The following is a 54963-nucleotide window of genomic DNA, read 5'->3' as shown; positions in this document are numbered from 1 at the left end:
CGTGGGCTCTACTCATCGCGCTGCTGGCCGGCTGCGACGCTGGCAAGGACACAGGCAAAGAAGTCGGCAAAGATGAAACCGTCAAACCTCACGCCGTCGCCACCTACGTGAATACTCCGTGGGAAGCCTTGCCGGTGGTGTCCGACAACGACTTAATGGCCGGTTTCGAAGCCTGGCGTAGCGCCTGCCAACGCCTCAAGGCCGACCCGGTCTGGGGCGCGACCTGCGCCGCAGCGGCTACGGTCCCGGCCGATGCGCCAGCAGTGCGCGGTTTTCTCAAGGAGCGCCTGGACGTTTTCGGCCTGCGCTCGGCGGACAACACGCCCAACGGCTTGATCACCGGCTATTACGAGCCGGTCTACCCCGGCAGCCTGACCAAGACCGCCACTGCTCACGTGCCGGTCTACGGGGTGCCGGATGATCTGATCATCGTCAATCTGGAGAGCATTTACCCCGAACTCAAAGGCAAGCGCCTGCGTGGTCGCCTGGAAGGCCGCGTGCTCAAACCGTATGACGATGCCAGTGTGATCAACGGCCAGGGCTCCAGCGCCAAGCCGATCGCCTGGCTTACCGACCCGATGGACCTGCAATTCCTACAGATCCAGGGTTCGGGGCGCATCCAACTCAAAGGCGGGCGCCAATTGCGCGTGGGTTACGGCGACCAGAACGGCTACCCCTACCGCCCTATCGGCCGCTGGCTGGTGGAACAGGGTGAACTGAAGAAAGAAGAGGTCAGCATGGGTGCCATCAGCGCCTGGGCCAAGGCTCACCCGCAACGCATTCCGGAACTGCTGGCAAGCAACCCCAGCTATGTGTTCTTCAGCGCCCGCCCCGACAGCAACGAAGGCCCACGGGGCTCGCTGAATGTGCCGCTGACCGCCGGCTACAGCGTGGCGGTGGATCGTAAGGTGATTCCGTTGGGCAGCCTGTTGTGGCTGTCGACCACCAAGCCAGACGGTTCGCCGATTGCCCGCCCGGTCGCCGCCCAGGACACCGGTGGCGCCATCACTGGCGAAGTGCGTGCGGACCTGTTTTGGGGCACCGGCGATGCGGCGGGTGAGTTAGCGGGGAATATGAAACAGCAGGGCCAGATCTGGATGCTATGGCCCAAGGGCGCAACGTTGCCGCAAGTGCCGGACGCGCCCACCGGCACCTGACCAACGCTGAAAGCCCAATGAGGGAGGGAACACACCTCTCCCACATTGGGCAGTGGCGCCGCGCCTCAGATCGAGACGAAGAAGAAACTCGCGATCAACGCCATCCCCACCGCCCACACCAGCGAACGCAGGATCGCCCAGTCCGCCAGGTAGCAAATGATGTACAGCAGACGGCTGGTGATAAACAGCACCGCCAGCACGTTAATGGTCACCAATTCGGCCGTACCCGCCAGATGGGCGATAATCACCGCCGCCGCGAATGCCGGGGTGACCTCAAAACCGTTGAGCTGCGCGCTGTGGGCACGCTTGGCCACACCGTCCAGGCCCTCCAGAAAAGCCCGCGGGTCATGGTTGTGGCGCAACCCGAATTTGCCCCCACTGAACTTGGCCACCCCCGTGCACAAGTACGGCAAAAAAATGGCGATCAACACACACCAGAAAGCGACTGTCATGACTTATTCCTTTTGTCGTTTTATGCAGCGATTAGAGTTCTAGCACTACATACGCAAAACCGCACGTATCCGCTATGAGCCATGGCACACCGAAAGGTTCTATCGCGCGATTGCCCGAGGTTCACTGATTTTTGTCGATACGCTGCGGATGTCGCGGGTCCGCAGCTTTTTTGTTTGGCAGGCTGCTCTCGCTGCGAATCTGCGCATGGCTGATCAATGCGAAGATAAAGCTGCCACCGATGATATTGCCGGCCAGGGTTGGGCCGGCAAACACTAGCCAGAAGTCATGCCACGACAGTTCGCCGGCAAACACTAGGTACGAAACCTCTGCCGAGCCCACCACGATGTGCGTGAAATCCCCCAGGGCCATCAGGTAGGTGATCACAATGATGATCCACATCTTGGCGCTTTCCATTGACGGGATCATCCACACCATGGTGGCAATCATCCAGCCCGAGATGATGCCCTTGGCGAACATCTGGCCGGCGTCGTTTTCCATGACCTTGCGCCCGATCTCCAGAAAGGCCTGATCGGTCTTGGTGTCGAAAATCGGCAAGTGCAGCATCACGTAGGCCACCAGTAAGGTGCCGCACAGGTTACCCACCAACACCACCGACCACAGCCGCAACAAGCGCCCGGCATTGGCCAAAGTCGGCTTGCTCATCACCGGCAATACGGCGGTCAGGGTGTTTTCCGTAAACAGTTGCTGGCGCGCCAGGATCACTGCGAGGAAACCTGCACAGTAGCCGAAGCTGGCGATGACCTTGAACGCCTCACCGTCGGGCAGGCGCGAATTGAGCAATCCCATGGCCATCAACGACAACCCCATGGTCAGGCCGGCGGCCAGCGCCGACCACCATAGGGCGGCGACGCTGCGCTCCAGTTCCTGATCGCCTTGGGTGCGGATGATTTCGTGCAGCACCGCCGCGCGGGGTGGTTGGTTCTCGTCGACATCCTGCTGCTCTTCCTGCGACAGGTTCGGAGTTTTTCCGTCTTCGTGTGTGGCCATGATTTACCAGAGTCCAAGGGATGCCTGTAGCTACGACACGCCGTGACAGTGGCTGTTCAGTGGCCAGGCAACTAAACCGGTATACGCCAGGCTTTGGCCATCTCTACCGTCGTGGCGCTGCTCGGCTCACGCCAAGGTTTGTTGCGCGCCCTGTAATTGCCAATGATGCCGTCGAGCACTTGGTTGAACTCGGCTGGCGTGGTTGCCTTGGCCAATTCGCGGGCCGCTTGCTGCAACAGGTTGACATTGCTATCTGGCTGGCCCAGGCGGTATTGCGAGGGATAAATGACTTCTCGGATGAAGCGCTCGGCCTTCACCGCGATATCGCGCTTGCCCATTTCTATAACCGCCGCTCTCATGACCTTGGACAGAGGTGCGTCATCCCATCCTCCCTTGGCACACACTTGCAAAAGCTGCTGAAAATTGTGCTGCCCCGACACGTTAAGGTGCCGTGACAACCATTCAACATGCTCCGGACGACAGGCAAGTGCATCCAGGTTGCGCACAGCGCTAGCCAATTTCGGTGTGAGCGTCAGGGTATTGCTCGATTGATTAGCCTCGCAAATCGCACTGTCCAGTTGGTGCAGCGCCTGCTGCGCCTCCTTGCGAAAACGCACGACATCCATGGCCGCAGGCTCGTTCTTGAGCGAGTCTTGCACACTGGCCAGCATTTCATCATCCATCGCCAGAACCGCCTGTTCCAACGTGGCGAAGTGGTGATGCTCACGGATCGTAGCGCGCTTTTCGAGGTGGGCCGCCACTGTTTGGTACGCTTGGTCCTGCAGGTGGTCTTTCTGTGCAGGCGTCATGGTGAAATTGACAGTACCGTGCATGCCACGAAAGTCACCTTCGACGGTATTCATGGGTAATGTCACCGTCTGATCGGCAAGCGCAATGAGCCGGTCATTTTGATAGGCGTCAGCAGCCGTGTGTGAGGTTCCGGTGAAGGTATCGACCAGATGACTGAAAAGTCCGCCGGCCCTCGTTGGCTCCGCCGGTTGTTCGGATTCGAATTGAACAATCAGCGACCTGTCTTTGCTCAGAGGGCTTTCTGGAAACGAACGCTCAATCACACCCGGTGCCGGGACGTTGACCAGCAGTCCGCCGTCCTGAAAAGCGCTGACGTCAGTGGCTGCCTGGAACGCATGCCCCTGCTCAAGCGGGCTCTTGAACAGCACAGGCAATGCCCCTGAGATATGTGCGGCGCGAGCGATATCCATGTCCGGGGTCAAATCGGCGTTGAACACCACCAATTGAGGGCGGCCGTCGAACATGCCGGTACCGGTGATATTGAGTTGCTTGATAGCAGGGATATGGCGACTCAAGGTGGCGAGGTCGGCGAACGTAGGGTCGCTTCCAGCGCTCAGCCGGTCGGCAATCTTCATCAGTTCGGCAGGCCGGGTAGACCTGGGCGTGTCGGCAACATGGGTGAGAATCGATTGGCGTGCCTGGTCGCGCAACATCGCTTGCAATGCAGGCGCCTCAGTCTGCAGACGCGGTATCAGAGTCAAGAGCAATTGGGAAATGCCGCCGCCCGGCAAGTGACGAGTAACATTGCCCAGTGCAGAACTGGCGTTTTGCAACCAAGCCGTTACAGGGTCCTGACTGTTGAGCAGGCTGGGCAAGTCGATACGGTCCAGTAGTAAGTCGAACGCATCGCCTCCCAATCCACTGGCAATCAGCACGCCGGAAATCGCCCCGGCTGAAGAGCCGGAAACCACCCTGATATCTTGCAGCTTCCCAGTGTCTTCAAGCGCCCGCATCATGCCCGAGAAGGCAACGCCTTTGGCGCCGCCGCCGCTGAGTACAAGATGCTCAGGTGCAGCGGGCGATAAAAACACATCCACCCGCCCGCTGGCATCGCGATAGATATCCAGCTTGCGCGGACCTGCCCCCTCGACTAACGGCACATCAGCATGCCGAACCAAGTTTGCGGGCCATGTTGCTTGATGCTGGACGGCCGAGCTGGACACTTTCATATACGGACTCCTTTCACTTCAGTTGTAACCCTGAGTGAGCAGAGTCCGCAGAAAGGTCCATACGGAATAATTCAGTAACCTAACTGATGGCTGCCAAGGCGTTACTGGGGAAGCGTGTCGTCCTTGAACTGATCCTTCACGTACTTGATCTCGGTCCGTCCATGGGGCGCCGGCAACCCGTCTTCGCCCAGGTTGACGAATACCATTTTTTCCACGGTGAGGATGCTTTTGCGGGTGATCTTGTTGCGCACTTCACAGGTCAGGGTAATCGAGGTGCGACCGAATTCAGTGGCGGTGATACCCAACTCAATGATGTCGCCCTGGCGCGAGGCGCTGACAAAGTTGATTTCGGAGATGTACTTGGTGACGACCCGCTGGTTACCCAACTGGACAATCGCATAGATCGCGGCCTCTTCGTCGATCCAGCGCAGCAGGCTGCCACCGAACAGTGTGCCATTGGGGTTGAGGTCTTCAGGCTTTACCCATTTGCGGGTGTGGAAGTTCATGGGGGCGGACTCCGAGGTGTTTGAGAGACGCCAGCTTCAAGTTTTAAGCGACAAGCTGCAAGTTAAAAGCCGATTCGCTCTTACTTGCCGCTTGTAGCTTGTCGCTTGCCACCAGCCAACCAAAGAAAGCTATAATCGCCCCCGATTCCGAACGGCTACTGCCGTTTTCCCGCCACCTGTCCGAGGGGCGCTGCAGCAGGTTCAACCTGTCAGGCTCGGATGGGGCGTTGTCCGGCCTGGTTGCCCTGGCCTGATACTAAACGCACAACGGCGCCCATTCGCACACTACGAATGGAGGCTCTTCATGAGCGCTGTCAACACGCCTGCAGATTTCACCGACTACAAAGTCGCCGATATGTCCCTCGCTGCCTGGGGCCGTCGCGAAACCTTTATCGCCGAATCCGAAATGCCTGCCCTGATGGGCCTGCGTCGCAAGTACGCCGCCGAGCAACCGCTCAAAGGCGCGAAGATTCTCGGCTGCATCCACATGACCATTCAGACCGCCGTGCTGATCGAAACCCTGGTTGCCCTGGGTGCCGAAGTGCGTTGGTCGTCCTGCAACATCTTCTCGACTCAAGACCAGGCCGCCGCTGCTATCGCTGCTGCCGGTATTCCGGTGTTCGCCTGGAAAGGCGAGACCGAAGAGGAATACGAGTGGTGCCTGGAGCAAACCATCCTCAAGGATGGCGCACCTTGGGATGCCAACATGATCCTTGACGACGGCGGCGACCTGACCGAGCTGCTGCACAAGAAATACCCGCAGATCCTCGATCGCGTCCATGGCGTGACCGAAGAAACCACCACCGGCGTACACCGCCTGCTGGACATGCTGGCCAAGGGCGAGCTGAAAATCCCGGCCATCAACGTCAACGACTCGGTGACCAAGAGCAAGAACGACAACAAGTACGGCTGCCGTCACAGCCTCAACGACGCCATCAAGCGCGGCACCGACCACCTGCTGTCGGGCAAGCAAGCCCTGGTGATCGGCTACGGTGACGTGGGCAAGGGTTCGTCCCAGTCCCTGCGTCAGGAAGGCATGATCGTTAAAGTGTCCGAAGTCGACCCGATCTGCGCCATGCAGGCCTGCATGGACGGTTTCGAAGTGGTTTCGCCATTCATCGACGGCGTCAACGACGGCAGCGAAGCCAGCATCGACAAAGCCCTGCTGGGCAAGATCGACCTGATCGTCACCACCACCGGTAACGTGAATGTCTGCGATGCCAACATGCTCAAGGCCCTGAAAAAGCGCGCCGTGGTGTGCAACATCGGTCACTTCGACAACGAGATCGACACCGCTTTCATGCGCAAGAACTGGGCGTGGGAAGAAGTAAAACCTCAAGTGCACAAGGTTCACCGTACCGGCGCTGGGGATTTCGATCCACAGAATGACGATTACCTGATCCTGCTGGCCGAAGGCCGCCTGGTTAACCTGGGCAACGCCACCGGCCACCCAAGCCGCATCATGGACGGCTCCTTCGCCAACCAGGTGCTGGCACAGATCTTCCTGTTTGAACAAAAGTACGCCGATCTGTCGCCTGCCCAGAAAGCCGAGCGCCTGACCGTGGAAGTACTGCCTAAGAAACTCGACGAAGAAGTGGCCCTGGAAATGGTTCGCGGCTTCGGCGGCGTGGTGACCAAGCTGACCAAGACCCAAGCCGATTACATCGGCGTGACTGTCGAAGGTCCGTTCAAGCCGCACGCGTATAGGTACTGACAGCAGCGGCAAGCTTTCAGCTACAAGCGGCAAGTAAAAGCGTTTGTGTGAAGGCTTGCTACTTCCTTGCTCTTTAAGCAGTTGTGGGTTGAGAGCTTCATGCTGCAAGACAGGCGCACCGCCCTCTTGCAACTTGAAGCTCGCAACTTGCAGCTGGAGACCCCCTCCATGTCCCAAGACCGTCGCTACAGCTTCGAGTTCTTCCCGACCAAGACCGATGCTGGGCATGAAAAACTGATGGCCACTGCCGCGCAATTGGCCAGCTACCAACCCGACTTTTTCTCCTGCACCTACGGTGCCGGCGGCTCGACCCGCGACCGCACGATCAACACCGTGTTGCAGCTGGAAAGCCAGGTCAATATTCCCGCCGCACCGCACTTGTCGTGCGTGGGCGACAGCAAGGCCGACCTGCGCGGCCTGCTGACCCAGTACAAAGACGCCGGGATCAAGCGCATCGTCGCCCTGCGTGGCGATTTGCCGTCCGGTATGGGCATGGCCAGCGGTGAGCTGCGCCACGCCAATGACTTGGTGAGTTTCATCCGTGAAGAAAGCGGTGATCACTTCCATATCGAAGTAGCTGCTTACCCGGAGATGCATCCACAAGCACGCAATTTCGAAGACGATTTGCAGAATTTCGTGCGTAAGGCGAACTCCGGCGCCAACAGCGCGATCACCCAGTACTTCTTCAACGCTGACAGCTACTTCTACTTTGTCGAGCGTGTACGGGCTCTGGGTGTAGATATCCCAATCGTGCCGGGCATCATGCCGATCACTAACTACAGCAAATTGGCGCGTTTCTCCGACGCTTGCGGCGCAGAGATCCCACGCTGGGTTCGCAAGCAACTTGAAGCCTATGGCGACGACGTCAAGAGCATCCAGGCGTTCGGTGAGCACGTTATTACCGAAATGTGCGAACGCTTGTTACAAGGCGGCGCACCAGGGTTGCACTTCTATACCCTTAACCAGGCTGAACCCAGCCTCGCCATCTGGAATAACCTGAAGCTGCCACGCTGAAGTCATTCCAAGCAGCAAATAGGCCTCCGTACTACGGGGGCCTTTTTTTGAAGGGTGTGTGCTCCTACTCGATCCACCCGCTGTAAACCCAACCCCCATGCCAGAGCTTCTCTTTAACGCGATGGCATCGTAACCTCAGGGCATGCACGCCCTTCTCAAGTTGTTGACCGCTGCGCTTTTCACTTGCCTGAGCCTGGCCGCTTATGGCGAGAAGCTGCGCATTGTCACCGAGCCGTGGGCGCCTTATGTGTATGAAGACCAGGGCGCCATGTACGGGCTGGACTATGAAACCACCGTTATCGTGTTCCAGCGCCTGGGGATTGAGGTGCAGTGGCAATTTCTGCCTTGGAAACGCTGCCTGGTCATGCTCGATCAAGGCAGCGCCGACGGCGCGTTGGATATTTTCCACAGCCAGGAGCGCGACGCCCAGTTGCTGTACCCCAGCGAACCGCTGTCGGACGTGGACTTCGTGCTGTTCTATGCCAACGAGCGCCCCCACCCGGCGCAGCATCTGGGTGACCTGCGCGGGCTGACAGTGGGCACCTCGCCGGGCTATCTGTACGGCGCTGAATTCAGCGATTCGGCGCTGTTCAACCGCGAACCCGCGCCCAGTCACGAGGCGAACTTCGGCAAATTGCTGCTGGGGCGTATCGATCTACTGATCACCGATCGCCGGGTCGGCCAGCACCTGATCAAGACATTGGGCCTGGAGGGCAAGGTCAGCCAGGCGCCGCTGGTGGTCAGCCGCCAACCGCAGTTTCTGGCCGTACGCCGTGGCGCGGGCATGGACCTGCTGGTGCAGCGTTTTGCCGCCGAATTAAAGCGCTTCAAACAAGAGCCAGGCTACGTCGCCTTGAGCGCACGCTACGGCGGAATCCCTGGTATTGCAGCCGCAGAACGCACCGTTGAGCAGCAGGAAAGCAGCGCGCCGTGATTGCTCTGTTATACTCCGGCCTTTCCGCCAGGCTTACGCCCGGCCGCTGAGGTCTTGAAAAAGGCACCCAACCCCGCTACAGCGCAGCTTTGCAGCCCGCGCGAGCCGGTGGAGTGCTCGCCAGACGCAGCAGGACCGGACGGGATTTCGCTCCCCTAAGCGCCATTCACGCCCGGCAAGATTATCCCTTTGGGCCAAGCCCTAACTAAAACAGGATTACTCATGTCCTTTGCTTCCCTCGGTCTCTCCGAGGCTTTAGTCCGCGCCATCGAGGCAGCGGGCTATACCGAGCCTACTCCCGTGCAACAGCGGGCTATTCCCGCCGTGTTGCAAGGTCGCGACCTGATGGTCGCAGCCCAGACAGGTACTGGTAAAACCGGCGGTTTCGCCCTCCCGATCCTGGAGCGGTTGTTCCCCAACGGTCACCCGGACAAATCCCAGCGTCACGGCCCGCGCCAACCGCGCGTACTGGTCCTGACCCCTACCCGCGAACTCGCCGCCCAGGTCCATGACAGCTTCAAGCTGTATGCCCGCGACCTCAAGTTCGTCAGCGCCTGCATCTTCGGCGGCGTCGGCATGAACCCTCAGGTTCAGGCCATGTCCCGTGGTGTCGACGTGCTGGTGGCGTGCCCCGGTCGTTTGCTCGACTTGTGCGGCCAGGGCAGCGTCGATTTGTCCCACGTAGAAATCCTCGTGCTGGACGAAGCCGACCGTATGCTCGACATGGGCTTCGTCCATGACGTGAAGAAAGTCCTCGCCCGCCTGCCGGCCAAACGTCAGAACCTGCTGTTCTCGGCAACGTTCTCCCAGGACATCACCGCCCTGGCCGGCAAGCTGCTGCACAACCCGGAGCGCATCGAAGTCACGCCGCCGAACACCACGGTTGAGCGTATCGAACAACGCGTGTTCCGCCTGCCCGCCAGCCACAAACGTGCGCTGCTGGCCCACCTGATCACCGCTGGCGCCTGGGAACAGGTCCTGGTGTTCACCCGCACCAAGCATGGCGCCAACCGCCTGGCCGAGTACCTGGACAAGCACGGCCTGACCGCCGTCGCCATCCACGGCAACAAGAGCCAGAACGCGCGCACCAAAGCCCTGGCCGACTTCAAGGCCGGCACCGTGCGCATCCTGGTGGCCACCGATATCGCCGCCCGCGGCCTGGATATCGACCAATTGCCACACGTGGTCAACTTCGAGCTGCCGAACGTCGATGAAGACTACGTGCACCGTATCGGCCGTACCGGCCGTGCCGGTCGTTCGGGCGAAGCCATCTCCCTGGTGGCGCCGGACGAAGAAAAACTGCTGAAAAGCATCGAGCGCATGACCAAGCAGAAAATCGCCGACGGCGACCTGATGGGCTTCGATGCCAGCACCGTAGAAGCCGAGAAGCCTGAGGCGCGCGAGCGTCCCGATGTGCGTAACCCACGCAACCCGCGCGGTCCGAAGGGCGATGGCCCGAACGGCGGTGGCGGTGGCGGCGGTCGTCGCGACAAGGGCAAGGACAAGGGCAAGGAAAAATCCGCCAGCAACGGCCGTGGCGAACGCCCGGCCCGCGAGCAAAAGCCCCGCGAAGGCACCCCGGCCCGCGAACAGCGCCAGCCGAGCCAACCGCCACGCGCCGCCGCTGACCGCGCTCCGGACGAGTTCCTCGACGACGATGTGGATAACTTCGGTAACCGCGTTGACTACGTCCCTCAGGCCAAGCCGGCCCAGGGCCGTGGCCGTCGCCCAGGTGCTCCGGCACAGGGCGCGGGCGCTCCCCGCGGCGGTCAGCCACAGGGCGGCCGTCAGAATGGTCCGCGTAACAGCAGCGGCGGCACCACTGGCACCCCGCCAGCCAAGCGCAATGGCCCACGCAACGGTGCACCGCGTGATGGCCAGGCCCGTCGCGAAGACTCGCGTAATCGCCGCCCGGCCCGTGACGACCAATCACGTTCGTCCGAGCCAGCCGTGCAGAACCCGCGTGGGGGCCCCGCTCCGAAGATTATCCACAAGGAGTCGAAAGTCGATCGTTTCCCGACTCCAGAGCAATTGGATCAATTGCCCGGCCGTCCTCGTGGCGAGAAACCAGCGTTGCTGACCCGCAACCGCTGAGTTTCTACACAGCATAAAAAATGCCCCGCTCTTTCGAGACGGGGCATTTTTTTGGGCTCAACAAAACAAATATGGGAGGAGGCTTACCCGATAGCTGTGTATCAGTATCAGCCGGCAGACCGAGCCGATGACATCGGGAGCAAGCTCCCTCCCACACTGAGCGCATTCCAGACACAAAAAACCGGATCCTGAGATCCGGTTTTTTTAACTGCGCAGAATTACTTCTGCTTCACGCCTTCCAGCGAGATATCCAGGTCCAGGGTCTGGGAGGACGGGCCTGGGCCTTTGATGCCGAAGTCGTTCAGGTTCAGCGTGGTCTTGGCGTTGAAGCCGGCACGCTCGCCGCCCCATGGGTCTTTGCCTTCACCGTTGAACGTGGCCTTGAAAGTAACAGGCTTGGTCACGCCGTGCAGGGTCAGGTCGCCGGTCACGTCAGCAGTTTTGTCGCCGGTGGATTTAACGGCGGTGGACACGAACTTGGCGTCAGCGAACTTGGAGACGTCGAGGAAGTCTTTGCTGGCGATGTGCTTGTCACGCTCAGCGTGGTTGGACCACAGGCTGGCGGTTTTCACGTCGACTGCAATTTTGCTGGCTTCTGGCTTGGCCGAATCCCAGCTGAACGTGCCGTCCCAGTCCTTGAAGGTACCGTGGATGAAGCTGTAGCCCAGGTGGCTGATTTTCCAGTCGATGAAGGCGTGCTGGCCTTCTTTGTCGATCTTGTAGTCAGCCGCCATGACCTGGCCTGCGGACAGCAAAGCAGTACCGATTGCCAGTGCAGCGAGTGTCTTTTTCAACATGCTTTCTATTCCTTGTGAGTCGAGGTTGAACATCAGGCTTTGCGCCCCAGCATTCGCGTCAGGGTCGCATCACGATCGATAAAGTGGTGTTTCAACGCAGCCACGCCGTGCAAACCGGCGAAGACCACCAATACCCAGGCCAGGTACAAGTGCACCAGACCCGCGTTGTCTGCCTGGTCCGGTAGACCGGAAACCAAGGCAGGAATTTCAAACAGGCCAAACACCGGAATACCGACACCGTCTGCGGTGGAAATCAGGTAACCGGCGATCATTACCGCAAACAGGCCGACGTACAGGAACATGTGGCCAAACGCCGCGCCGAGGCGGGTCAGGCGGCTGTAACTGGCCAGCGGCGGTGGCGGCGGGCTGATCAAGCGCCAGACGATCCGCACCAGCATCACGGCAAACAGCGTGATACCAATGCTCTTGTGCAGGTCCGGCGCCTCTTTGCGCCAGGCACTGTAGTAATCGAGTCCGACCATCCACAGGCCCAGGGCGAACAAACCAAACACCACCAGGGCCACGCCCCAATGCAAAACCATGCTGACCCAGCCATACCGGGCCGGTGAGTTACGTAGCTGCATGTACTTAATCCCGTAAGAGCTGCGCCCAAGACTAGCGTGTTAACTATCGAATTAAAGCGGAAAATTTCGCTTTGAAATATCGAGAAATGCGATCTAGAGCCTAGGCACGATAAGTTAACCAAGGATTAAGGACTATTCCTGAGAAACGTGACAGTCCGTCCTGTGTTTACTGCCAATTCACACGCCATGGGTTGTGACACCGCCCTGCTTTGCATAGGCTTGCGCGATTGTTTCACCTGCGCCGGTCGCAGGACCGCTTCGAGGAGAGACACGATGGGCCTGAACAACCAGTGGATGCAACGCGACCTGGCGGTGCTGTGGCATCCCTGCACCCAGATGAAAGACCACCAGCAACTGCCGCTGATCCCCATCAAGCGTGGCGAGGGCGTGTGGCTGGAAGACTTCGAAGGCAAGCGCTACCTCGACGCCGTCAGCTCCTGGTGGGTCAACGTGTTCGGGCATGCCAACCCGCGCATCAACCAGCGCATCAAGGACCAGGTCGATCAACTGGAGCATGTGATCCTCGCCGGTTTCAGCCACCAGCCGGTGATTGAGCTGTCCGAGCGCCTGGTGGCGATGACGCCCGAGGGCCTGACCCGTTGCTTCTACGCCGATAACGGTTCGTCGTGCATCGAAGTCGCGCTGAAAATGAGCTTCCACTATTGGCTCAACCGCGGCCTGCCGAACAAAAAGCGCTTCGTGACCCTCACCAACAGCTACCACGGCGAAACCATCGCCGCGATGTCGGTGGGCGATGTGCCGCTGTTCACCGAAACCTACAAGGCGCTGCTGCTCGACACGATCAAAGTACCCAGCCCCGATTGCTACCTGCGCCCCGAGGGTATGAGCTGGGAAGAACACTCACGCACGATGTTCCTGGCCATGGAACAGACCCTGGCCGAGCACCATGCCACGATCGCTGCGGTGATCGTCGAGCCGCTGATCCAGGGCGCCGGCGGCATGCGCATGTATCACCCGGTGTACCTCAAGCTGCTGCGCGAAGCCTGCGACCGCTACGGCGTGCACCTGATCCATGACGAAATCGCCGTAGGCTTCGGCCGCACCGGCAGCATGTTCGCCTGCGAACAGGCCGGCATCCGTCCGGACTTCCTGTGCCTGTCCAAGGCCCTTACCGGCGGCTATCTGCCCTTGGCCGCCGTGGTGACCACCGAGGACGTGTACAGCGCGTTCTACGACGACTACCCGACCCTGCGCGCCTTCCTGCATTCCCACAGCTACACCGGCAACCCGCTGGCGTGCGCGGCGGCCTTGGCGACCCTGGATATTTTCGAAGAAGACAACGTCATCGAGAACAACAAGGCCCTGGCCCAGCGCATGGCCACCGCCACCGCGCACCTGGTGGACCACCCCCATGTGTCAGAAGTGCGCCAGACCGGCATGGTGCTGGCCATCGAGATGGTCCAGGACAAAGCCACCAAGACCGCCTACCCATGGCAGGAACGCCGTGGCCTGAAGGTATTCGAACACGCCCTGCAGCGCGGCGCGTTGCTGCGGCCGTTGGGCAGCGTGGTGTATTTCCTGCCGCCCTATGTGATCACGCCGGAGCAAATCGACTTCCTGGCCGAAGTGGCCAGCGAAGGCATCGACATCGCCACCAACAGCAGCGTCAGCGTCGCGGTGCCACAGGACTTCCACCCAGGCTTTCGCGATCCGGGTTGATTCCCCACCTTTTTAGGCACCCTCGCCACCGTTATCTTGCTCCTGCACAGAATTTTCCAGAGAACAGAAATGAGATTGTCCCGCTTTTTCACCGACACCCCGCTGAGCCTCGGCGACATAGAACTGCCCGAGGCCCAGGCGCATTACATCAGCCGCGTGTTGCGCATGGTCGAAGGCGACGCCGTGCAATTGTTCGACGGCTCCGGCCAGGAATTCCTCGGCAGCTTGCTGGAAGTCGGCAAGAAGCGCGTCACCGTGCAACTGAGCGAAAGCTTCGCGGGCCAGGCCGAATCCCCGCTGCACATCCACCTCGGCCAGGGCCTGTCCCGGGGCGAGCGGATGGATTGGGCGATCCAGAAAGCTACTGAGCTTGGGGTCAACGCGATCACGCCGATTTTCAGCGAACGCTGCGAAGTGCGCCTCAAGGACGAACGCGCCGACAAGCGCCTGCTGCACTGGCGCCAGGTGGCGATCAGCGCGTGCGAGCAATGCGGGCGTTCGACGGTGCCGGTGATTCACCCGCCGCTGCTGCTGGCCGATTGGTTGAAGCAAACCGCGGCGGACCTGAAGCTGGTGCTGCACCCGGTGGCTGAACCGATGATCAGCCATGCCAAGCCGTCGAGCCTGGCGTTTTTGATCGGGCCAGAAGGTGGGCTGACCGACAATGAAGTCGAAACAGCCCAAGCCGCCGGCTACCACGCCGCCCGCCTTGGGCCGCGGGTGTTGCGTACCGAAACCGCGCCCGTCGTTGCATTGGCCGTGGCCCAACAACTCTGGGGCGACTTCTAACGCCCTTACTTTGCAAACCCAATCAAAACTGTGGGAGCGGGCTTGTGTGGGAGCCGGGCTTGCCCGCGATGCAGTCACCTCGGTCTTTCAGTAACACTTGGGTGATGCTATCGCAGGCAAGCCAGCTCCCACAGTTAGATTGGGTTACCACATCAGCACATCACTCCACCGGGTCGCTGACCGGCTTGGCAATGATCGCCTTCAGCTCGCTGGTCATCGGGAACTCAAGGTTCAAGCCCTTGGGCGGAATCGGCTGTTCAAACCAGCGCTGGTAAATCCCGTTGATTTCCCCGCTGCGGTACAGGTCACCGAGGGTCTCGTTGACCACCGCCAGAAACTGCGGGTCATCCTTGCGCACCATGCAGCTGTAGATCTCCCGCGACTGCTCCTCGCCTACCACCACCCAGTTGTGCGGGTCTTTGGCCTTAGCGCGTTCGCCGTAGAGCAGCGCATCGTCCATGTAGAACGCGGCCGCGCGGCCGGTCTCAAGCATCTTGAATGCCTCGCCATGGTCCTTGGCGCTGATCACAAACATATTGGCCTTGTGCTCGGCGTTGTAGCTCTTGAGGAAGCGCTCGTTGGTGGTGCCGGCGGTGGTCACCACGTTCTTGCCCTGCAGATCGGCAAACCCCTTGATGCCGCTGTCTTTGGCAGTCAGCAACTGGCCCTTCACGTAGATAAACCCGTAGGAAAACGCCACCTGCTTCTGCCGTTCGGCGGTCACGCCGGTGGAGCCGCATTCCAGGTCGACGGTGCCGTTCTGCACCAGCGGGATACGGGTCTGGGAGGTCACCAGGTTGTATTTGACGTTGAGGTTGGGCACCCCGGTTTTCTGTTGGATGCGCTCGACGATCTTGTTCGCCAGGTCCACCGAATAGCCCATGGGTTTGCCGCTATGGTCGCCCACGTACGAAAACGGTACCGAGGCGTCGCGATAACCCAAGGTAATCGACTTGGCGTTGGCGATCTTGCTCAGCGTACCGCTCAAGGCCGCTTCGTTCGCCACGGCCTGCGCGCCCCACAACAGCCCCACCGCGCAGCCGGTCAACAGGATTTTTTTCATTGTTATGCTCCGTTGGTTTTTTTGGTTATTTACGTACAGCAATCACACTGATTTCCACCAGCACGCTCGGCCGTGCGAGCTGGGCTTGCAGGGTGGTCCGGGTGGGCGCCATCCCCGGCGACAGCCACGCGGACCACACTTCATTCATCGGCGCAAAACCGCTGTCGATGTCCTTGAGATAGATGGTCGCATTGAGCAAGTGGTCCTTGTCGCTGCCGGCCTGGGCCAACAGTGCGTCGATCCTGGCCAGGACTTCGCGGGTCTGGGTCGCCACGTCCTGGCCGTCGCCCGGCACCTGGCCCGATAGAAACACCAGATCATTGAAAGTCACAGCGCCGCTGAGGCGCTCGTTAGTGTTGATTCGTTGGAGGGTCATGGATGCGTCCTCACGCGGCGCGGGGCGACAGGCCCTGCATATCGATGGAAGGTTGGTGCTGGCCGATCAGTTCGGCGAGCAGTTGGCCGCTGCCGCAGGCCAGGGTAAAACCGAGGGCGCCGTGGCCCAGGTTGAGCCACAGGTTGCGGTAAACGCTCGCGCCGATCAGTGGCACACCCGTCGGCGTGGCCGGGCGCATGCCGGCCCATTCCAGCGCATGGCTATAGTCACCGGCCGTAGGAAAAGTCTCGATCGCCTGGCGTTTCATCAGCGCCAGGCGCTTAGGCTCAAGGCTGGCATCGAAACCGACGATATCCACCATGGCCGCCACCCGCAATTGTTCGCCGATGCGTGCGTAGACGATCTTGCGATCGTAGTCGGTGATGCTCACGTTCGGAGCGCGATGCTGCTCGCCTATCGGCACGCTCAGGCTATAACCCTTGAGCGGATACAACGGCAGCGACACGCCAGGCAACGCCAATTCAGCGCTGCGGTGCCCGGCGGCCAGCACCAGGTGCTCCACCGGCATGACCTCCTCGCCCAGCTCCAGCGCCTGCACCGCACCCTCGGCATGACGAATACCGGTGACCTTGCGCCCCAATATAAATGTGCAACGCCCCGATGCCTCCAGGCGCGCCGCCAGACGCTGACAGAACGCATGGCAATCGGCGACTTCCTCGTTTGGCGTGTAGATACCGCCGACAAAACCGCCCGCCGCCAGCGTCGGCTCCAGGCGTGCGCAGTCCAGGGCGGACAGCACCTGTTGTTGCAGGATGTCGGTGACCTTGCTGCGCGCATGCTCAAAGGTCGTCGCGTTGCGAAAGGCCACCAGCTTGCCGTTGCGCCGCCAGTCGAAGCCGTCCAGACGATCGTCGACGCGCCATTGCTGCAAGGTGTTTTGGCTCAGGGTCGCCAGACGCAGCAGGTGCGCGGCGTTGCGTTTATTCACTGAGCCTCGGCAAGCGCCGATGAACGCCGCCATCCAGCGCCATTGTTGGGGGTCCAGACGCGGGCGCAGTTTCAGCGGCGAATCGCCGCGCAGCAGCCAGCCAATCGCTTGCAGCGGCACACCGGCATCGGCCAGCGGCGCGACGTAGCGGTAAGACAATTGCCCACCGTTGGCAAAGCTGGTTTCGCTGCCGAGGCGCTCGCGCGCGTCGATCACCGTGACCTCATGACCGGCACGCACCAGCGCGTACGCACTGGCCAAGCCGATGACCCCACCGCCGATAATGCAAACCTGCCTGGCCATGCTCGCCCCTGCCGTTGATTGAGAGGGCACCAGCGTAGGGGCAGGTGACACGCCACCGACAATGAATAAAGATAGGTCGCCTATAAACAAAGGTTATGGACGTGCCATGCGCTTGCGTCATATCGAAATCTTCCAGGCTATCCGCCAGACCGGCTCCGTCAGTGCCGCCGCGCAGTTGCTGCATGTGTCGCAGCCGGCGGTGACCAAGGTGCTGCAACATGCCGAAATGCAGCTGGGCTTTCCGCTGTTTCTGCGGGTGCGCGGTAAATTGCAGGCAACTCCGGAAGCCTTGGCGCTGGAGCGTGAAGTCGAGAAAGTCACCGAGAGCCTGCAAGGCGTGCGGCGCCTGGCCAAGAGCCTGCGCAGCGCACCGGGGCACAGCGTGCGCATTGGTGCGATTCCGGCATTGGCCCTGGCCCTGCTGCCGCCGGCGATTCTGGAATGGAAGCGCGACTACCCGGACATTGCCTGCGAACTGTCCAGCGACCATAGCCGCGAGCTGGTGCAAAAACTGTTGATGCGCGAGATCGACCTGGCGTTGACCCTCAACTTCTCCGGCCATCCGGGCTTGACCACCCAAGTGCTGGCCAACGGTGCGCTGGTGGCGCTGGCCTCCAAGGGTTATTGGCCCGAGGAGGCGCTGAGCACGCCATTGGCCCTGACGGACCTGGCCGGCGCGCCGCTGATTGGCCTGTCCAGCGCCGACCCACTGTCGGCCAGGCTCGACAATTATCTGGAAAGCGTCACGCCACCACCGCGCGTGACCCTTTCGGTGCAGACCTACGCCCTGGCGCGGGCCATGGTCGAGTCCGGCGCCGGCTTAACGGTAATCGACCCCTTCACCGCCCTCGGCGCTTCCACCGCCACCACCTGCATCCGCACGCTGACCCCACCGCTGCCGATCACCCTCTACGCCCTGACCCGCGCCGATGAGCCGCCACCGCACACGCTGGCCAAGCTGTTGGAGATCTTCGGCCAGCGCGCCGACGCGATGCTGCAGCGGCTATAGCACGTAGTGCATGATCGCCACGAAATGCAGCACGCTGCCGCCGATCACGAACAAATGCCAGATCCCATGGGAATGCCGCAGGCGGTGCTCCAGGGCAAAAAAGATGATGCCAACGGTGTACAGCACGCCGCCCGCTGCCAGCCAGATAAACCCCGCCGTGCCCAGCGCGGCCATCAGCGGCTTGACCGCCACCAGCACAATCCAGCCCATCACCGCATAAATGACGATGGACAAAATGCGCGCCTCGGAACGCGGTTTGATCTCCTGCAAAATGCCGATCACCGCCAGCCCCCACACAATCCCGAACAGCGTCCAGCCCCATGGCCCGCGCAGGGTCACCAGGCAAAACGGCGTGTAACTGCCGGCAATCAACAGGTAGATGGAAAAGTGATCGACCTTCTGCATGATCTCTTTTCGCCGCCCCTGCACGCTGTGGTACACGGTGGACGCGCTGTACAGCACCATCAGCGTAAAACCATAGATCGCCACGCTGACGATCTTCCAGGGGCTGCCATCCAGACTGGCCACCACCAGCATCCATACGGCGCCAATACACGCCGCGACAGCACCGAGCAAATGGCTCCAGGCGTTGAATCGTTCCCCGTGGTACATGTGTCACTGACCTCCCGTAACCGTTGACGACTGGCCGCAAGCCTCCGGCCTTGGGCATCAGAGTGCAAGTGCTGTGTGACGTTCCGAGGACGCCGCGCGCATTTGCGGGCACAATCAAGCCCTCGCGAACCCGAGCCACGGCCATGCTGATCGACGAAGAACTCACCCTCAAGAAACTCGAAATCTTCCTGGCGTTCATGCGCACCGGCAACCTCACCCGTGCCGCGGCCGAGCTGCAGACCAGCAACGTCAGCGTGCACCGAGCCATCCATTCCCTGGAAAATGCCCTGCGCTGCCCGTTGTTCAAACACGAGGGGCGCAACCTTACGCCGCTGGAAAGCGCCTACGTATTGGAGGAGCGTGCGCAGAAACTGGTGGCCGACGTGGTCGACAGCGTGCGCCTGACCCGCGAAGCCGCCGGGTTCTCTGCTGAGCGTTTCAAGTTGGGCTCGCTGTATTCGCTGACCGTCAAAACCGTGCCGCAGTTGATCATGGGCCTGAAGATCCGCCGCAGCGAACTCAATATCGACCTGATCCTCGGCTCCAATTTCGACCTGCTCTACAAGCTCAAGAACATGGAGGTGGACGCGATTCTCATCTCTCTCGACGAACACGCCAGCGACCCTGACTGCGAGCAGATCGAGCTGTTCTGCGACGATATTTTCCTCGCCACACCGGCCGACTCGCCGTTCGACCGCGAACAGCAAATCGACCTGACGGACGTGCGCGACGCCACCTTCATCACCCTCACCCAAGGCTTCGCCACCCATCAGGATGGCAATCGGGTGTTCAAGCAGGCGGGGTTCGAGCCGAAGGTGGCGATGCAGGTCAATGACATCTTCACCTTGCTGAGCATGGTCAGTTCAGGCGTGGGCTATGCACTGTTGCCGGGGCGGATTGCGGCGGTCTATGAGAACCGCGTGAAGCTCATACCGCTGCAACCGCGCTATCGGTTGCAGCAGCATATCGGCGTAGTGTTTTTGAAGGCCAAGGAGCGCGACCCGAACTTGCTGGCGTTGCTCGCGGAGTGTCGGATGTATGCCAATCGCGGTAGTTAACCGGCAAGCCCACGCACAATCAGAAACAACAGCGACGGGCCCAGCAAGCACCCCAGCGCGGTGTAAAACGCCGCGGTCAGGCAGCCATAGGGCACCAGTTTCGGATCGGTCGCCGCCAACCCGCCGGCCACACCGCTGGAGGTGCCCATCAAGCCTCCGAAAATCACTGCGCTGCGCGGGTTGTTAAGGCCGATGAACGGCGCCACGAACGGCGTCAACACCATCACCAGGATCGCCTTGATCAACCCGGCGGCGATGGACAGCGCCATGACTTCGGAGCTGGCACCGATCGCCGCCCCCGTCACAGGGCCGACGATGTAGGTCACCGCGCCGGCACCGATGGTGGTCAGGCTGACCGCGTCGGTGTAGCCAAACCCGATGGCCACCGCCACGCCAGCGACAAACGAGGAGCCCACCCCGAAAAACAGCGCAAGCACGCCCACGAACCCTGCGCGCTTGAGCTCATCGACGCTCACGCCGAAAGCCGTAGCGACAATGGCGAAGTCGCGCAGCATCGCCCCACCCAGAAGGCCGATGCCCGACAACAGCGGGATGTCCACGACCCCCTTGGAGCCCCCGGTAAATGCTCCGCCCACGTACGACAGCACCAACCCCAGCAGAATAGCGATGGCCGAACCGTGCAAACGCCCTTTGGTAAAGGTATCGGAAAGCCAGTACGAGACCCACATGGTCAGGCCAATCACGGCGAAACCGCTGATCAGGCCGTAGCCAGTAATCACTTTCATCATGGATTCATACATGGCAATCACCCGGCTTCTTTAGTGGGAACGGTCGCGTTCGGCTCGCGATTGCCGATGCGCACCAGCACGGGTACCAGGGCAAAGCCCAGTACCACGGCCAACGTTCCAGCCAGTATCGCCATGGGGCCACCGCTGATGGCGCCATAAACGTTCTGCTGGGCGGCCATGGCCACCACAATCGGAATGTAGATTGCGGCCCAAAAGCTCACACCTTGCTCGGATTTGCCGGTAAACAACCCGCGGTTACCCAGATAACTGCCCAGGCCGATCAACAGCAGCATGGCAATCCCCACCCCGCCGACGTTGGCCGGAATGCCCATCCACTTGCCCAGCAGTTCACCGATAAACAAGCCGGTCAACGTACACAGCGCCAAAAACGCCACACCGTAAATAATCATTGTTGTTGTCCTCAAAGTGCTCGATCGAAATTGTTGTTGTTGTGCTTCGAAAGCCTTGGGTAGTGCTTTATCGGTGGCGGCGCTCCTCCTCTTCCAGCAAAGCCTGCAGAGTGTCCAGACGTGCTCCTTCGCAGGCGATCACCGTGCCTTGCTCAAACACCCGGCGCGAGAGGCCAGTGAGCACTGCGCCCGGTGGCAGTTCGATTTGCAAGCGCACACCGCGCTCGTAGGCGCTTTGCACAGTGCCGCGCCAGTCGACCACGCGGCACAGGTTGAAGGCCAGGTCGTCGCGCAGGTGTTCGGGGTTGTGAATCGGCCGCGCGCGGGTGCTGCTCAGGTAGGTGATGCGCGGCGCTTTGAGCGATACCTGAGCAAACGCTTCGGCCAAGCGCTGGGCGGGCTGCTCCAGCAGCGCGCAGTGGGACGGCACACTGACCGCCAGGCGCCGCGCGACGCCGTTACCTTTGATGCGTTCTGCGACACGTTGCATCGCCGCGTCGCTGCCGGCGATCACGGTTTGGTTATCGGCGTTGATATTGGCCAGGTACACCGGAGTCTGCGGCGTGTGGACCTCGGCCAGTAGCGCCTCGACCGTGGATAGCGCCGGACCGATCAACGCGGTCATGCCGTAGCCCTGTGGATAAGCCTGCTGCATCAATTCGCCGCGCAGACTGACCAGCCTGACCGCGTCGGCAAACTCCAGGGCACCGGCGACCACCGCCGCCGGATAAGCGCCGATAGACAGGCCGGCGACGTAATCCGGGGAGCGTTGCAACTGGCGTGCATGGCCCACACCGGCGATCAACAGGCACAGTTGCACGGCGCGGGTGCTGGCCAGGTCATGGGCTGAATCGAGCTGGCGTACATCTTCGCCCAGGGCATCGCTGGCTTCTTCCAGCACAGGTTCGGGCAAGGACTGGAGCATGCCTGCTCGCTGGGCACCCTGCCCTGGGAACACCAGCAGGCTGCTCATGCCACGGCCTGCCAGGGGTCGAGCACAAGGTGTGCGCCGCTGGCGGTCTTCAGCAGCACGCGGCGTGAGCCGCTGGCCCATTCGCGCAAGGCGACTGCGCCGAACGGGGTTTGCAATTGCAGATCGACGGGGCATACCGTCGTGTCCAGGATTGCCAGCAGGTCTTCAGCATCGGCGCGTTCAAGACGCTTGGGCGTACGCAGGATCAAATCCAGATCGCTTCGGGCATGCAAGGCTTCGATACCGGTGGCCAATTCAAACCCTGCGCTACCGCTGACGCCCCATGTCTCTTGCTCCAGTACCGAACGCAATTGAGCGAGCGCTTGCAGCGCGGGTAAATCCCGTGACGAAACCACGTCGCGCAGGGCTTCGGGGGCCACGCGCCGCTGCACCGCCGCCAGCGGCATCTCGGCGGCGAAACGCTGCTCACGCAAGCGTCCGCGCACACCGACCGCCACGTAACCCAGTTCGGCGATGGCACGGCGCACCACCACCGGGTGACCGGCGCTGATCGCGTCTACCGCCCAGGCCGGTGCATCGGCAGGCAGGTGCGCCGGGGTCATGCCCCAGAGCAGGTCATGGGCGTTCACCATTGCTCCCGCAGCAGTTGGCGCACATGGCTGGAGGCCGCGCGGTTCGTCGCGCCCAGGCGCCCGCGCAAATCGCTGCTGCCGACATCCTTGATCGCATTCACCAAGCAATTACTGACCCGCGCCACATCGTCCGCCGTGGGCTGTTCGATCCGGCTGACCGACAAGGTCTCCCACAGCAGGCCGAGGCTGGCATAGCTGTCGATGTCATAGGCCATGGGCGGCACGCTGGCGGCCAGGGCTTCGAGCTCCTCAACGCTGCGCAAGGTCACCCGCGCGGCCGAGACCTTGCCCATGGCGTGCACCATCACACCCGGGTCGCGCAGGGCGATCAGGCGGTTGGCCTGGTAACCGTGGGCAAGAAACGCACCGGACATGGCCTTGCCCACCAGCAGCGCAATCACCGGGTGCCCGGCCAGACGTGCACGGGCATAACTGTCGGCGGCAGCGGCCAGGGCCTGATGGATACCGAGGGCTTCTTCGCGACGGCCGTAGGCTTGGCTGGGCACATCAACGATGGCGATGATGGGGCGTTTGTCGCCACGGGCGTTGGCCTCATCGACGGCCTTGGCCAGCCCCCAGCCTTCGAGCAGGCCGACTTCGCCATTGCGCGCCCGAGGGAAGCGGTTTTGTACGTCCGTGACCACGGCAACAAAGCGCACCGGTTGCTCACCCAATACACCGTCGGCAACCCTCAGCGACTCCGGCAGACCGTCTACCAGTGGAGCGCCGGCGCTCAATGCGTTGAACCACTGCAACCCTCTCATGGGCGTTCTCCCTGATACAGTTCGCAAACCGCCGCCGGGACGATTTGCGCCGTGGTGTCCAGCTCAGTCAGGCGTGCGAGGTAGAAATCGACCTGCCGACTGCGCTGTTGAGCGGGCAAGCCTGCGTGCATCAACGCGGTGACGGTCTGTTGGATCTGCGCCACATCGTCGGCGACATAACGGTCGACCAGGCCACTGTTGAAGCGCTGCTCACCACCGGTCAGGCTCCAGATAAACGGCCGATCACGCGAGTCGTATTCGTCCAACCCGGCTTCCTGTTCGATCACCTGCGGGCCATTGAGGCCCAGGCGTGCCTCGCGGGTCACCACCAGATAGCTGCATAACCCCGCGGCGATGGACATACCGCCAAAGCAGCCAACGCTGCCGGCCACCACACCGATCACCGGCTGGTACTGGCGCAGGTCGACTATCGCCGCGTGGATATCGGCAATCGCGGCCAGGCCCAGATTGGCTTCCTGCAAGCGCACACCGCCGGTCTCCAGGAGCAGCACGGCGCGGGTGGGGATGCCGTTGCGGTTATCGCCGGCGGCCAGTTCCAGCGCACCGGCGATTTTTGCACCGCCGACTTCACCGAGGCTGCCGCCCTGGAAGTTACCTTCGATGGCCGCTACTACCACCGGCATGCCACCGATACTGCCCTTAGCGATGATCACCCCGTCATCGGCCTGGGGCACCACGCCCTGGCGGCCGAGCCAGGGCGACATGACCCGTTGAAACGGGTCGATCAACTCGCGAAAGGTGCCGGCATCCAACAGGGCCTTGGCCCGTTGCCGAGCGCCCAGTTCCACGAAGCTGTGTTTGGTCAGCAGGTCAGTCATGGTCGATCTCCTCGAAACCCTGTTCCAGGCGTAGACGCACCACGCCGGGGGTGGCACCGAAGTCATGGATATCAATGTGCATCGCCGGTGGCATCTGTTCTTGGAAGATGCGCTCGAAAAGGTGCTGCCAACGCTGTTCGGCACCGTTTACCGACGTTTGCACCTCAATGGTCAGCCGCCCGGGCGTGCCCGGTTCCAACAGCACTTCCAGGTCACCGGAGCCCACGCACCCGACCAGCGCGCGGCCTTTGGGCGGCTGCCCGGCGGGGAATTCAAAGGATAAGGTTTCCATCACAACGCTCCGTCGAGGCGGTCGATAAACAGGCAAGCGGCCAGCAAGTCGGCGGCGCCGCCAGGGGACGCATTCAGGGCCAAGAGTTGGTTGTCCAGTTCGTGTAGACGGCGGCGGCCGGCCAGGGTGGCGCTGCCGCCGGCGTCGAGCACCGCTTGGGCGCCGTGTTGCATGGTTTGCAGGCCTTCGGTGCCGGCGCGGTAAAGCACACAGGTGTCGGCCAGCTCGGTCATGATTGCGAGCAAGGCGTCCAGGCGCGCGTTCTGTTCACCGGCGTTCTGGCGGCGACTCTTGTGCAGTTGCGGCAAGCCGCGTTGGGTCACGGCGGGGAAGCCCAGCTGCGCTTCTTCACGGGCACCGCGTGCGCCGTAACGTTGCTCGACCTGGGCGCCGTGGCTCAGCGGTTGAGGTGCGTAACGATCGTTGAGCAGCGCTAAGCGGGCGGCGGTCAGCGTTATGGCACGCGGGGCCAAAGCGGCCGATGCGGTCAGCAAGCCGAGGGCCCAGATCGCACCACGATGGGTGTTCACCCCGCCGGTGGTGGCGAGCATGGCCTGCTCGCCATCGCGGCCAATACGACCGAGGGCTTCGCGCAGTGGCAAACCGACTTCGCCGAACTCAATCGCCGCTTCGGCCATTTCCTTGAACATCGGCCACAGCGACAGCGCCGACGCGTGCATCAGGCGCAGGTGCAAATCGCGGTGGGCGCCATTACCGCGACGGTCCACCAGCGCGGGTTTGGGCGACAGGTCGGCTTCGTCGATCAGGGCATCGACGGCCATATCCGCCAGGCGATCGGCCAGACTCAGTTCGTGCAGTTTGAGGGCGCGCATTTACCAGCTCCTGAATTTGGGGGGCGGGTTGTACAAGCCACCGGACCAGTCCACCAGGTCGGCCACGCTCTTGGCGGCCAATAGCTCACGGGTGGCGTCGGTGCGGCGGATGCCGAGGTCTTCGGGCAAGGCGATCAAGCCTTCGCGGCGCATGCGCGCAGTGTCTTTAGGGTTGTGACGCAGACCAATGGCCGTCACCCCGGCGACGGCGGCGATCATCGCCTGGCGCTCTTCCAGGGACCGCGCCTTATACAGGTAGGCGATGCCTTCTTCGGTGAGCAAGTGGGTAACGTCGTCACCGTAAATCATGATCGGCGCCAGGGGCATGCCGCTTTTGCGCGCCACCTCCACGGCATCGAGGGTGTCGACAAAGGTCGGTTTACCGCCCTCCTGGAAGGTTTCAACCATCTGCACCACCAGTTTTTTGCCGCGTTCGAGCAGCGCTTGCGGTGCGTCGCCGTGGCGCATATCCAGCCATGCCGGGGTGCCATGGCGACGGCCGCGCGGGTCGTGGCCCATGTTCGGCGCCCCGCCAAAGCCGGCAAGGCGACCACGGGTCACGGTGCTGGAATGCCCGTCGCCATCGACTTGCAGGGTGGCGCCGATAAACAGGTCCACCGCGTATTGGCCGGCCAGTTGGCAGACCATGCGGTTGGAGCGCATGGAGCCATCGCGGCCGGTGAAGAACACATCCGGGCGCGCGGCGATGTAGTTTTCCATGCCCAGCTCGGTGCCGAAGCAATGCACGCTGTCCACCCAACCGCTTTCGATGGCGGGGATCAACGTTGGGTGCGGGTTGAGGGTCCAGTTGCGGCAGATCTTGCCCTTCAGCCCCAGGGATTCGCCGTAGGTGGGCAGGATCAGTTCGATGGCGGCAGTGTTGAAACCGATACCGTGGTTGAGCGACTGCACGTTGTGTTTTTCGTAGATGCCCCGAATCGCCATCATCGCCATCAGCACATGCACGGGCTTGATGTGGCGGGGGTCGCGGGTGAACAGCGGCTCGATGTAGAACGGCTTGTCGGCCACCACCACAAAATCCACCCAACTGGCGGGGATGTCGACACGGGGCAGGTCGGTGACGTCGTCCACCAACTGGTTGACCTGCACGATCACAATGCCATCGCTGAAGGCTGCGGGCTCGATCAGCGCGGGGGTGTCCTCGGTGCTGGCGCCGGTGTAGATATTGCCGGCGCGGTCGGCCATAAAACCGGCGGAGAGTACGACGTTGGGGATCAGGTCCACCACCAGTCGCGCATAGAGTTCGATGTAGGTGTGGATCGCACCGATTTCCAGCATGCCATCTTCGAGCAACTGGCTGATGCGCAGGGATTGGGTGCCGGCAAAGGAGAAGTCGAGCTTGCGCGCGATACCTTTTTCAAACAGATCCAAGTGCTCGGACCGCCCGACACTGGGCATGATCATGTGCAAATCGTGGAGTTTGGCCGGGTCGGCTTTGGCCAGGGAGCGGGAGAGGAAGTCGGCTTGCTTTTGGTTGTTGCCCTCAAGCACCACACGGTCGCCGGGGAGGATCAGCGCCTCCAGCGCTTGCACGATTCTGTCACTGGGCAACACCGCCCCGTCTGCATACTGCTTGACCCGCCCGAGCCGCCGTAGCTTCTCGTCGCGCCGCCGCGTCCAGCGCGAGTCGGGGGTTATTGTTGTTGTCATGGTCGCTCCACGGGTTTGCTGTCGTGGGCTGTACCTTAGGAGCGATTCAGGGGGCCATCAATCAAGCTGGGCGGCGAACCATTACGGCTGGAGTAATGGAGTATCAGTAAAGGCTTGGCCGAGCCAAAAGAAAATCTAAATGTGGGAGAGGCGCTTGCCCCCGATTGCAGTAGGTCAGCTAAGTGATGTATCAACTGACACTCAGCCATCGGGGGCAGGCCCCCTCCCACATGTGCTCAGTGGACCCAAAATCTTGCAGGAAAAATCCGAAGCCCCCAGGCCTACAGCGTCATATCAATGCTCACCGCCCCCAAGCCTTCAAGCGGATAGCTGCGGTATTCATAAACCTCCCCACGAACAATGAGATGGAGAGCTCCATCCTTCTGGATCACTTGGACATCAGGCTCTTTGGTTTTTAGAAATGGATGTGCCGAGACCAATGTGGTGAGTATCTCCTGATCATTACCCAGATCCTTATGCACGTAATACCTGTAGGAAAAGCCTACTGTCGTGCCACCCTGCCCGTCACGTGCGCCGTAAATTGAGCTGCCGTTGCCCAAGGAGTGCTTGAGTACCACCTCATCCAACTCCGGTGTACCGGGACTCATCAACCAACCAACGCCCAAGTACCCGAGACACACCACCAGCAGCCCATTGAGCAAGACCTGGACCGGCCACTTAATACCCTTGAGCTCTGGCATATTCGATGCCCTCCTTGATCCAGTGCTGGTCGCTATGGTCATCGCCATAAGGCGCATCACCCCACCAGTCTCCAAACTCCGGCCGAGATGTCCCCGCCGTTTTTTGCGCAGCACCGGCTGCTCTCAATAACACGCCTTCAGGAATCCCCAACACCGTACCGGTAACCCCATAGTTAAAGTTACCGAACGCCTCGTACTCGCGACTGTTCTGTTTGTAATCCCAAGAGCCACGCCCTCTGACTTGTGAATAAAACCATGAATAGGTGAACGCCGAACCAGGCTTCAAATGCATCCTGCGGTTGTTGGCCAGGGCGATATTGTCTTGCAGCGAAACGCCTGGGGGCATTGGAGGGACAGCCATTTGCGAATCTTTGCTGATGGGGTTGAGCGTCAAAAGCTAGCACTCAAAAATCAACAAAAACGCCGAGGCCGTACTTACAGAAATTTCAGGCAGCCATTCGATCCAAGCCTTACGTATACCCGGGCCTCAGGCAAAGTGCCCACGACTTGTAACAGGCAGAGCATCGGGAGCCGCCGATGATTGAGCGGTTTGCGCGGATTGAGTGAACCTTACAGGCTGTGGGAGGGGGCTTGCCCCCTCCCACATTGGTCTTCACAGGTTTTAGAGTCAGGCCAAGCCTGACTCGACCAGCAAGGCTTCCAGCCCCATCAAATCCGGCACCTTCGCCACATGTTCGCCCACCTGCACCGCTGCCAGCTCCAGCGGGCTGAGCGGCACGTCCACGTAGCTCAACTCGCTGTCGAGCTTGTACGAGCGTGGGATGCCTTGGATCACCAGGGCGATGAACTTCAAGGTTGGCCGCCCGCCCAGGGCATTCAGCACCACGATGCGTGAGCGTTCGCCGACGACAAGGGCTTCGCCGCAAGCAGCTTCAAAGCTGATCAGGGGGATTTGCCGCTCACGCCAGGTGACTTGCCGCAAGTACCAGGGCGGGGCGTCGCTGGCCGGTTCGCCGCGTTGGAAGTCGATCAGTTCGGCGATGGCGACGTTGGGCAGGATCAAATGCCGGTCGGCCAGGGGCAGCAGCAAGCCGGTGACTTGGCTGGCGCGGTGGTCAAGCATGGGACTTGCTCCAGTAGGCGATGCTCTCCAACAGCACCGACTCCTGGTACGGCTTGCCCAGGTAGTCGTTGACGCCGATGGCCATGGCGCGGTCGCGGTGTTTCTGGCCGGTGCGCGAGGTGATCATGATGATCGGCAGGCGCATCAGCCGTGGGTCGTTGCGCACTTGGATCGCCACTTCGAAGCCGTCCATGCGGGGCATTTCGATGTCCAGCAGCATCAGGTCCGGGGTGTGTTCTTCAAGCACAGCCAGAGCGTCGATGCCGTCCTTGGCGGTGAGCACGCTCATGCCGTTGCGTTCCAGCAGGCGGCTGGTGACTTTGCGCACCGTCACCGAATCGTCGACCACCAGCACCAGCAGCGGGCGCTTTTTCAACGGGTCGTTGAGGATCAGCGGCGCATCGCTCGCCTGGGCCGGCAACACCGGTGGCCGGGCGCGGATATGCGCCAGCAGGTCGATGATCAGCACTACGCGACCGTCCCCCAGAATGGTCGCCCCCGACACGCCTTTTACCCCGGCAAATTGCGGGCCCAGGCCCTTGACTACAATCTCGCGCGTACCGGCCATGGCGTCCACATGCACCGCCACATGCCGCTCATTGCACTGCACCAGCAGCACCGGCACCGGCTGGTACTGGCCCAGCAGTTTCGGCCGCGCGACGGTGTGCAGCAGGTCGCCCAAGTAGAACAGCTCATAGCGCTGGCCGGCATATTCGTAGAACGGCGGGTCCTGCTGATAGTGGCCCGCCAGTTCATGGGGCAGCACACGCACCAGGCCCTCGATGGTGTTGAGCGGGATCGCGTATTGCTCGTCCGCGCACTGCACCATCAAGGCACGATTGACCGACACCGTGAACGGCAGGCGGATGCGAAAATGTACGCCCTGCCCTGGCGTCGAGTCGATCACCATCGAGCCGCCGAGCTGGCGCACTTCTTCATGCACCACATCCATGCCCACGCCACGCCCGGAAATCTGGGTGATTTTTTCCGCAGTGGAAAAGCCCGGTTGCAGGATGAACTGCAACACGTCGCGGTCGCTGATCTCTTGCTGAGGGCCCAACAGGCCGCGCTTGATCGCCTTGCGCCGCACCGCGTCCAGCGGCACGCCGGCGCCGTCGTCGCGCATGTCGAAAATGATATCGCCGCCTTCGTGGGTCAGGTCCAGGGTGATGCGGCCCTTCTGCGGTTTACCGGCGGCCAGGCGCACCTCCCGAGATTCCAAGCCGTGGTCGACGGCATTGCGCAACATGTGCTCCAACGGCGCCACCATGCGCTCCAGCACGTTGCGGTCCATTTCGCCCTCGGCATTGCCGACGACGAACTCGACATCTTTGCCCAACTCACTCGCCACCTGCCGCACGATGCGTTTGAGCCGTGGCAGCATGCGTTCGAACGGCACCATACGGGTGCGCATCAGGCCTTCCTGCAACTCGGTATTGATGCGTGCCTGCTGCTGCAACAAGTTGTGCGCATCCTGGTTGCGCCGCTCCAGGGTTTCCTTGAGGTCGAGCAAGTCCGAGGCCGACTCGAACAACGCGCGGGACAGCTGTTGCAGTTGCGAGTGGCGGTCCATTTCCAGCGGGTCGAAGTCTTCATAGCCCAGGCGCTCAGCCTCGACCTGTTGGCGACTGAGAATGCGGCCCTGGGTTTCGGTGTCCAGGCGGCGCAATTGGTCGCGCATGCGCTCGATGGTGGTTTCCACCTCGTTGAGGGCGACACTGGCATCGTTGATCTGCTGCTCGATGCGCCCGCGGAAGATCGAGGTTTCGCCGGCCAGGTTGACCAGATCGTCGAGCAGATCCGCCGAGATTTTCACCGTATCGGCGGCCGGGTCCACCGCCGCCTCGGCCTTGCCCGCCGGCAATGCCACCGGTGTCGGCGATTCGTTGCTGGGGTGCACCAGGCTCTTGATGCGCTCGATCAGTTTGTCCACCGAGCCCACCGGCAAGCCGTCGGCCACCGCGTCGATCATCTGCGCCAGACGGTCGTGGCAGCCTTGCAGCAGCGCGAACAGCTCCGGGCTCGCAACCAGTTGGCCAGCGGACAACCCTTCGTAGAGAAACTCCAGTTCATGGGCCAGGTCGCCAATCGGGCCGATCTCGACCATGCGCGCGCCGCCCTTGAGGGTGTGCAGGTCGCGCAGCAGGGTTTCGACCTCCTGGCGGCTGCTCGGCTCGGCCTGCCAGCGCAGCAGCGCGGCGCCGGAGCTATCAAGGATGTCGGCGGCCTCTTCGAGGAAAATCTCCAGCAGTTCCGGGTCGGCGCTCGATGCTTCCACCGCCGGCGCCGGGGCCGTGGGGGTGCCGTTATGACGCAACGCCCGGACCTTGGCGACCAGTTCCGTGCTGTCGCTCAAGGGCTGGTGCTGGTGCAGCTCTTCCAGTTGCAGCGCCAGCCGTTCATGGCTGGCCATCAACACCTGTGAAAGTTCGTTGGAGTAGTTGTAGCGACGGTCGACCAGGCCTTCGTAAAGGCATTCCAATTCGTGGGCCAGCTCGGCCACTGCGTCGATCTCGGCCATGCGCGCGCCGCCCTTGAGGGTGTGCAGGTCACGCTGCAACGACGACAACGGCGCCATGCTCTCGGGCTCCAGCAACCAGCGCTTGAGGGACTGCCCGGCGCTGTCGAGGATATCCACCGCTTCTTCCAGGAAAATCTCGACGATCTCGTCGTCCACAGTGGTGGCGTGATCCAACTGCCGCGTCGCCGCGCCCAGCTCGGCGATGCTCGGCGCACGGTCGCCCTGGTGGGTAATCAGGCCGGTGGCGGACGGATCGAGGGCTTCGTCCAGCAGCTCGCGCAAGGCGTGTACCCGGGCCGGTGCGGGGCTGATTTCCTGGCCGGCGGCGAGCTGGTCGAGCATGTTGATCAACGCGTCATGGGCCTGTTCGGCCTCTTGGAAAAACCGTGCGCTGACTGCCAGGCTGCTTTCTTCCACAGCGCCGTACAGGTCGAGCAAGGCTTCGCAGAGTTCGTCGATGGCATGCAGGTCGGCGTGCTGCGCGCCTTCGCCGAGGGTGGTCAACTCATCCAGCAAGGCCGTGAGTTCCTGGCGTTCGCCGGGGTGTTGCTGCCAGCGTCGCAGCAGGTTTTCGGCGTCGAGCAGGATGTCCATGCCCTGGGCCAGGAAGTCAGCGATCAGTTGCGGATTGCGCTTGATGCGCAGGCCGGCGGTGGGCGCATCGAGCAGCGCCTGGAGCTGGCGTTCGAGCAACTGTTGGGTGCGAGCGATCAGGTCCGCCGCGCCTTTGATCGGCGCCAGGGGGTTGCTGTCCAGCTGGCGCAACCCACGCTGGAACAGGCCTTCGGCTTCCAGCAGCAGTTCCACTTCATCCAGATCCAGCGGCAGGCGGTGAGCCTTGTATTCGCGGGTCAGGTGGTCGAGCGGCCGCGCCAGTTCGGCGATGGGCGACACACCGGCCATGTAGGCACTGCCCTTGAGGGTGTGCAGGGCGCGTTGCAGTTCATCGCTGACTTGCAGCGGCACATGCTCGGCGGCCTGCTCCAGGAAGTGGTTGAGGCTGTCGAGATGGCTCTGGGCTTCGTTGCGGAAAATCTCCAGCAGCATCGGGTCATGGGCTTCGGCGGACGCCACCGCGGCACCGCTGGCCAACCCATGGGCACGGGCGGCCAGGGCGTCGACTTCATCGCGCTGGCGTTGGGCGCCCTGGGCAAAATCGTCGATCAACTCCGGCAACAGTGCCACGGTTTCATCCAACACCTGTTGCACCTCGGGGCCCAGGACCACGCTGCGCTCCAGTACGCGGTTGAGCAGGTTCTCCACCGCCCAGGCCAGCTCCGCCAGCACCAGGGCGCGCACCATGCGGCCGCTGCCTTTTAGGGTGTGGAACGCGCGGCGCATCTCGCCTTGGGCGGTTTTATCCGCGCTGTTCGGCAAATAGCGGTGCAGCACCTCAAGGACTTCCTCAGTCTCTTCGAGGAAGACCTCACGCAGCTCGTCGTCGATAGGCGCTTCGTCGGCGGGCGGCGGCAACAGGCTGCCGGGGCGCTGCAACGCGGGAGGGTTGAGGCGCGAGGTGGGGCTGGCCAATGCGTCGAGTTGGGATTGGTTGGGGGCCGTGTCGGTGGAGAGTGCGCCGTCCGGTGCGACCAGCGCCTGGCGCCACGGTTTTTCCTCCGGCAGGTATCCGAGGGCAGCCAAGCCCTGGGTGGCCAGTTCCAGCACCCGTTCGCCTGCTGCATCCGGGTCTTGGAGCATGCGTTCGAGGTAGTACTCCAGGCTGCTGATCACGTCGGCGAAGTGCGCCAACTGCGTCTCGCTCGGCGGCTGTTCGTCGATCATCAACTGCGCATCCACGTAATCGCTGCAACCGCGCATCAGGCTGGCCGCCCGTGGCAGCGGGATCATGGCCAGCGCGCCGCGCACCTGGCTCAGCAGTTCTGGCAGGGATTCCAGGCGTTGGCGGTCCCAGTCGGCTTCGAGGCAATCGATTACCAGTTCTTTGGCCTGGCGCAGGCACTGGCAGGATTCGCGGATCACCAACTGGTGGATCTGGGTCAGATCGGTGGTGGGCAAGCGGCTTTCTTCGCGGCTTTCCGGCTCAACGGTTCCGGCCATACCGGCCAACGTGGCTTCGACATACAGCAACGCGCCGGCCACATCCATCAGCACCGCATCGTCTGGTTCGCGATGCCCCTGGGCCAGGCTCAACACCACGGCGAGCTGGTCGATGATCACTTTGCGCGGCTGGCCGAAGCCCAGCACCGCCAGGGTATCGGCGATCTGTCGCAACGGCGCCAGCAGCGCCTCAAGGTCACTGGCGTGCTGACGGTCGCTGCGCACGAACAGGTCCAGACGCTCCTTGACCCGCACCAATTCCTCGCACAAGGCGCCGAGTACCGACCCCATGGCATTGCGATCGGGCCCGGCCATGCGCGCGCGCTCGGCATCCACCACAGCGCTGTCGGGCAAGGCTTCGTCCAGGCCGTAACGTTCTTTCAGGCTCTGCATGCGCGGCGTCGGCCGGGTGACCTTGGCGACATAGAACAGCAGGCTTTTGAGTAACTCATCCGGTGCCGGTTGGTTGATGCCGTTGATGCCTTGGGCCAGCAGGCGCTTGAGTTGCTTGTCGCTGGCCTTGAGCAGGCTGCGCAGCGCCGGGCTGTTGGCAATCACGCCAGTGAGCATGCCCTCGACCAGCGCCGAGGTCACTTGCCAGAGCGGCAACAGTGGCGCGCCCTGGCACAGCGCTTCGAGACGCGCGAACACCCGCGCCATGTCTTCCAGGTTGCTCGGGCCGTGATCTTCGCGCAGCAGCCCGACCAAGGCCTGTTGCAGCAGGTGGTGCCATTGGCGCAATTGGGTCGCCAGATCGGGCCCGGCGCGCTGGGCCAGGGCTTCTTCGGGTAAAGGTGCGATCGACAGCAGTTGCGGGCTGAACAGGCTGGTTTCCGAGAGCAGGCTTTCACCGCGCGCACTGCGCAGGTCGTTGAGCAGCGGCAGCACCACCAGCGGCAGGTCGCGGCGGGCGCTGTGTACGCGTTCGAGGTACAGCGGCAATTGGCCGAGAGCTTGTTGCAGCAAGCCGATGCTCTCCTCGCGCTGCCCCACCTGCCCGTCGCGCAGGGCCAGGGCCAGGGCCTCGATCTCCTCGGCCAGCAGCGCCGCGCCGTAGAACTCGACCATTTGCAGCGCGCCATGCACCTGATGGATACCAGCCAGGCATTCGTCGATCACATCGCCGTCGGCGGTTTCGACATAAGCGTCCAGCGCCGAGCGGGCGTGTTGCAGGGTCTCGGCAATGTCGCCCTTGACCCATTCGAGGGCCACGTAGTCGTGCCGGTCAACCATAACTGCTCCGCTTTGAATTCATGAGTTGCTGGTGTTCTTGAAACCTGTACCTATCAACTGTCGACCGGTTTGGGCGGCGGCAGGGTGAAGCCCGACACCGACCGGCGTAACTGGCTGGCCATCTTCGCCAGGTTACCGATGCTCTCGGCAGTGGCGGTGGAGCCCGACGAGGTCTGCGTGGTGATCTGCTGGATCACATTCATGGTCAGGGAGATCTGCCCCGCCGACGAGGTTTGCTGTTGCGCCGCGTTGGAGATGCTCTGGATCAGCGCCGCCAGGGTTTTCGACACGCCTTCGATTTCCTCCAGCGCCACCCCGGCGTCCTGGGCCAACCGCGCGCCGCGCACCACTTCGGTGGTGGTCTGCTCCATGGAGATCACGGCTTCGTTGGTGTCGGCCTGGATCGCCCGCACCAGGGTCTCGATCTGCCGAGTGGCGGCCGACGAGCGCTCGGCCAGGCGTTGCACTTCATCGGCCACCACCGCGAAACCACGCCCGGCATCCCCGGCCATGCTGGCCTGGATCGCCGCATTCAGGGCAAGGATGTTGGTCTGGTCGGCAATATCGTCGATCAGGCTGACAATATCGCCGATCTCCTGGGACGATTCGCCCAGGCGCTTTATGCGTTTGGCGGTGTCCTGGATCTGTTCGCGAATGTTGTCCATGCCATGGATGGTGTTGTGCACCACCTCATTGCCCTTGTTGGCGATTTCCACCGAGCGCTCGGCCACGGCCGAGGATTCGGCGGCGTTGGCCGACACCTGATCGATGGACTGGGCCATCTGATTGATCGCGGTGGACGCCTCGGCGATCTGCTGAGCCTGGTGCTCGGACGCCTGGGCCAGGTGCATGGCGGTGGCCTGGGTTTCCTGCACCGCGCCGGCCACTTGCCCGGCGGTGAGGTTGATGGTGGCCACCAGATCGCGCAGCTGGTCCACGGAATAGTTGATGGAATCGGCGATGGTGCCGGTGAAGTCCTCGGTGACCGATGCAGTCACCGTCAGGTCGCCGTCGGCGAGGTCTTCGATTTCATCGAGCAGGCGCATGATCGCGTTCTGATTGCGCTCGTTCTTCTCGGCGGTTTCGTGCAGTTGGCGATTGGTCTCGCGCACCATCACCAGGCCGATCAGGATGATCGAGGTCAGCGCCAGCAAGCCCAGCACATAGCCGCCGATGGTGTCGAAGCTGCGCCCGCTGGCCAGGTTCTCGAAACCGGTGGCCAGGTGCGAGGCTTCATCAAGCAGGGTCTGGGACAGGTTGAAGATATTGCTCGCCGAGGCGCGCACCTGGAACAACTGCGGCGAGGTTTCGAGGATTTCATCCACCGAGCCGGACACGAACTCGAACAACTCGGCGATTTCCGCCAGCCGCGCGCGGGCATCGCGGTCTTCAACCTGGGTGATGCGCAGTCCTGGGTTGCCGTTGAGCATGCCATTGAGCACCTGGCCGAAGCGGTTGGCGTCACGGCCAAAGGCGTCGGCGGCTTGCACAGCGGTTTCGTCGCCGGCCAGCACGGTATTGACCGCGCCCAGGATACGTTCGGCCAGCAACGATTGGCGCTGGGCCACGGCCACCTGGCTGGCGGGCGCGCCGCGCTGCAACAGGATTTCGACGACTTTTTCCGACTCCATCTGCAATTGCGGCACGGTTTCGGCCAGGGTCGCGGCCACTTGATGCAGGGACAGCACCGTCTGTTCGCTGGCCAGAATCGCGTCGGTGTTCTTCAGCAGGGCTTCCCAATCGGTCTGCACCGCGCGCATTTCGGCGCGCACGGCGCTGGGGGCGGCGGGCAGGCCGGTTTGCGGGTCGCCTTTTTTCAGGTAGCCCCAGCGCTGGGCAAAGTCGTTGCGCGCCTCGCCCAGCAGCTTGAACGCCGCGGCTTTGCCGGCGGCGGCCTCGGTGGCGTTCTTGGCGATACGTTGGGACAGCACGCGCAATTCACCGGCGTGGCCGATGTACTGCTTGTCGTAGGTGGACTGGGTATTAAGGTAGGCGAAGTTGGCGAACAACAGCATGATGAACACGATCAGCGCGATAAACAGCACAATGATCTGCGAGCGACTACGCGAGCCGGCCTGGGGTTTGACGGTGGTCGCGGTGGTCATGGGGCAACATCCATGAAACCTGGGGTCTGGGCCAGGGCGAACGGGCTAAAGACCTGCCACGACGGGTCACCGTCGAATTGCCCCTGAATAAACGGCGCGCCAGGCGCGGCGTTGGCCAATAAGGCGTCCTGTGCGAAATGCTGCATGCCCACCACCTCGTCCACCAGCAACCCAACAAACAGGTCATTGAATTCCACCACCAGCACCCGCCGTTGCTTGCGCGCCCTGGACAGCGCCTCGCCAAGGAACCCACCAAGGTCCATCACCGGCAATAAACGCCCGCGCAGGTTAGCCACACCTCGTACCCAGGCCTTGACCCCGGGCATTAAAGTGCAACGTGGCTCATGCAAAACTTCGGCGACTTCTCCCATCGGCGCCACGAACCAATGGCCGCCCACCCGAAAGCCGATCCCGCTCCAGCGCTGCAAGCCGGCCTCCTGGGAGGGCAGGTCGGCGGCCAGCAGGCGGCAGCGGCGGTCGATGTCCAGCAACAGCTCGAAGGCGGTTTGCGACTCGGTCATGATGGCGTGCCGTCAGCCGGCCAGCACCTTGTTCAGGGTGGCGATCAGGGTGTCTTCGTCCACCGGTTTGGTCAGGTAATCCTTGGCACCCTGGCGCGCGCCCCAGATTTTGTCGGTTTCCTGATCTTTGGTGGTGATGATGATGATTGGGATGCCGTTGGTTTCCGGCTCTTTGGACAGCTGACGGGTGGCCTGGAAGCCATTGAGGCCCGGCATCACGATGTCCATCAGCACGGCGTCGGGTTTTTCCTGGCGGGCCAGGGCCACGCCGTCCGCGCCGTTTTCGGCCTTGAGCACTTCGTGGCCGTGCTTTTCCAGCATGCCGGTGAGTTTGTACATTTCGGTCGGCGAATCGTCGACGATCAGAACACGTGCCATGGTTTTTCCCCGCTACATTGGTCGGCGCCGGCCCTTGTGAGGCGGCGTCAGTGTGCTTGTTCCACTGCGGCGAACCCAGGCACATAGGCCTTGATTGCACCCAGCAGTTCTTCCTTGCTGAAAGGCTTGGTCAAAAACTGATCGACCCCCACGATGCGTCCCTTGGCCTTATCGAACAGGCCGTCCTTGGACGACAGCATGATCACCGGGATCGCCTTGAACGCCGGGTTGTTCTTCACCAGCGCGCAGGTCTGATAGCCATCCAGGCGCGGCATCATGATGTCGACAAAGATGATGTGCGGGTGATGATCCACGATCCGCGCCAGGGCATCGAAACCGTCGATGGCCGTAATGACATCGCACCCCACGTTCTTCAACAGCGTCTCGGCGGTGCGGCGGATCGTTTTCGAATCGTCGATCACCATCACTCTCAAGGCGTTGGAATGCTGTTCCATATCTGCTCTACCATCGCCACAGCGAATCGGTTTTCGGTGTGTACGGCCTGACATTGCCCAAAATGAACGCCGCAAGCCTTGGAATTCAAGGGCTGCTGCGCCGTGGCAGCCTTTTTAGCACAGTCTCGGGGAGCAATCTATCGAGGCACTGGCCAGGTGGTTTTTCCTTGACCCACAACAGCGTCAGCGCCACTCTGACGCCACTTTTATGCGCCCCATTTGCTAGAGGAAATCCCCCATGAGCGTTCGCGTCGGCATTGTCATGGACCCTATCGCCAGCATTTCCTATAAAAAGGACAGCTCGCTGGCCATGCTCCTGGCCGCCCAGGCCCGCGGCTGGACCCTGTTCTATATGGAGCAGCGCGACCTGTACCAGGGTGAAGGCCAGGCCCGCGCACGCATGCGCCCGTTGCAGGTGTTCGCCAACCCTGAAAAGTGGTTCGAACTGCAAGACGAAATCGACAGCCCCCTGAGCGACCTGGACGTGATCCTGATGCGCAAGGACCCGCCGTTCGACATGGAATTCGTCTACTCCACGTACCTGCTGGAGCAGGCCGAACGCGACGGCGTGCTGATCGTCAACAAGCCGCAAAGCCTGCGCGACTGCAACGAAAAGCTGTTCGCTACCCTGTTCCCACAATGCACGCCGCCCACTGTGGTGAGCCGCCGCGCCGATGTGCTGCGTGAATTTGCCGCCAAGCACGGCGACGTAATCCTCAAACCCCTGGACGGCATGGGCGGCACTTCGATCTTCCGGCACCGCGCCGGCGACCCCAACCTGTCGGTGATCCTGGAAACCCTGACCGTGCTGGGTAGCCAGCAGATCATGGGCCAGGCATACCTGCCGGCGATCAAGGACGGCGACAAGCGCATCCTGATGATCGACGGCGAGCCGGTGGACTACTGCCTGGCGCGCATTCCTGCCGCCGGTGAGACCCGTGGCAACCTGGCCGCCGGTGGGCGCGGTGAGGCGCGGCCGCTGTCGGACAAGGACCGTTGGATCGCCGCCCAGGTCGGCCCGACCCTGCGGGAAAAAGGTCTGCTGTTTGTCGGCCTGGACGTAATCGGCGAGCACCTCACCGAAATCAACGTGACCAGCCCGACGTGCATTCGCGAGATCGACAACGCATTTGGCACGAACATCGGCGAAATGTTGATGGCCGCGATAGACGCGAAGCTGCAGGTGGCAAGCTCCAAGCGGCAAGTTTAAGGCCGACCGCGCCAAAGCTTGCAGCTTGTAACTTGTAACTTGTAACTTGTAGCTTGTCGCATGAAGCTAAAAACCAACATTGCGTTATCACGCCGAACCTCGAAATACGCGATGTTGGTTTTTATGTCCCGCCCGTCCGAAACGCATTTGGCACGAACGTCGGCGAAATGTTGATGGCCGCGGTAGACGCGAAGCTGCAGGTGGCAAGCTCCAAGCGGCAAGTTTAAGGCCGACCGCGCCAAAGCTTGTAGCTTGTAACTTGTCGCATGAAGCTAAAAACCAACATTGCGTTATCATGCCGAACCTCGAAATACGCGATGTTGGTTTTTATGTCCCTCCCGTCCGAGCTGCCCCCCGAACTCTCCCACAGTGGCGTGCGCCCGGCTGATCGGCTCGGTTTCACCCTGTTCCTGGCGGCGTTGATTCACCTGGCCGTCCTCCTCGGCGTGGGTTTCACCATGGTCGAGCCCAAGCAGATCACCAAGACCCTGGAAATCACCCTCTCCACCTTCAAAAGCGAAAAAAAACCCGAGAAGGCCGATTTTCTTGCTCAGGACAACCAGCAAGGCAGCGGCACGCTGGACAAGAAAGCCATCCCCAAGACCACTGAAGTGGCGCCTTTCCAGGACAACAAAGTCAATAAAGTCACGCCGCCGCCAGCGCCCAAGCCCGAGGTCAAACAGGCTGCGCCCAAAGCGGCCGTGACCACCGTCGCCCCCAAGCCGCAGAAAGCCCCGACCACGCGCGAAAAGACCAAGACCGAGCCGCAGCCCGAACCGGTGAAACCGGCGCCGACGTTCGACAGCTCACAGTTGTCCGATCAGATCTCCAGCCTGGAAGCCGAACTGGCCAACGAACAACAGCTGTACGCCAAGCGCCCGCGTATCTACCGCCTGAACGCCGCCTCCACCATGCGCGACAAAGGCGCCTGGTATAAGGACGAATGGCGCAAGAAGGTCGAGCGCATCGGCAACTTGAATTACCCGGAAGAGGCCCGCCGCCAGCAGATCTACGGCAATTTGCGCCTATTGGTGTCGATCAACCGCGACGGCACCCTGTATGAGGTGCAGGTGCTGGAATCCTCCGGCCAGCCGCTGCTGGACCAGGCCGCCCAACGCATCGTGCGACTGGCTGCACCGTTTGCGCCCTTTACCGGGGACTTGAACGATGTGGACCGCCTGGAAATCATCCGCACCTGGAAATTCGCCAGGGGCGATCGCCTTTCCAGCAACTGATCAGCGCTCACACCCGGCTTGTCAGTTCGCCCCTGCGCCGCCACACTAGCGGGCATGAAAAATGTTAGCCCGACCTACCTCAAGCACCAATTCCTGATCGCCATGCCCCATATGGCCGACCCGAACTTTGCGCATACCTTGACCTACATCGTCGAGCACACCGCCAAGGGTGCCATGGGGTTGGTCGTCAATCGCCCGCAAGAGCTGAACCTGGCCGATATCCTTGAGCAATTGCGCCCCGAAGTCGACCCGCCTGCTCGTTGCCAGGGCGTGCCGATCTACATTGGCGGCCCGGTGCAGACCGATCGCGGTTTCGTGCTACACCCCACCGGGCCAACGTTCCAGGCCACGGTGGACCTGGACGGTGTGTCGCTGTCCACTTCCCAGGACGTATTGTTCGCCATCGCCGACGGCGTGGGGCCCGAGCACAGTGTGATCACCCTCGGCTATGCCGGCTGGGAGGCAGGGCAACTGGAAGCCGAGCTTGCCAGCAATGCCTGGCTGACCTGCCCGTTTGACGCCGAGATTCTGTTCGGCACCGCCAGCGAACTGCGCCTGGACGCAGCGGCGGCCAAGCTGGGGATCAACCTCAACTTGTTGACCAGCCAGGCGGGGCACGCCTGATGGCTTTGCGCTTGATCCTCGGGTTTGACTACGGCACCAAGCAGATCGGCGTGGCGGTCGGCCAGGTCATCACCGGCCAGGCCCGCGAACTGTGCACGCTCAAAGCCCAGAACGGCATCCCGGACTGGAATCAGGTCGAAGCCCTGATCAAGGAATGGAAACCCGACGCCGTGGTGGTCGGCCTGCCCTTGAACATGGACGGCACGCCCAGCGATATGTGCCTGCGGGCGGAGAAATTCGCCCGCCGCCTCAATGGCCGCTACAACATCCCCTTCTATACCCACGACGAACGCCTGACCACCTTCGAAGCCAAAGGTGAACGCAGAGACCGTGGCGGGCAGAAGGGCAGCTACCGCGACAATCCCGTGGATGCCATCGCCGCCGCCTTGCTGTTGCAGGGTTGGCTGGATGAAAACACTGCTTTATTTGAATCCTGACTGACGCGGCTTGCCGCGTCTTTTTACGTTTGAGCCCGAACCCTGCCGCCACCTCGACGCGCAAGGCCTAGAAGGAGCCACCATGAGCCTGCCCAATCCCGCCGAACTGATCAGCCAGATGGCGATACGCCTCAAGGCGCACCTGGAACACCGCGGCATCCGCGAACCGCGTTTTATCGGCATCCGCACCGGTGGCGTATGGGTCGCCCAGGCGTTGCTCGAAGCGCTGGGCAGCGACGCGCCACTCGGCACGCTGGATGTGTCCTTCTACCGCGACGACTTCAGCCAGAACGGCCTGCACCCGCAAGTGCGCCCCTCCGCCCTGCCCTTTGAGATAGAAGGCCAGCACCTGGTGCTGATCGACGACGTACTGATGAGCGGCCGCACCATTCGCGCGGCCATGAACGAATTGTTCGACTATGGCCGCCCGGCCAGCATCACCTTGGTGTGCCTGCTGGATCTGGATGCCGGCGAGCTGCCGATCAGCCCCGATGTGGTGGGCGCCACCCTGTCTTTGGCGGCCCATCAGCGGGTAAAATTGTCCGGTCCCACGCCGCTCGAACTCGAACTGCAAGACCTCGCCCCTTAAACCGCCTTGTAAAGAGTCCCCGCGATGACGCCTCTAGATGCCAAGCGCCCGCTGCAGCTCAATGCTCAGGGCCAGTTGCAACACTTCTTGTCCCTCGATGGTTTGCCCCGCGAACTGCTCACCGAAATCCTCGACACCGCCGATTCGTTCCTCGAAGTCGGCGGCCGGGCGGTGAAGAAAGTCCCGTTGCTGCGCGGCAAAACCATCTGCAATGTGTTCTTCGAGAACTCCACGCGCACCCGCACCACCTTTGAACTGGCGGCCCAGCGGCTATCGGCCGACGTGATCACGCTGAACGTGTCCACCTCGTCGGCCAGCAAGGGCGAAACCCTGCTCGACACCCTGCGCAACCTGGAAGCCATGGCCGCCGACATGTTCGTGGTGCGCCACGGCGACTCCGGCGCCGCGCACTTCATCGCCGAACACGTCTGCCCGCAGGTGGCGATCATCAACGGCGGCGACGGCCGTCACGCCCACCCGACCCAGGGTATGCTCGACATGCTCACGATCCGTCGGCACAAGGGCAGCTTTGAAAACCTCTCGGTGGCCATCGTCGGCGACATCCTGCACTCGCGGGTGGCGCGCTCGAACATGCTGGCCCTGAAAGCCCTGGGTTGCCCGGATATCCGCGTGATCGCGCCGAAAACCCTGCTACCCATAGGTATCGAGCAGTACGGCGTGAAGGTCTACACCGACATGACCGCAGGCCTCAAGGATGTGGATGTGGTCATCATGCTGCGCCTGCAACGCGAGCGCATGGCCGGCGGCCTGCTGCCGAGCGAAGGCGAGTTCTACCGCCTGTTCGGCCTGACCACCACGCGCCTGGCCGGCGCTAAGCCGGATGCCATTGTGATGCACCCGGGGCCAATCAACCGCGGGGTGGAGATTGAGTCGGCGGTGGCCGACGGCAACCAATCGGTGATCCTCAACCAGGTGACCTACGGCATCGCCGTGCGCATGGCGGTACTGTCCATGGCCATGAGCGGGCAAACCGCGCAACGTCAATTCGAGCAGGAGAACGCCCAGTGAAGCTCAGCATTCTCGGCGCCCGAGTCATCGATCCGGCCAGCGGCCTGGATCAAATCACCGATCTTCATGTGGAAGCCGGCAAGATCATCGCCATCGGCGCCGCCCCTGGCGGTTTCAGTGCCGGTCAGGTTATCGACGCCAAAGGCCTGGTGGCCGCACCTGGCCTGGTGGACCTGAACGTCGCCCTGCGCGAGCCGGGTTACAGCCGCAAAGGCAGCATCGCCAGCGAAACCCGCGCCGCCGCCGCCGGTGGCGTGACCAGCTTGTGCTGCCCGCCGCACACCAAGCCGATCCTGGACACTTCGGCGGTGACCGAGCTGATCCTGGACCGCGCCCGCGAAGCCGGCAATTGCAAAGTATTCCCCATCGGCGCCCTGAGCAAAGGCTTGGAGGGCGAGCAACTGGCCGAGCTGATTGCCCTGCGCGATGCCGGTTGCGTGGCGTTCGGCAACGGCCTGGAAAGTTTCCGCAGCACCCGCACCCTGTGCCGCGCTTTGGAATACGCGGCCACCTTCGATCTGACGGTGATCTTCCACTCCCAGGACCGCGACCTGGCCGAAGGCGGCCTGGCCCATGAAGGCGCCGTGGCCAGCTTCCTCGGCCTGCCGGGCATCCCCGAAACTGCCGAGACCGTGGCCCTGGCCCGTGACCTGCTGCTGGTGGAACAAAGCGGCGTGCGCGCGCATTTCAGCCAACTGACCAGCGCCCGGGGCGTGGCCCTGATCGCCCAGGCCCAGGCCCGCGGTTTGCCGGTGACGGCGGATGTGGCGTTGTATCAGTTGATCCTGACGGATGAGGCGCTGATCGACTTCTCCAGCCTGTACCACGTACAACCGCCCCTGCGCACCCTGGCCGACCGTGACGGTTTGCGCGCAGCGGTGAAGTCCGGCGTGGTCTCGGCGATATCCAGCCATCACCAACCCCACGAGCGCGATGCCAAACTGGCACCGTTCGGCGCGACCGAGCCAGGCATCAGCAGCGTCGAACTGTTGTTGCCACTGGCGATGACATTGGTGGAAGAAGGCTTGCTGGACCTGCCGACGCTGCTGGCACGCTTGAGCAGCGGGCCTGCCGAGGCATTGCGCCTGCCGGCGGGCAAGTTGGCGGTGGGGGCGGCGGCGGACCTGGTGCTGTTTGATCCGGCCCGTTCTACCGTAGTGGGCGAGCAGTGGCTGTCCAAGGGCGAGAACTGCCCGTTCATCGGCCATAGCCTGCCTGCGAGCGTGCGCTACACCTTGGTGGATGGGCGCATCAGCTACCAGGCCTAAAAGGTCGTCGCGAAAAAAGGTGGGAGGGAGCTTGGCCCCTCCCACCTTTTCAGCTTGAGAGATCAGCGTCCGTTATTGCGCTCGGCATTGCGGATGGATATCTGGGTATTCAACGTCCAGAAGTCATACAACACCCCCACCAGGAACAAACCACCGGTCAGCAGGTAGATCAAACCGGTGATCCACTTGCCCTGGTACATGCGGTGCACGCCGAATACGCCAAGAAATGCCAACAGTATCCATGCGACGTTATATTCGATGGGCCCGGCAGTAAATCGCAGGTCAGCTTCGCGGTCCATGGCGGGGATCAGAAACAGGTCGATCAACCAACCGATACCCAGCAAGCCAAACGTGAAAAACCAGATCGTGCCGGTCACGGGCTTGCCGTAATAAAAGCGATGGGCACCGGTAAAACCGAAAATCCAGAGCAGGTAACCAATCACCTTGCTGTGGGTATCTTGCTGCGGACCAATCTGTTGATAGGTGTTCATCGCGTACCTCTTTTGCCTCGATAGATAAATTTTTTCACTTTCTTTGTGACTTTTTTACAGGCGCCCGACGTACGGCAAATGGTATCTTCGCTTCCCTGAAAGCCTTATGCCACCTGACCTGTGTAGGACAATTGCGGCGATTCGTCGCGTTTTTCCTGAATTTGACCCCAAGGTTCAGTCGACAAACGGCCTGAGAACGACACAAAAAGCTGTTATAAAGTTGCGCGCAAACCCATAAGAGCCACGCCTAATGCGACCATTTTTCAAGACATGGCTAACCATTTGCCTATTAATGCCACTGGCCGCCCACGCCACCAATCGTGAGCAACGACTTCCCAACGTCAACGGTTTCACCCCTAAAGTCCACAGCACACCGAGCACCGCCAAAGCGGCCAAGCCGACCGTCAGCCGTCCGACTCAACTGACCAAGGCCCACGGTAAAACGACGCCAGGCCTGATGGCAGTCAACACCAAGCAGAGCAGCAACGTGCTCAGCCGCGCGGTGAATGTGCTCGGTACTCCTTATCGTTGGGGCGGCAGCAGCCCAAGTAAAGGGTTCGACTGCAGTGGTTTGGTGAAATATGCCTTTAACGATGTAAAAGCGGTGGATTTGCCACGCACCTCCAACGCCATGGCTGCCGGCCACGGCTTGAAGGTCGACCGCAAAGACCTGAAACCGGGCGATCTGCTGTTCTTCAAGTTGAAGAGCCGCCAAGTCAACCACGTTGCCATCTACCTGGGCAATGACCGTTTCATCCACGCGCCACGGCGTGGCAAGTCGGTGAGCATCGACACGCTGAAAAAGCCGTTTTGGGACAAGAACTACGTGATTGCCAAGCGGGTTCTGCCGAAAGAGCAGAACAACAACCTGCGCATCGTGCAACGCTGATCCTGAGCTGAAATGCAGTAGTAAATGTGGAAAGGGGCTTTTCGCCCCTTTCCACATTTGATTTGTGTCACTCACAAACCGTCAGATATCCCCAGGCGCCCTCGCCTTCTCCCGCGCCTCGTCCCGACTGATCACGCCCTGGGCAACCAGCGCCTTCAAACTCATATCCAGTGTCTTCATTCCCAAAGCCGCGCCGGTCTGCATCGCGGAGACCATCTGCGCCACCTTTTCCTCGCGGATCAAATTACGAATGGCTGGCGTACCCAGCATGATTTCATGAGCCGCCACGCGCCCGCCGCCGAGTTTTTTCACTAACACTTGCGATACCACCGCTTGCAGCGACTCCGACAGCATCGAGCGCACCATGGCCTTTTCCCCTGCGGGAAAGACATCCACCAGCCGATCCACAGTCTTCGCCGCCGACGTGGTGTGCAAGGTGCCGAACACCAGGTGCCCGGTCTCGGCGGCGGTCAATGCCAGGCGGATGGTTTCCAGGTCGCGCAGCTCCCCCACCAGGATGACATCCGGGTCTTCCCGCAAGGCCGAGCGCAACGCGACTGAAAAACTGTGGGTATCACGGTGCACCTGTCGTTGATTGATCAGGGCGGATTTCGGCGTATGGATAAATTCGATGGGGTCTTCCAGGGTCAGGATGTGCTGGCGACGGTGCTGGTTGAGGTGGTCGATCATCGCCGCCAGGGTGGTGGACTTGCCTGAACCGGTAGGCCCGGTCACCAGCACCAGACCGCGCGGCAACTGGGCGATACGTTGGAATACATCGCCCAGGCCCAGTCTCTCCAAACTCAGCACCTCGTTGGGAATGGTGCGAAACACGGCCCCCATGCCACGGTCCTGTTGGAACACATTGACGCGGAATCGCGCCACGCCGGGCAATTCGAACGCAAAATCCGTTTCAAGAGATGTTTCGAAATCCTTTTGCTGATAGTTGTTCAGCAAAGGGCTAAGCAGATCGGCCACTTGGGGCGCAGAGAGTGCCGGCCAGTCCATCGGCCAAACCTCTCCATCCACACGTAGCATCGGCGCCAGGCCGGCCGATAAATGCAGGTCGGAGGCGCCACGGCGCGCGCTGGCCTCCAGCAATTGAGTGATATCCATAGGGCTTTCCATTTCCAGTAGAATGCCGCGGACTCCATATCCACGGGCGCAACTTGAATGTCGACGATAGCAGACAACATTGGCGTGGTTAGCCAGCGCATCCGCGCCGCGGCCGAGGCCGTGCAACGTGACCCCGACAGCGTCCACTTGCTGGCCGTGAGCAAGACCAAACCCGCGCAAGCCGTGCGCGAAGCTTACGCCGCCGGCCTGCGTGACTTTGGCGAGAATTACCTGCAAGAGGCGTTGAGCAAACAGGTCGAATTGACCGACCTGCCCTTGAGTTGGCACTTCATCGGCCCCATTCAATCGAACAAGACTCGTGCGATCGCCGAGCACTTCGCTTGGGTGCATTCCGTGGACCGTCTGAAAATTGCACAACGCCTGTCCGAACAACGCCCAGCCGAGCTGCCGCCCCTGAACATTTGTATTCAGGTCAACGTCAGCGGCGAGGCCAGCAAATCCGGCTGTACGCCCGCCGACTTGCCGGCACTGGCCAACGCCATCAGCGCCCTACCGCGCCTGACGCTGCGTGGCCTGATGGCTATTCCGGAGCCGACCGATGATCGCGCCGCGCAAGACGCCGCGTTTGCCACGGTGCGCGACCTGCAAGCCAGCCTGAATCTGCCGCTCGACACACTTTCCATGGGCATGAGCCACGACCTTGAATCGGCCATCGCCCAAGGCGCCACTTGGGTGCGGATCGGTACTGCCCTGTTTGGCGCCCGCGACTACGGCCAGCCATGAAATGGCTGACTTCCCTCTGAGTAAGGACCTGTCATGAGTAACACGCGTATTGCCTTTATCGGCGCCGGTAACATGGCGGCCAGTCTGATCGGCGGTCTACGGGCCAAGGGGCTGGAGCCGGCGCAGATCCGCGCCAGCGATCCGGGCGCCGACACCCGTGCCCGCGTCAGCGCCGAGCACGGCATCGAAACCTTCGCCGATAACGCCGAGGCCATCCGTGGCGTCGACGTGATCGTACTGGCGGTCAAGCCGCAGGCCATGAAAGCGGTGTGCGAAAGCCTGCGCCCCCATCTGCAGCCGCATCAGCTGGTGGTGTCCATCGCCGCCGGCATCACCTGCGCCAGCATGAACGCCTGGCTTGGCGCACAGCCGATCGTACGTTGCATGCCCAACACCCCGGCGCTGGTGCGCCAGGGCGTGAGCGGGCTGTATGCCACCGCCCAAGTGAGCGCCGAACAGCGCGACCAGGCGCAGGAATTGCTGTCCGCCGTGGGCATTGCCCTGTGGCTGGAGCAGGAGCAGCAACTGGACGCAGTCACCGCCGTGTCCGGCAGCGGCCCGGCGTATTTCTTTCTACTCATCGAATCCATGACCGCCGCCGGCGTGAAACTGGGCCTGCCCAAGGACGTCGCCGAGCAACTGGCCGAGCAGACGGCCCTGGGCGCCGCGCATATGGCCGTGTCCAGCGATGTGGACGCCGCAGAGTTGCGCCGCCGCGTGACCTCGCCGGGTGGCACCACCCAGGCCGCCATCGAATCGTTCCAGGCCGGTGGCTTTGAAGCCTTGGTGGAGAAAGCCCTGGGTGCCGCGGCACACCGTTCGGCCGAGCTGGCCGAGCAACTGGGCAAATAATCGTCCCTTACGAAGGAATTAATGATGCTTGGACTCAATGACGCCCTCATCTTCATCATCCAGACCCTGGGCAGCCTGTATCTGCTGATCGTGTTGATGCGCTTTATCCTGCAACTGGTGCGGGCGAACTTCTACAACCCGCTGTGCCAGTTCGTGGTCAAGGCCACCCAGCCGCTGCTCAAGCCGCTGCGTCGGGTGATCCCGAGCCTGTTCGGGCTGGACATGTCGTCGCTGGTGCTGGCGTTGCTGCTGCAAATCCTGTTGTTCGTGGTGGTGCTGACGCTGAACGGCTACCAGGCCTTTACGGTGCTGCTGTTGCCTTGGGCGCTGATCGGTATCTTCTCGCTGTTCCTGAAGATTCTGTTCTGGTCGATGATCATCAGCGTGATCCTGTCCTGGGTGGCCCCAGGCAGCCGCAGCCCAGGCGCCGAACTGGTCTACCAGATCACCGAGCCAGTGTTGGCGCCGTTCCGTCGCCTGATCCCTAACCTGGGCGGCCTGGATATTTCGCCGATCTTCGCGTTTATTGCCATTCAACTGATACAGAGTTGGGTGATTCCGCGCCTGGCGTTCTATGCATTCATGCCCAAAGAGCTGTTTGGCCTGATCTGACGCGCCGCAACGGTGGGAGGGAGCTTGCTCCCTCCCACTTTTTGTATCTGCGCCATTGGATTGCATCCATGCAGGCCTTTGCTTGCCGCTGGGGTCCCCGCTCTTTAGACTTACGCCTCATTTAAACGAGAGCAGGGTCGATGCCAGCTGCCTTCCCCCCCGATTCTGTTGGACTGGTGGTGCCCCAAGTGGCGCACTTCAGCGAACCGCTGGCCCTGGCCTGCGGCCGGTCGCTGCCAGCCTATGACCTGATCTACGAAACCTACGGCCAACTGAACGCCACGGCGAGCAACGCCGTGCTGATCTGCCACGCCTTGTCCGGCCATCATCATGCGGCGGGCTTCCACAGCGTCGACGAGCGCAAGCCCGGCTGGTGGGACAGTTGCATCGGCCCCGGCAAGCCCATCGACACCAACAAGTTCTTTGTGGTCAGCCTCAACAACCTCGGCGGTTGCAACGGCTCCACCGGCCCCAGCAGCCTCAACCCGGAAACTGGCAAACCATTTGGCGCCGATTTCCCGGTGCTCACCGTGGAAGACTGGGTACACAGCCAGGCCCGCCTGGCCGACCTGCTGGGCATCAGCCAATGGGCCGCGGTAATCGGCGGCAGCCTGGGCGGCATGCAGGCGCTGCAATGGACCATCACCTACCCGGACCGCGTGCGCCATTGCCTGGCTATCGCTTCGGCGCCCAAATTGTCGGCACAGAACATCGCCTTCAATGAAGTGGCACGCCAAGCCATCCTCACCGACCCCGAGTTTCACGGCGGCTCGTTCCAGGAAGCCGGCGTGATCCCCAAGCGCGGCCTGATGCTGGCGCGCATGGTCGGCCACATCACTTACCTGTCCGATGACTCCATGGGCGAGAAATTCGGTCGTGGGCTCAAGAGCGAGAAGCTCAACTACGACTTTCACAGCGTCGAGTTCCAGGTGGAAAGCTACCTGCGTTATCAGGGCGAGGAGTTTTCCGGGCGTTTCGACGCCAACACCTACCTGTTGATGACCAAGGCCTTGGACTACTTCGACCCGGCCGCCCAATTTGATGACGACCTGGCGAGAACCTTCGAAGCCGCCAAGGCCAAGTTCTGCGTGATGTCGTTCACCACCGACTGGCGTTTCTCGCCGGCCCGCTCCCGTGAGCTGGTGGACGCCCTGATGGCCGCGCGCAAGGACGTCTGCTACCTGGAGATCGATGCTCCGCAAGGCCACGATGCCTTCCTGATCCCGATCCCGCGCTACCTGCAGGCCTTTAGCAACTACATGAACCGCATAACTGTGTGAGAACGCCATGAGAGCCGACCTGGAAATCATCCAAGACTGGATACCCGCCGGCAGCCGCGTGCTCGACCTGGGCTGCGGTGATGGCGAACTGCTGAGCTGGCTGCGGGACAATAAGCAAGTCACCGGTTACGGCCTGGAAAACGACCCGGACAACATCGCCGAGTGCGTGGCCAAAGGCATCAACGTGATCGAGCAGGACCTGGACAAGGGCCTGGGCAACTTTGCCAGCAACAGCTTCGACATCGTGGTGATGACCCAGGCCCTGCAAGCCGTGCATTACCCGGACCGCATCCTCGACGAAATGCTGCGCGTGGGCCGTCAGTGCATCATCACCTTCCCCAATTTCGGGCATTGGCGCTGCCGCTGGTACCTGGCCACCAAGGGCCGCATGCCAGTTTCGGATTTCCTGCCCTACACCTGGTACAACACGCCGAACATCCACTTCTGCACCTTCGAAGACTTCGAAGCCCTGTGCGGTGAGCGGGAAGCCAAGGTGATCAACCGCCTCGCCGTCGACCAACAGCACCGTCACGGCTGGGCGAGTAAACTATGGCCCAACCTGTTGGGCGAAATTGGCATCTACCGGGTCAGCAGCCCCGGTCTGGCCGACCACAAGATTGCCGTCTAATCATTTTCAAGAGGGACGCTCATGAGCCGCCTGGCTGTATTTCTATTGACCGCGTGCCTGGGTACCAGCGCCATGGCCGCGGACGCTATCGACGCTAATCGCAAGAAAGACTTCGGTGATATCACCGTCCACTACAACACCTTCACCTCCAGCTTCCTGCAACCGGAAACCGCCCAGAACATCGGCGTGGTCCGCAGCAAAGAGAAAGGTCTGATCAACGTCACGGTGATCAAGGGCGTCACCCCGGTGGCCGCGCAAGTGACGGGCACCATCAAGGATTTGGGCGGCAAGAGCGAAATCCTCACCTTCAAGCAGATCAACGAAAAAGGTGGCATCAACTATCTCGCGCCGTACTCAGTGACCCAGCGGGAATACAAGACCTTCACTATCAACGTTGAAACCGGCGGCAAAGCGCATAGCTTCCAATTCAACCAAGAACTGTTTCCGGCCGAATGATGAACCTTAATCAACTGGTACTGGCCAGCCATAACGCCGGCAAACTCAAAGAACTGCAGGCGATGCTCGGTGAATCCGTGCAACTGCGCTCGATTGGTGAATTCAGCCAGGTGGAGCCGGAAGAAACCGGCCTGTCGTTCGTCGAGAACGCCATCCTCAAGGCCCGCAATGCAGCGCGCATCTCCGGCCTGCCGGCGCTGGCGGATGACTCGGGCCTGGCCGTGGACTTCCTTGGCGGTGCCCCGGGCATCTACTCGGCGCGCTATGCCGACGGCAAGGGCGACGCGGCCAACAACGCCAAGCTGCTCGATGCTCTTAAGGACGTACCGGATGCCGAGCGCGGCGCGCAATTCGTCTGCGTCCTGGCGCTGGTGCGGCACGCCGATGACCCGCTGCCGATCCTCTGCGAAGGTTTGTGGCACGGGCGCATCCTGCACGCGGCCAGTGGCGAGCATGGGTTTGGCTATGACCCGCTGTTCTGGGTGCCGGAGCGCAATGTTTCCAGCGCCGAACTGAGCCCGGCCGACAAAAACCAGATCAGCCATCGCGCCCGCGCCATGGCGTTGCTGCGCCAGCGCCTGGGCCTGAAATGACCCAGAACACCTCCGCGCAGCCGCTTATCCACGGCGGCGCGCAAACACCTCGGGCGGCCTTGCCGGTGCTGCCGCCCTTGGCGCTGTACATCCATATCCCGTGGTGCGTGCGCAAGTGCCCCTATTGCGACTTCAACTCCCACACCGCCGGCCCGGCGTTGCCGGAAGAGGCATATGTGGATGCCCTGTTGGCCGATCTCGACCAGGATCTGCAAGCGGTCTATGGCCGAGAATTGAGCTCGATCTTTTTCGGCGGCGGCACTCCGAGCCTGTTCAGCGCGACGGCGCTGGGCCGTCTGCTGGAGGGCGTGCAAGCGCGCATCCCGTTCGCCGACGATATCGAAATCACCCTGGAGGCCAACCCCGGCACCTTCGAGCAAGAGAAATTCGTGGCCTATCGCAAGCTGGGGATCAATCGCTTGTCCATCGGCATTCAGAGTTTCCAGCAGGACAAACTCGAAGCCCTGGGCCGCATCCACAACGGCGACGAGGCCATCCGCGCTGCCGGCATGGCGCGGCAGGCCGGTTTCGATAACTTCAACCTGGACCTGATGCACGGCTTGCCCGATCAGTCCCTGGATGACGCCCTGAGCGACCTGCGCCAGGCCATCGCGCTCAAACCGACGCACTTGTCGTGGTACCAACTGACCCTGGAACCCAACACGGTGTTCTGGAACCAGCCGCCGGCGCTGCCGGAAGACGACACGTTGTGGGATATCCAGGAAGCCGGCCAGGCCCTGCTGGCTGAACACGGTTACGCGCAATATGAAGTGTCGGCCTATGCCCGACCGGGGCGCCCGGCGCGGCATAACCTCAACTACTGGAGCTTTGGCGACTTTATCGGCATCGGCGCCGGGGCCCACGGCAAGCTCAGCCATCCGGATGGGCGCATCGTGCGCACCTGGAAAACCCGCGCACCGAAGGACTACCTCAACCCGGCCAAAAGCTTCCAGGCCGGCGCGAAGGAGCTGACCAACGAAGAACTGCCATTCGAGTTCCTGATGAACGCCCTGCGCCTCACCAATGGTGTCGACGCCAGGCTCTACACAGAGCGCACAGGCCTGGACCTAGCCAGCCTCGACGAAGGGCGCCGCGACGCAGAACAAAGCGGCTTAATGCAGGTCGAACCGTCACGCCTGGCGGCGACCGACCGCGGGCAACTCTTTCTCAATGACCTGTTGCAGAAGTTTTTGAGCTGACGCTCTAAGGAATTCGAATGGATTTGGTACTCGACCTGCTAGCCACCGTATCCCGCTGGAGCCGCAGCAACCTGTCGGAAATCTCCCTGGCACTGGTCGGCTGCTTGCTGGTGCTGTTCGGCGCCGACATCAAAGGCTGGGTCGAAGCCCGCCTGGGCAGCATCGCCGGCGCCTTGCGCGTACCCTTGATGGCGCTGGTCTGCATGATCGGCAGCGGCGCCGCGCTGATCTACGCCACCCCGTGGATCGTGCGCGGGTTGAGCCAGTTCAACAACTACAGCCTGGCGCCGGTGCTGGTGGTGGTGCTGGTGTTGATTGGGGTCGTCGCGGATCGCCGCTGATCTCAAATCCAACACAAAAAAATGTGGGAGGGGGCTTACCCCCTCCCACATTGAGTTGCCTTGCAAGTCAGTGGCGAGTTACGCCAACTTCTCGAACTTCAAATCCCACACCCCATGCCCCAACCGCTCGCCACGGCGTTCGAACTTGGTAATCGGGCGTTCGGCCGGGCGCGGTACGCATTTGCCGTCTTCGGCCAGGTTGCGGTAGCCGGGGGCGACGTTCATCACTTCCAGCATGTACTCCGCGTAGGGCTCCCAGTCGGTGGCCATGTGCAGGATGCCGCCCACTTTCAGCTTGCTGCGTACCAGCTCCGCGAAGGAAGCCTGCACGATGCGGCGCTTGTGGTGACGGGCTTTGTGCCATGGATCGGGGAAGAACAGCATCAAGCGGTCGAGGCTATTGTCGGCGATGCAGCGGTTAAGCACCTCGATCGCGTCGCAGTCGTACACCCGAAGATTGGTCAGGCCCTGGGTTAGCACGCCGTTGAGCAGCGCGCCGACACCCGGACGGTGCACTTCCACCCCGATGAAATCCTGGTCCGGCGCAGCGGCGGCCATTTCCAGCAAGGAATGGCCCATGCCAAAGCCGATCTCCAGGGAACGCGGGGCCGAACGGCCGAACACCTGGTCATAGTCCACCGGCGCGTCGGCAAGCGGCAGCACGAACAGCGGCGCACCTTGCTCCAGGCCCTTTTGCTGGCCTTCGGTCATGCGACCGGCGCGCATCACAAAACTCTTGATGCGGCGGTGCTTGGACGCGTCGTCGGCTTCGGGTGTGTTCGGCGTTTCGTGTGATTCAGTCATCAATGGCTCTTACTTGATCAGACCATCCAGCGGCGAAGAGGCGCTGGCATAGAGTTTTTTCGGCATGCGCCCGGCGAGGTAGGCCAGGCGGCCCGCGACGATGGCGTGGTTCATGGCTTCGGCCATCATGATCGGTTGCTGGGCATGGGCGATGGCCGAGTTCATCAGTACCGCGTCGCAGCCCAATTCCATGGCAATGGTCGCGTCGGAGGCGGTGCCAACGCCCGCATCCACCAATACCGGGATCGTGGCTTCTTCTAGGATGATCTGCAGGTTGTAGGGATTGCAGATCCCCAGGCCTGAACCG

General features: G+C 61.9%; 57 protein-coding genes and 1 riboswitch (2 of these 58 running past the window's edge). Of the genes, 26 read left to right on the top strand and 31 right to left on the bottom strand.

Features of this window, described 5'->3' with window-relative positions:
• Positions 1–1157: the 3' portion of a murein transglycosylase A gene (mltA, locus tag FIV35_RS04375; protein ID WP_034139642.1), read on the top strand. Its footprint begins 37 nt before the window's first position; 1157 of the gene's 1194 nt are visible here — the last part of the coding sequence; its start codon lies off the left edge, out of view; it ends in the stop codon at positions 1155–1157.
• Between the two features lie 65 nt (positions 1158–1222).
• Here mltA and FIV35_RS04370 read toward each other — a convergent pair whose 3' ends face one another.
• The 4 genes from FIV35_RS04370 to FIV35_RS04355 all read right to left on the bottom strand — a co-directional run bounded on the left by FIV35_RS04370 (position 1223) and on the right by FIV35_RS04355 (position 5103).
• Positions 1223–1609 carry an MAPEG family protein gene (locus tag FIV35_RS04370; RefSeq protein ID WP_034101230.1) on the bottom strand — a complete coding sequence of 129 codons (387 nt, stop codon included), beginning with the start codon at positions 1607–1609 and terminating at the stop codon, positions 1223–1225.
• A gap of 121 nt (positions 1610–1730) precedes the next feature.
• Positions 1731–2618: a formate/nitrite transporter family protein gene (locus FIV35_RS04365; protein WP_034139643.1), complete on the bottom strand. Its 888-nt coding sequence runs from the start codon at positions 2616–2618 to the stop codon at positions 1731–1733.
• A gap of 71 nt (positions 2619–2689) precedes the next feature.
• A complete protein-coding gene (locus FIV35_RS04360; RefSeq protein WP_034139644.1) occupies positions 2690–4597 on the bottom strand; it encodes a patatin-like phospholipase family protein in 1908 nt (635 codons plus the stop codon).
• 101 nt (positions 4598–4698) lie between these two features.
• Positions 4699–5103, bottom strand: coding sequence for an acyl-CoA thioesterase (locus FIV35_RS04355; protein WP_034139645.1), 405 nt, complete (start codon positions 5101–5103; stop codon positions 4699–4701).
• Positions 5104–5279: 176 nt separating this feature from the next.
• Positions 5280–5386: riboswitch (S-adenosyl-L-homocysteine riboswitch) on the top strand.
• 21 nt (positions 5387–5407) lie between these two features.
• On the opposite strand from FIV35_RS04355, the gene ahcY reads away from it, so the two are divergent.
• The 4 genes from ahcY to rhlE2 all read left to right on the top strand — a co-directional run bounded on the left by ahcY (position 5408) and on the right by rhlE2 (position 10859).
• Complete coding sequence (gene ahcY, locus FIV35_RS04350) at positions 5408–6817, top strand: adenosylhomocysteinase (RefSeq protein ID WP_034139646.1); 1410 nt, start codon at positions 5408–5410, stop codon at positions 6815–6817.
• Between the two features lie 168 nt (positions 6818–6985).
• Entirely contained in the window at positions 6986–7831 is an 846-nt protein-coding gene (gene metF, locus FIV35_RS04345) for a methylenetetrahydrofolate reductase [NAD(P)H] (protein ID WP_034139906.1), read from the top strand.
• A gap of 142 nt (positions 7832–7973) precedes the next feature.
• Entirely contained in the window at positions 7974–8765 is a 792-nt protein-coding gene (locus FIV35_RS04340) for a substrate-binding periplasmic protein (RefSeq protein WP_034139647.1), read from the top strand.
• Between the two features lie 222 nt (positions 8766–8987).
• Positions 8988–10859 carry an RNA helicase RhlE2 gene (rhlE2, locus tag FIV35_RS04335; RefSeq protein WP_034139648.1) on the top strand — a complete coding sequence of 624 codons (1872 nt, stop codon included), beginning with the start codon at positions 8988–8990 and terminating at the stop codon, positions 10857–10859.
• A 218-nt stretch (positions 10860–11077) separates the two neighbouring features.
• Here the strand turns inward: rhlE2 and FIV35_RS04330 are convergent, their stop codons facing one another.
• Both FIV35_RS04330 and FIV35_RS04325 read right to left on the bottom strand, forming a co-directional pair.
• Positions 11078–11656, bottom strand: a complete 579-nt coding sequence (locus FIV35_RS04330; protein WP_034139649.1) for a YceI family protein — start codon at positions 11654–11656, stop codon at positions 11078–11080.
• Positions 11657–11688: 32 nt separating this feature from the next.
• Positions 11689–12240, bottom strand: a complete 552-nt coding sequence (locus FIV35_RS04325; protein ID WP_034139650.1) for a cytochrome b — start codon at positions 12238–12240, stop codon at positions 11689–11691.
• Positions 12241–12513: 273 nt separating this feature from the next.
• On the opposite strand from FIV35_RS04325, the gene FIV35_RS04320 reads away from it, so the two are divergent.
• Positions 12514–13920: an adenosylmethionine--8-amino-7-oxononanoate transaminase gene (locus FIV35_RS04320; RefSeq protein ID WP_034139651.1), complete on the top strand. Its 1407-nt coding sequence runs from the start codon at positions 12514–12516 to the stop codon at positions 13918–13920.
• Between the two features lie 69 nt (positions 13921–13989).
• Positions 13990–14709, top strand: coding sequence for a 16S rRNA (uracil(1498)-N(3))-methyltransferase (locus FIV35_RS04315; RefSeq protein ID WP_034139652.1), 720 nt, complete (start codon positions 13990–13992; stop codon positions 14707–14709).
• Between the two features lie 160 nt (positions 14710–14869).
• Here FIV35_RS04315 and FIV35_RS04310 read toward each other — a convergent pair whose 3' ends face one another.
• The 3 genes from FIV35_RS04310 to FIV35_RS04300 are packed head-to-tail and all read right to left on the bottom strand — an operon-like array spanning position 14870 to position 17400.
• Positions 14870–15772, bottom strand: coding sequence for a transporter substrate-binding domain-containing protein (locus FIV35_RS04310; protein ID WP_034139653.1), 903 nt, complete (start codon positions 15770–15772; stop codon positions 14870–14872).
• 25 nt (positions 15773–15797) lie between these two features.
• Positions 15798–16148, bottom strand: coding sequence for a RidA family protein (locus tag FIV35_RS04305; RefSeq protein WP_034139654.1), 351 nt, complete (start codon positions 16146–16148; stop codon positions 15798–15800).
• 10 nt (positions 16149–16158) lie between these two features.
• Positions 16159–17400 carry a D-amino acid dehydrogenase gene (locus FIV35_RS04300; protein ID WP_034139655.1) on the bottom strand — a complete coding sequence of 414 codons (1242 nt, stop codon included), beginning with the start codon at positions 17398–17400 and terminating at the stop codon, positions 16159–16161.
• A gap of 106 nt (positions 17401–17506) precedes the next feature.
• Here FIV35_RS04300 and FIV35_RS04295 point away from each other — a divergent pair, with 106 nt between their 5' ends.
• Positions 17507–18409: a LysR family transcriptional regulator gene (locus tag FIV35_RS04295; protein WP_034139656.1), complete on the top strand. Its 903-nt coding sequence runs from the start codon at positions 17507–17509 to the stop codon at positions 18407–18409.
• Here the strand turns inward: FIV35_RS04295 and trhA are convergent.
• Positions 18404–19021 (bottom strand): PAQR family membrane homeostasis protein TrhA, encoded by a 618-nt coding sequence (gene trhA, locus FIV35_RS04290; RefSeq protein WP_034101246.1) that lies wholly within the window; start codon positions 19019–19021, stop codon positions 18404–18406. The two genes, FIV35_RS04295 and trhA, sit on opposite strands and share 6 nt — an antisense overlap.
• Positions 19022–19164: 143 nt before the next feature.
• On the opposite strand from trhA, the gene FIV35_RS04285 reads away from it, so the two are divergent.
• The gene (locus tag FIV35_RS04285) at positions 19165–20079 is read left to right on the top strand and encodes a LysR family transcriptional regulator (protein ID WP_034139657.1); all 915 of its coding nucleotides are present in this window, start codon (positions 19165–19167) and stop codon (positions 20077–20079) included.
• Here FIV35_RS04285 and madM read toward each other — a convergent pair.
• From madM to pilG, 17 genes are all read right to left on the bottom strand, one after another.
• Positions 20076–20840 carry a malonate transporter subunit MadM gene (gene madM / locus FIV35_RS04280; RefSeq protein WP_034139907.1) on the bottom strand — a complete coding sequence of 255 codons (765 nt, stop codon included), beginning with the start codon at positions 20838–20840 and terminating at the stop codon, positions 20076–20078. The two genes, FIV35_RS04285 and madM, sit on opposite strands and share 4 nt — an antisense overlap.
• A gap of 5 nt (positions 20841–20845) precedes the next feature.
• Positions 20846–21238, bottom strand: coding sequence for a malonate transporter subunit MadL (gene madL, locus FIV35_RS04275; protein ID WP_034139658.1), 393 nt, complete (start codon positions 21236–21238; stop codon positions 20846–20848).
• Positions 21239–21305: 67 nt separating this feature from the next.
• Positions 21306–22211, bottom strand: coding sequence for a malonate decarboxylase subunit epsilon (gene mdcH / locus FIV35_RS04270; RefSeq protein WP_034139659.1), 906 nt, complete (start codon positions 22209–22211; stop codon positions 21306–21308).
• Complete coding sequence (locus tag FIV35_RS04265; protein WP_034139660.1) at positions 22208–22804, bottom strand: malonate decarboxylase holo-ACP synthase; 597 nt, start codon at positions 22802–22804, stop codon at positions 22208–22210. The genes mdcH and FIV35_RS04265 overlap by 4 nt, the downstream gene beginning before the upstream one ends.
• Positions 22798–23568 (bottom strand): biotin-independent malonate decarboxylase subunit gamma, encoded by a 771-nt coding sequence (gene mdcE / locus FIV35_RS04260; RefSeq protein ID WP_034139661.1) that lies wholly within the window; start codon positions 23566–23568, stop codon positions 22798–22800. Before mdcE ends, FIV35_RS04265 begins: the two co-directional genes overlap by 7 nt.
• Positions 23565–24407: a biotin-independent malonate decarboxylase subunit beta gene (locus FIV35_RS04255; RefSeq protein WP_034139662.1), complete on the bottom strand. Its 843-nt coding sequence runs from the start codon at positions 24405–24407 to the stop codon at positions 23565–23567. The genes mdcE and FIV35_RS04255 overlap by 4 nt, the downstream gene beginning before the upstream one ends.
• Entirely contained in the window at positions 24400–24699 is a 300-nt protein-coding gene (locus tag FIV35_RS04250) for a malonate decarboxylase subunit delta (RefSeq protein ID WP_034139663.1), read from the bottom strand. The genes FIV35_RS04255 and FIV35_RS04250 overlap by 8 nt, the downstream gene beginning before the upstream one ends.
• Positions 24699–25532: a triphosphoribosyl-dephospho-CoA synthase gene (locus tag FIV35_RS04245; RefSeq protein ID WP_034139664.1), complete on the bottom strand. Its 834-nt coding sequence runs from the start codon at positions 25530–25532 to the stop codon at positions 24699–24701. The genes FIV35_RS04250 and FIV35_RS04245 overlap by 1 nt, the downstream gene beginning before the upstream one ends.
• Complete coding sequence (gene mdcA, locus FIV35_RS04240) at positions 25533–27203, bottom strand: malonate decarboxylase subunit alpha (RefSeq protein WP_034139665.1); 1671 nt, start codon at positions 27201–27203, stop codon at positions 25533–25535. It lies immediately after the preceding gene.
• A 281-nt stretch (positions 27204–27484) separates the two neighbouring features.
• Positions 27485–27904 carry a hypothetical protein gene (locus FIV35_RS04235; protein ID WP_034139666.1) on the bottom strand — a complete coding sequence of 140 codons (420 nt, stop codon included), beginning with the start codon at positions 27902–27904 and terminating at the stop codon, positions 27485–27487.
• Entirely contained in the window at positions 27882–28265 is a 384-nt protein-coding gene (locus FIV35_RS04230; RefSeq protein WP_052199019.1) for a polymorphic toxin type 44 domain-containing protein, read from the bottom strand. Before FIV35_RS04230 ends, FIV35_RS04235 begins: the two co-directional genes overlap by 23 nt.
• Positions 28266–28532: 267 nt before the next feature.
• A complete protein-coding gene (locus tag FIV35_RS04225; protein ID WP_034115350.1) occupies positions 28533–28988 on the bottom strand; it encodes a chemotaxis protein CheW in 456 nt (151 codons plus the stop codon).
• Positions 28981–34800 (bottom strand): Hpt domain-containing protein, encoded by a 5820-nt coding sequence (locus tag FIV35_RS04220; protein WP_034139667.1) that lies wholly within the window; start codon positions 34798–34800, stop codon positions 28981–28983. Before FIV35_RS04220 ends, FIV35_RS04225 begins: the two co-directional genes overlap by 8 nt.
• Positions 34801–34853: 53 nt before the next feature.
• Positions 34854–36905 (bottom strand): methyl-accepting chemotaxis protein, encoded by a 2052-nt coding sequence (locus tag FIV35_RS04215; RefSeq protein ID WP_034139668.1) that lies wholly within the window; start codon positions 36903–36905, stop codon positions 34854–34856.
• Entirely contained in the window at positions 36902–37426 is a 525-nt protein-coding gene (locus tag FIV35_RS04210; protein ID WP_034139669.1) for a chemotaxis protein CheW, read from the bottom strand. Before FIV35_RS04210 ends, FIV35_RS04215 begins: the two co-directional genes overlap by 4 nt.
• 12 nt (positions 37427–37438) lie before the next feature.
• Positions 37439–37804: a twitching motility response regulator PilH gene (gene pilH / locus FIV35_RS04205; protein ID WP_034101258.1), complete on the bottom strand. Its 366-nt coding sequence runs from the start codon at positions 37802–37804 to the stop codon at positions 37439–37441.
• A gap of 47 nt (positions 37805–37851) precedes the next feature.
• On the bottom strand, positions 37852–38259 hold the full coding sequence (gene pilG, locus FIV35_RS04200; protein ID WP_034101259.1) for a twitching motility response regulator PilG: 408 nt from the start codon (positions 38257–38259) through the stop codon (positions 37852–37854).
• Positions 38260–38497: 238 nt separating this feature from the next.
• Between pilG and gshB the strand changes: the two genes are divergently transcribed.
• The 7 genes from gshB (at position 38498) to FIV35_RS04165 (ending at position 44651) form a co-directional block, all read left to right on the top strand.
• The gene (gene gshB / locus FIV35_RS04195) at positions 38498–39469 is read left to right on the top strand and encodes a glutathione synthase (protein ID WP_034139670.1); all 972 of its coding nucleotides are present in this window, start codon (positions 38498–38500) and stop codon (positions 39467–39469) included.
• A gap of 329 nt (positions 39470–39798) precedes the next feature.
• A complete protein-coding gene (locus tag FIV35_RS04190) occupies positions 39799–40704 on the top strand; it encodes an energy transducer TonB (RefSeq protein WP_034139909.1) in 906 nt (301 codons plus the stop codon).
• A 54-nt stretch (positions 40705–40758) separates the two neighbouring features.
• The gene (locus FIV35_RS04185; RefSeq protein ID WP_034139671.1) at positions 40759–41328 is read left to right on the top strand and encodes a YqgE/AlgH family protein; all 570 of its coding nucleotides are present in this window, start codon (positions 40759–40761) and stop codon (positions 41326–41328) included.
• Positions 41328–41765: a Holliday junction resolvase RuvX gene (gene ruvX, locus FIV35_RS04180; RefSeq protein ID WP_003176676.1), complete on the top strand. Its 438-nt coding sequence runs from the start codon at positions 41328–41330 to the stop codon at positions 41763–41765. Before FIV35_RS04185 ends, ruvX begins: the two co-directional genes overlap by 1 nt.
• An 82-nt stretch (positions 41766–41847) precedes the next feature.
• Positions 41848–42354: a bifunctional pyr operon transcriptional regulator/uracil phosphoribosyltransferase PyrR gene (pyrR, locus tag FIV35_RS04175; protein WP_034139672.1), complete on the top strand. Its 507-nt coding sequence runs from the start codon at positions 41848–41850 to the stop codon at positions 42352–42354.
• A gap of 24 nt (positions 42355–42378) precedes the next feature.
• Positions 42379–43383, top strand: coding sequence for an aspartate carbamoyltransferase catalytic subunit (locus FIV35_RS04170; RefSeq protein WP_034101265.1), 1005 nt, complete (start codon positions 42379–42381; stop codon positions 43381–43383).
• Entirely contained in the window at positions 43380–44651 is a 1272-nt protein-coding gene (locus FIV35_RS04165) for a dihydroorotase (RefSeq protein WP_034101266.1), read from the top strand. The genes FIV35_RS04170 and FIV35_RS04165 overlap by 4 nt, the downstream gene beginning before the upstream one ends.
• 62 nt (positions 44652–44713) lie before the next feature.
• Here FIV35_RS04165 and FIV35_RS04160 read toward each other — a convergent pair whose 3' ends face one another.
• Positions 44714–45142, bottom strand: a complete 429-nt coding sequence (locus FIV35_RS04160) for an NINE protein (protein ID WP_034101268.1) — start codon at positions 45140–45142, stop codon at positions 44714–44716.
• A 250-nt stretch (positions 45143–45392) separates the two neighbouring features.
• Here FIV35_RS04160 and FIV35_RS04155 point away from each other — a divergent pair, with 250 nt between their 5' ends.
• Positions 45393–46031 carry a C40 family peptidase gene (locus FIV35_RS04155; protein WP_034139673.1) on the top strand — a complete coding sequence of 213 codons (639 nt, stop codon included), beginning with the start codon at positions 45393–45395 and terminating at the stop codon, positions 46029–46031.
• A gap of 81 nt (positions 46032–46112) precedes the next feature.
• On the opposite strand, the gene FIV35_RS04150 is transcribed toward FIV35_RS04155, so the two are convergent.
• A complete protein-coding gene (locus FIV35_RS04150; protein ID WP_034139674.1) occupies positions 46113–47147 on the bottom strand; it encodes a type IV pilus twitching motility protein PilT in 1035 nt (344 codons plus the stop codon).
• A 57-nt stretch (positions 47148–47204) separates the two neighbouring features.
• Between FIV35_RS04150 and FIV35_RS04145 the strand changes: the two genes are divergently transcribed.
• The 9 genes from FIV35_RS04145 (at position 47205) to FIV35_RS04105 (ending at position 53852) form a co-directional block, all read left to right on the top strand.
• A complete protein-coding gene (locus tag FIV35_RS04145; protein ID WP_034139675.1) occupies positions 47205–47891 on the top strand; it encodes a YggS family pyridoxal phosphate-dependent enzyme in 687 nt (228 codons plus the stop codon).
• Between the two features lie 33 nt (positions 47892–47924).
• Positions 47925–48743 (top strand): pyrroline-5-carboxylate reductase, encoded by an 819-nt coding sequence (gene proC, locus FIV35_RS04140; RefSeq protein ID WP_034101272.1) that lies wholly within the window; start codon positions 47925–47927, stop codon positions 48741–48743.
• A gap of 24 nt (positions 48744–48767) precedes the next feature.
• The gene (locus tag FIV35_RS04135; protein WP_034101273.1) at positions 48768–49355 is read left to right on the top strand and encodes a YggT family protein; all 588 of its coding nucleotides are present in this window, start codon (positions 48768–48770) and stop codon (positions 49353–49355) included.
• Positions 49356–49495: 140 nt separating this feature from the next.
• Entirely contained in the window at positions 49496–50635 is a 1140-nt protein-coding gene (gene metX / locus FIV35_RS04130; protein ID WP_034139676.1) for a homoserine O-succinyltransferase MetX, read from the top strand.
• A gap of 7 nt (positions 50636–50642) precedes the next feature.
• On the top strand, positions 50643–51263 hold the full coding sequence (gene metW, locus FIV35_RS04125) for a methionine biosynthesis protein MetW (RefSeq protein WP_034101277.1): 621 nt from the start codon (positions 50643–50645) through the stop codon (positions 51261–51263).
• A gap of 21 nt (positions 51264–51284) precedes the next feature.
• Positions 51285–51719, top strand: coding sequence for a DUF4426 domain-containing protein (locus FIV35_RS04120; protein WP_034139677.1), 435 nt, complete (start codon positions 51285–51287; stop codon positions 51717–51719).
• Positions 51716–52312: an RdgB/HAM1 family non-canonical purine NTP pyrophosphatase gene (gene rdgB / locus FIV35_RS04115; protein WP_034101279.1), complete on the top strand. Its 597-nt coding sequence runs from the start codon at positions 51716–51718 to the stop codon at positions 52310–52312. Before FIV35_RS04120 ends, rdgB begins: the two co-directional genes overlap by 4 nt.
• Positions 52309–53511, top strand: a complete 1203-nt coding sequence (gene hemW / locus FIV35_RS04110; protein ID WP_034139678.1) for a radical SAM family heme chaperone HemW — start codon at positions 52309–52311, stop codon at positions 53509–53511. The genes rdgB and hemW overlap by 4 nt, the downstream gene beginning before the upstream one ends.
• A gap of 17 nt (positions 53512–53528) precedes the next feature.
• Positions 53529–53852, top strand: coding sequence for a DUF3392 domain-containing protein (locus tag FIV35_RS04105; protein ID WP_016972961.1), 324 nt, complete (start codon positions 53529–53531; stop codon positions 53850–53852).
• Positions 53853–53930: 78 nt separating this feature from the next.
• Here FIV35_RS04105 and trmB read toward each other — a convergent pair whose 3' ends face one another.
• Positions 53931–54656 carry a tRNA (guanosine(46)-N7)-methyltransferase TrmB gene (gene trmB / locus FIV35_RS04100; RefSeq protein ID WP_034101282.1) on the bottom strand — a complete coding sequence of 242 codons (726 nt, stop codon included), beginning with the start codon at positions 54654–54656 and terminating at the stop codon, positions 53931–53933.
• Between the two features lie 9 nt (positions 54657–54665).
• Positions 54666–54963 carry the 3' portion of a thiazole synthase gene (locus tag FIV35_RS04095; RefSeq protein WP_034101284.1) on the bottom strand. 497 nt of this gene lie beyond the right edge of the window, so 298 of the gene's 795 nt are visible here — the last part of the coding sequence; the start codon falls outside the window, past its right edge; it ends in the stop codon at positions 54666–54668.

It is taken from the genome of Pseudomonas rhodesiae (assembly GCF_007858255.1).
In the GTDB taxonomy this organism is placed as follows: Bacteria; Pseudomonadota; Gammaproteobacteria; order Pseudomonadales; family Pseudomonadaceae; genus Aquipseudomonas; species Aquipseudomonas rhodesiae.
Note: the sequence above shows the minus strand (reverse complement) of the source record. Positions and strands in the feature narration are given on the sequence as shown.

Bases quoted from the DNA above. Each gene is read 5' to 3' on its own strand.
- FIV35_RS04370 (WP_034101230.1), bottom strand. From the start codon at position 1,609: ATGACAGTCGCTTTCTGGTGTGTGTTGATCGCCATTTTTTTGCCGTAC.
- FIV35_RS04365 (WP_034139643.1), bottom strand. From the start codon at position 2,618: ATGGCCACACACGAAGACGGAAAAACTCCGAACCTGTCGCAGGAAGAG.
- FIV35_RS04360 (WP_034139644.1), bottom strand. From the start codon at position 4,597: ATGAAAGTGTCCAGCTCGGCCGTCCAGCATCAAGCAACATGGCCCGCA.
- FIV35_RS04355 (WP_034139645.1), bottom strand. From the start codon at position 5,103: ATGAACTTCCACACCCGCAAATGGGTAAAGCCTGAAGACCTCAACCCC.
- ahcY (WP_034139646.1), top strand. From the start codon at position 5,408: ATGAGCGCTGTCAACACGCCTGCAGATTTCACCGACTACAAAGTCGCC.
- metF (WP_034139906.1), top strand. From the start codon at position 6,986: ATGTCCCAAGACCGTCGCTACAGCTTCGAGTTCTTCCCGACCAAGACC.
- FIV35_RS04340 (WP_034139647.1), top strand. From the start codon at position 7,974: ATGCACGCCCTTCTCAAGTTGTTGACCGCTGCGCTTTTCACTTGCCTG.
- rhlE2 (WP_034139648.1), top strand. From the start codon at position 8,988: ATGTCCTTTGCTTCCCTCGGTCTCTCCGAGGCTTTAGTCCGCGCCATC.
- FIV35_RS04330 (WP_034139649.1), bottom strand. From the start codon at position 11,656: ATGTTGAAAAAGACACTCGCTGCACTGGCAATCGGTACTGCTTTGCTG.
- FIV35_RS04325 (WP_034139650.1), bottom strand. From the start codon at position 12,240: ATGCAGCTACGTAACTCACCGGCCCGGTATGGCTGGGTCAGCATGGTT.
- FIV35_RS04320 (WP_034139651.1), top strand. From the start codon at position 12,514: ATGGGCCTGAACAACCAGTGGATGCAACGCGACCTGGCGGTGCTGTGG.
- FIV35_RS04315 (WP_034139652.1), top strand. From the start codon at position 13,990: ATGAGATTGTCCCGCTTTTTCACCGACACCCCGCTGAGCCTCGGCGAC.
- FIV35_RS04310 (WP_034139653.1), bottom strand. From the start codon at position 15,772: ATGAAAAAAATCCTGTTGACCGGCTGCGCGGTGGGGCTGTTGTGGGGC.
- FIV35_RS04305 (WP_034139654.1), bottom strand. From the start codon at position 16,148: ATGACCCTCCAACGAATCAACACTAACGAGCGCCTCAGCGGCGCTGTG.
- FIV35_RS04300 (WP_034139655.1), bottom strand. From the start codon at position 17,400: ATGGCCAGGCAGGTTTGCATTATCGGCGGTGGGGTCATCGGCTTGGCC.
- FIV35_RS04295 (WP_034139656.1), top strand. From the start codon at position 17,507: ATGCGCTTGCGTCATATCGAAATCTTCCAGGCTATCCGCCAGACCGGC.
- trhA (WP_034101246.1), bottom strand. From the start codon at position 19,021: ATGTACCACGGGGAACGATTCAACGCCTGGAGCCATTTGCTCGGTGCT.
- FIV35_RS04285 (WP_034139657.1), top strand. From the start codon at position 19,165: ATGCTGATCGACGAAGAACTCACCCTCAAGAAACTCGAAATCTTCCTG.
- madM (WP_034139907.1), bottom strand. From the start codon at position 20,840: ATGTATGAATCCATGATGAAAGTGATTACTGGCTACGGCCTGATCAGC.
- madL (WP_034139658.1), bottom strand. From the start codon at position 21,238: ATGATTATTTACGGTGTGGCGTTTTTGGCGCTGTGTACGTTGACCGGC.
- mdcH (WP_034139659.1), bottom strand. From the start codon at position 22,211: ATGAGCAGCCTGCTGGTGTTCCCAGGGCAGGGTGCCCAGCGAGCAGGC.
- FIV35_RS04265 (WP_034139660.1), bottom strand. From the start codon at position 22,804: ATGGTGAACGCCCATGACCTGCTCTGGGGCATGACCCCGGCGCACCTG.
- mdcE (WP_034139661.1), bottom strand. From the start codon at position 23,568: ATGAGAGGGTTGCAGTGGTTCAACGCATTGAGCGCCGGCGCTCCACTG.
- FIV35_RS04255 (WP_034139662.1), bottom strand. From the start codon at position 24,407: ATGACTGACCTGCTGACCAAACACAGCTTCGTGGAACTGGGCGCTCGG.
- FIV35_RS04250 (WP_034139663.1), bottom strand. From the start codon at position 24,699: ATGGAAACCTTATCCTTTGAATTCCCCGCCGGGCAGCCGCCCAAAGGC.
- FIV35_RS04245 (WP_034139664.1), bottom strand. From the start codon at position 25,532: ATGCGCGCCCTCAAACTGCACGAACTGAGTCTGGCCGATCGCCTGGCG.
- mdcA (WP_034139665.1), bottom strand. From the start codon at position 27,203: ATGACAACAACAATAACCCCCGACTCGCGCTGGACGCGGCGGCGCGAC.
- FIV35_RS04235 (WP_034139666.1), bottom strand. From the start codon at position 27,904: ATGCCAGAGCTCAAGGGTATTAAGTGGCCGGTCCAGGTCTTGCTCAAT.
- FIV35_RS04230 (WP_052199019.1), bottom strand. From the start codon at position 28,265: ATGGCTGTCCCTCCAATGCCCCCAGGCGTTTCGCTGCAAGACAATATC.
- FIV35_RS04225 (WP_034115350.1), bottom strand. From the start codon at position 28,988: ATGCTTGACCACCGCGCCAGCCAAGTCACCGGCTTGCTGCTGCCCCTG.
- FIV35_RS04220 (WP_034139667.1), bottom strand. From the start codon at position 34,800: ATGGTTGACCGGCACGACTACGTGGCCCTCGAATGGGTCAAGGGCGAC.
- FIV35_RS04215 (WP_034139668.1), bottom strand. From the start codon at position 36,905: ATGACCACCGCGACCACCGTCAAACCCCAGGCCGGCTCGCGTAGTCGC.
- FIV35_RS04210 (WP_034139669.1), bottom strand. From the start codon at position 37,426: ATGACCGAGTCGCAAACCGCCTTCGAGCTGTTGCTGGACATCGACCGC.
- pilH (WP_034101258.1), bottom strand. From the start codon at position 37,804: ATGGCACGTGTTCTGATCGTCGACGATTCGCCGACCGAAATGTACAAA.
- pilG (WP_034101259.1), bottom strand. From the start codon at position 38,259: ATGGAACAGCATTCCAACGCCTTGAGAGTGATGGTGATCGACGATTCG.
- gshB (WP_034139670.1), top strand. From the start codon at position 38,498: ATGAGCGTTCGCGTCGGCATTGTCATGGACCCTATCGCCAGCATTTCC.
- FIV35_RS04190 (WP_034139909.1), top strand. From the start codon at position 39,799: ATGTCCCTCCCGTCCGAGCTGCCCCCCGAACTCTCCCACAGTGGCGTG.
- FIV35_RS04185 (WP_034139671.1), top strand. From the start codon at position 40,759: ATGAAAAATGTTAGCCCGACCTACCTCAAGCACCAATTCCTGATCGCC.
- ruvX (WP_003176676.1), top strand. From the start codon at position 41,328: ATGGCTTTGCGCTTGATCCTCGGGTTTGACTACGGCACCAAGCAGATC.
- pyrR (WP_034139672.1), top strand. From the start codon at position 41,848: ATGAGCCTGCCCAATCCCGCCGAACTGATCAGCCAGATGGCGATACGC.
- FIV35_RS04170 (WP_034101265.1), top strand. From the start codon at position 42,379: ATGACGCCTCTAGATGCCAAGCGCCCGCTGCAGCTCAATGCTCAGGGC.
- FIV35_RS04160 (WP_034101268.1), bottom strand. From the start codon at position 45,142: ATGAACACCTATCAACAGATTGGTCCGCAGCAAGATACCCACAGCAAG.
- FIV35_RS04155 (WP_034139673.1), top strand. From the start codon at position 45,393: ATGCGACCATTTTTCAAGACATGGCTAACCATTTGCCTATTAATGCCA.
- FIV35_RS04150 (WP_034139674.1), bottom strand. From the start codon at position 47,147: ATGGATATCACTCAATTGCTGGAGGCCAGCGCGCGCCGTGGCGCCTCC.
- FIV35_RS04145 (WP_034139675.1), top strand. From the start codon at position 47,205: ATGTCGACGATAGCAGACAACATTGGCGTGGTTAGCCAGCGCATCCGC.
- proC (WP_034101272.1), top strand. From the start codon at position 47,925: ATGAGTAACACGCGTATTGCCTTTATCGGCGCCGGTAACATGGCGGCC.
- FIV35_RS04135 (WP_034101273.1), top strand. From the start codon at position 48,768: ATGCTTGGACTCAATGACGCCCTCATCTTCATCATCCAGACCCTGGGC.
- metX (WP_034139676.1), top strand. From the start codon at position 49,496: ATGCCAGCTGCCTTCCCCCCCGATTCTGTTGGACTGGTGGTGCCCCAA.
- metW (WP_034101277.1), top strand. From the start codon at position 50,643: ATGAGAGCCGACCTGGAAATCATCCAAGACTGGATACCCGCCGGCAGC.
- FIV35_RS04120 (WP_034139677.1), top strand. From the start codon at position 51,285: ATGAGCCGCCTGGCTGTATTTCTATTGACCGCGTGCCTGGGTACCAGC.
- rdgB (WP_034101279.1), top strand. From the start codon at position 51,716: ATGATGAACCTTAATCAACTGGTACTGGCCAGCCATAACGCCGGCAAA.
- hemW (WP_034139678.1), top strand. From the start codon at position 52,309: ATGACCCAGAACACCTCCGCGCAGCCGCTTATCCACGGCGGCGCGCAA.
- FIV35_RS04105 (WP_016972961.1), top strand. From the start codon at position 53,529: ATGGATTTGGTACTCGACCTGCTAGCCACCGTATCCCGCTGGAGCCGC.
- trmB (WP_034101282.1), bottom strand. From the start codon at position 54,656: ATGACTGAATCACACGAAACGCCGAACACACCCGAAGCCGACGACGCG.